This is a genomic window from Bradyrhizobium campsiandrae (genome assembly GCF_014529705.1).
Classification (GTDB): Bacteria; Pseudomonadota; Alphaproteobacteria; order Rhizobiales; family Xanthobacteraceae; genus Bradyrhizobium; species Bradyrhizobium campsiandrae.
The window spans coordinates 1-54,246 of the sequence record NZ_JAANIH010000049.1 but is presented as its reverse complement, the minus strand read 5'-3'; the positions used below and the strand labels follow the sequence as shown (position 1 = coordinate 54,246).

The window sequence follows — 54,246 nt, the reverse complement described above, 5'->3', positions numbered from 1 at the left end:
GCCATCAGCCGCTCGAGCTTGGCGGGATCGGCCGGCGGCGCCGGCACGTCGAGCTTGAGATTGCCCGTCGTGACGACGTCGCGGCTGCCGAGCGTGGAGAAGCGTTCGGCATCCAGCTTGGACTGCGCCAGGCAGATGTCGAAGCGCGACAGCAGCGCCGAGATGGTGCCGTGCATGCGCCGCCAGCGCGGGAACGAGCGCGGCGACATCCGCCCGTTGATCAGCACCATCGGCACGCGGCGCGCCGCGCCGGCCAGAATCAGGTTGGGCCACAGATCGGATTCGATGAACAATGCCAGCGACGGCTTCCAATGGTCGAGGAAACGGGCGACGTAGCGCGGCGAATCATACGGCACGTATTGATGGATCACGTCGGGCGGAAAGCGCTTTGCGACGACGGCGGCCGAGGTCACCGTGCCCGAGGTGAGCAGGATGCGCAGGTTCAGATCGCGCAGCCGCTCGATCAGCGCCGCCGCGGCCAGGACCTCGCCGACGCTGGCGCCGTGGATCCAGACCAGCGGGCCATGCGGCCGCACGTCCTGGGACAGGCCCCGCCGCTCGCCGACGCGCGCGGGATCTTCCTTGCCCTGCCGCAAGCGCCGCTTGATCAGCGCAGGCGCGAGCGGCACCAGGCTGGACGCCAGGCGCCGATACATCCGCAGCGTCATCGGCAGGGATTTGGGCAGCGCATGGGGCATCGAGCTAGCCATCCGCAGGCCCCGGACGCCCGAGCTGCGCATAGGCGCGGCGTGTCGCCTCGTTTAGCGTGTCTTCCAGCTCCTGCCGCAGCGTTTCCATCATGGCGGCATCAGCGTCGGCCGGCACGTGGATCTCCTTGATGCCGACCAGCGCGCCGCGCCCGAACGGCAGGTTGATGGTGGTGCGATCCCAGTTCTTGAGCCGGATGAAGCGGCTGGTCGCCATTGCGAAGGGCATGATCGGCCGTCCCGATTCCCGCGCCAGCATGATGATGCCGAGCCCGGCGACGCGCGAGCGCTTCGGGACATCGGCGGTCAGCGCGACATTACAACCGTCCTCGAGCGTATACACCATTTCCCTGAAGGCGCCGACCCCGCCTTTGCGGTGGAAGGCGCCGCCGTGATCGCCGGAGCCACGGATGGTTCCGATCCCCAGCCGTTCGACGGCGATCGCGTTGAACTCGCCGTCGCGATGCCGGGAGATCAGGACCTTGGCACGGTAGGAGTCCTTGTTCTTGATGAACGGGGTGAGGAAATGCTGGCCGTGCCAGAAGGCGAAGATCGCGGGAATCTGCGGCTCGACGATGTCGTAGACGTCGGGCGGATCGAACGTGAATTTGTTGGTGCGCCAGACCAGCCGCAGATATTCGGCCGCCAGGACCCCGACGGCACGCTGAAACCAGCTGCTCCGCAGCGTATTGCGAAGCAGTTTTTTCAACGCGCCGGTTCTTGATTCGGGTCGAGCAGCCTGTGGAGATGGACGATGAAATAGCGCATCTGCGCATTGTCGACCGTGCTCTGCGCCTTGGCGCGCCAGGCGGCATGAGCGGTGGCATAATTCGGATAGAGGCCGACCACCTCGACCTCGTCGAGGTTCTTGAAGGTGTTTTGCTGGAGATCCAGCAGCTCGCCGCCGATCACGAGATGAAGCAGTTGTTGCGGGGCACTATCTGGCATGGGTTCTGTTCCTAAGGGGCTGCCCGGCAAAGCAGTGTTCGACAAGCACGACGACAGGCGCTTCAGGGCAAGGGACGGTTTCGAAAATGCGCGACAATGCTCGCATGACGATCGCGTCCCGCTGCCACCAGCACCCCGTGCGTCACTTCCCGACGATTATAAAGGATGGGACCTCCGGAGAGGTCGCTCATCCTACCATCCGCTTCCTGCACGATCAAATCGGCCGCCGCAAGGTCCCAATCGTGGCTGTTGCCCCCCGCAAAAGCCGCATCCAGGGAGCCATTGGCGACCCGGCACAGCCGGAGCGCCAGCGAGCCGATTCGCGGATGCAGCTTGATTTCGCCGCCCGCGCTATTCAGCCGCTCGACCATCGGCTTCGGGCCGGCGACCCGGGCGAAATCGAGCGCCGAGCCGCCCGCCGCCCGTACCGGCTTGTCGTTGAGCGTGGTGCCCTGGCCGCGGGCTGCGAAGAAAAACTCGTTGGTGGCGGGCGCGTAGACGACCGCCAGCAGCGGCGAAGCATCCTCGACCAGCGCGACGCTGACGCACCATTCGTCGTGGCCGCCCAGATAGTTGCGGGTGCCGTCGATGGGATCGACCACCCAGGTCAAACGACGCGACAGCCGCGCCTGATCGTCGGCGCTCTCCTCCGACAGCCAGCCATAATCAGGCGTGGCGCCGCGCAGACGCGCTTCCAGCAAATCATTGACCGCGATGTCGGCTTCCGAGACCGGCGAGGACGCGCCCTTGATCCATTTCTTCAGCTCGGTGCGGAACATCGACTGCGCGAGCGCGCCCGCCTCCCGCACCGTGTCTTGCAGCAGCGCTGCGTCGCGCGCCAGAACGTCTGCGTCGGAACGGTCAGCGTCCGCCAAGCGTCAGTCCCTCGATGCGCACCGTCGGCGCATTGATGCCGTAGCGGAATTCGAGATTGTTGGCCGGCTGCATCGATTTGAAGATCTCGAACAGATGGCCGGCGATCGTCACCTCGCTGACGGGATAGGTGAGCTGGCCGCTCTCGATCCAGAAACCGGAGGCGCCGCGGCTGTAGTCGCCGGTGACGCCGTTGACGCCGGAGCCGATCAGGTCGGTGACGTAAAAACCCTGCTTGATGTCGGCGATCAACTCGGCCGGCGTCGGCGTACCAGGCTCGAGATGCAGATTGTACGGTCCGGGCGAAGGCGAGGACGACACGCCGCGATGGGCGTGGCCGGTGGTGGCGAGACCGAGCTCGCGCGCGGTCGCGCAGTCGAGCAGCCAAGTCGTCAGCACGCCCTCGTCGACCAGCGCGGTTCTCTTGACCGCAACGCCTTCGGCGTCGAACGTCTGCGAGCGCAGGCCGCGCTTGCGCAGCGGATCGTCGATGATGCGGATGTTGTTCGCGAACAAACGCTGGCCGAGCTTGTCCTTCAGAAAGCTGGTCTTGCGCGCGATCGAGGCGCCGTTGATGGCGCCGACGAGGTGGCCGACCAGCGAGCCGGCGACGCGCGGATCGAACACGACAGGCACCTTGCAGGTCTCGACCTTGCGCGGATTGTAGCGCGCCACGGTGCGCTCGCCGGCGGAGCGGCCGACCGCGTCAGGTGACAGCAGATCTTCACCATGAGGCGCCGAAGTGAAATCGTAGTCACGCTCCATGCTGGTGCCCTCGCCGGCGATCGCCGTCGCCGAGATGCCCTGGCTGGAACGCAAATAGGAGCCGTGGAAGCCGGTCGAGGTGACGAGCACCATGCCGCCGATGCCGGCGGAAGCCGACGCGCCCCCGGATTTCGACACGCCCTTCACGGCGAGCGCCGCCGCCTCGGCCGCGAGCGCGCGACGCTCGAGCTCGGCGGTCGTCGGCACGTCGGGATCGAGCAGATCAAGATCGGGGAAGTCGCGCGCGAGCAGCGCAGGATCGGCGAGCCCGACATATTTGTCCGATGGCGCCACGCGCGCCATCGCGACGGCGCGTTCGGCAAGCTTGGTCACCGCATCGCCGCTGGTGTCGTTGGTCGACACCACCGCCTGGCGCTGGCCGACCAGCACGCGCAGGCCGACATCGTCGCCCTCGGACCGCTCGGATTCCTCGACGCGGCCGTCGCGTACCTCGACACCTTGCGAGATACCACGCACTGCGACCGCATCGGCGGCATCCGCGCCGGCGCGCTTCGCCGCCTCGACCAGCCGCTGAGCGAGATCCGACAGCGCGGACTGGTCGAACAGGTCGCGATTGGCTTTGGGCGAATCCTGGGGCGAAAGCGTCGAGCTTGGTGAAGGGTTCACAAACGAAATCCTGTTGGGGCGGGAGGTTTCGGGGCGGCAGACGCCCTGAACACCAGATGTGCCCAAATGGTGCGGACTTCAAGCATTTTCAGCCCGCAAAAGGTTCAGATTCGCAAGACCGGCGCAACGTCCCGTCAATCATGCGCGCCAAGCTCTTGTCAATCATGACCGCCGGTGACGCCGGGTTAACCAGCCTTTTTAAGCGGTTTTCGGACGGCGCGCGCTAAGGTCCTCGCATCGACCGGGAACATAATCCTGGCGGGGAGAACTAAAGCCGTGAGGCGTCAAACAGCAACATGCGGGGCCAACCCCGCCGGGTCGAGCCGCAGCTTGCGGCTCGACCCTCTTTCCCTTCCGGTCCGCTTCGATGCGCATGATCCGCGCGCCGACGGTTACACGAGGCAGATCGAGCTTCATCGCGAACGCGTCGTGCTGCGCCGTGCCGTCCGCGGCATGCAGATGGCGATCAACGTCCGCGTCAGCGACTTCACCGGCGTCGCCTTGCGCGGCAATGACGCGGCGCAGAGCCTCGTGCTGGTGCACCGCGATCCCTCGCTCTCCGTTCCGCTGCTGGTCGGCACCGATGGCGAAGAACTCCTCGAGGCCTGGGCGATCTGGAGCGAGATCTTTGCGCTGCCGCAGCTCGACGAAGCGGTGCGCAAGCCGGCACCGCGCCGCCGCCGCGCCAACGCGATCCGCGCCCGCCGCCCGAAATTCCTGATGCGCCGTCGCACCGCCATGGCGCGCGAGCTGCCGGTTCATCGCGAGGAACGCGAGATCATCGCAAGGAATTGAGCGGGATTCGGTAGGGTGGGCAAAGCGAAAGCGTGCCCACGTCCTCTATCCATCATTGCGAGATCGTGGGCACGGCGCAAATGCGCCTTTGCCCACCCTACGAGAGTTGCGACGCGCGCATCACCGCATCGCCCAGCAAACCCGCAAACAGCAGCGCCCCCGCATATTTGTTCGAATAGAACAGCCGCTTGCACAGTTCGGAATCATCGATCCTCAAGCGCATGATTTGCGAAGCCAGATGCGCGGCAAAGGCCGCAAGGCCGAGCCAGGCCGGCCAGCGCGCGTCGCCTGAGGCGATTGCGACGCCGATCAGCATCACCGATAGTCCGTAGAACAGGATCAGCGCCTGGTGCGTGTGGGCGCCGAACAGGCGCGCGGTGGACTTGATGCCGATCAGCGCATCGTCCTCCGCGTCCTGATGCGCATAGATGGTGTCGTAACCGATCACCCAGGAGATCGCGCCCGCATAGAGCACCAGCGCGGTGACGTCGATGCGTCCGAAGGTGACGGCGAAGCCCATCAAGGCGCCCCAGGAGAAGGCGAGCCCGAGCACGATCTGCGGCCACCATGTGATGCGCTTCATGAAAGGATAGATCGCGACGATCAGCAGCGAAGCGATGCCGGTCAGGACCGCGAAGCGGTTGAACTGCAACAGCACCACGAGCCCGATCAGGGCCTGCACGACCATGAACGCGAGCGCCTGCTTCGTGGTCACCTGCCCCGATGGCAGCGGCCGCGAACGGGTGCGCTCGACCTTGTCGTCGAGGTCGCGGTCGGTGATGTCGTTCCAGGTGCAGCCGGCGCCGCGCATCACGAAGGCGCCGATGAAGAACAGCACGATTGTCAGCGGCAGGCGGCGGATATCATGCGCCATGCCGCTCGCGAGCGCGGCCGACCACCAGCACGGCATCAGCAGAAGCCAGGAGCCGATCGGACGATCGAAGCGGGACAGGCGCAGATACGGCCGGGCCCATGGCGGCGCGAGCGTATCGACCCAGTTGCCGGTGGAATCGGCAACACGGGCGGACGTGTCGCTCATCGGGTGAGGACGTTGCCGTTCAGCGTGTCGAAGGTGCTGCCGCCCTTCTTGCCGGCATTGGCTTCCGGCGCGGAGCCCGAGCCCACCACCTCGCTCAGCGACGGACCGGCCGGACCACGTGGCTGGTTCTGCATCTGCTGCGCGACGTTGCAGACCTTCGACTGCATCGCCTCGGTGTTCTTGTGACCGTCCTTCATCTGCGCGCCGATCTGCGGCGGGATTCCGCATTTGGCCGCGTTGGCCTCGACATATTTGATCATCTTGGTTTCGGCCTGGCCGAAACTCTTGATCAGCTTGCAGGCCTCGTCGGGCGAGGCATGGCGGTCGCTCGCAGCCTTGATCAGCTTGCCGCGCTTTTCGGCCTCCTCGCGGAGCGGAATGAACGCCTTCATGCAATCCTCACCGGGACCGGCTTGCGTCGGCGGGGCCGCGCTGAAAGCGCCGCCGCCCCCACCGACGGGCGCTGCACCATTGACCGGGAAGGAGGCCTGCGGCGCGGCGCCGACAGAGGCGACCGGTGCGGAGCCGTTCACGGGCGGAAATGCGGAACTGGGTGCGGCCTGGCCCGGCAAGGGCGCCGGGAATCCCTGGGCGTGGGCGCCCGCGGCGCCCATGGTGACCATGGCGGCAGTGATCGGAACCATCAAACGACGGATCATCAAGATAGTCTCTCCGGCAGGAGCTTTACGAGGCTCGGCGTCTTCCCAATTGAAGCGCAACCAGCGTGCTCGACGATTTTACGATTCCCGCCGGGCCTTAACAACCCGCCGAATGGGGCAGGAGCGCGGCGCGCCGACGCAGCATCTTGGCAATATTTACCCCGAAATGCGTGCTTTCGGTTAAGAACGGCGGCAAATCGGACTTTTGATCAATGCCCTCCCACGATTTTCGCGCCCCCCGCCTGTTCGTCGATGCCCCCCTGGCCCAGGATGCCAGGGTCACCCTCGACCGCGACCAGAGCAACTATCTCGGCAATGTGCTGCGGCTGGCCGCCGGCGCCGAAGTTCTGGCCTTCAACGGCCGTGACGGCGAATGGCAGGCCGCGATCGAAGGCCGCAAACGGCCTGACAGCCTCGTCATTCTCCAGCGGGTCCGCCTGCAGGATGCGCTTCCCGACCTCGCTTATGTTTTCGCCCCGCTCAAGCATGCCCGGCTCGATTACACCGTCCAGAAGGCCGTGGAGATGGGAGCCGCCATCCTGCAACCGGTCCAGACCCGGTTTACCCAGGCCTCCCGCGTCAACACCGAGCGCATGCGCGCCAACGTGATCGAGGCGGCCGAGCAATGCGGGATCCTGAGCCTCGCTGCGGTGGCCGAACCCGCGGCGCTGGACCGCTATCTCAGCCAGCGCCCTTCAGGTCGCCTGCTGGTGTTCTGCGACGAGGCGGCCGAGGTCGAGGACCCGGTCCGCAGCCTGCAGCAGGCGCGCCAATCCGGGCGCGGTATCGACGTCCTGATCGGCCCCGAGGGCGGCTTTGCCGACGAAGAGCGGGCCCTGCTGCTGCGTCAGCCCACGATCCTGCGGCTGGCGCTGGGCCCGCGGATCCTGCGGGCCGACACCGCCGGGGTGGCGGCGTTGGCGCTGGTCCAGGCCGTGCTGGGTGATTGGGCCGGCCCGCGCGGCTAGATTCTAGCTCGTCTCCCGCACCGAGCGATGCAAGGTCTCGGACGGCAGCTCACCGAATGCCGCCCGGTAACTCGCCGCGAACTCGCTCAAATGCCAGAAGCCATGCGCAATGGCGCTGGCCTTCACGCTGCGCCGTCCCGGACCCGTGCGCAGCTGCCGGCGCACCGACCAAAGACGCAGAACCCGGCTATAGCGATGCGGGCTCATGCCGCAGATGGCCTTCGTCGCGCTTTGGAGCGTGCGGACCGACACGCCGACGCGCTCGGCCATTTCCGTCGCCTTGTGCCAGATCGTCAGATCCTGACGGATCAATCGCTCCATGTCGGCGACGATCCGGAGGTAGCCCTCCGTCGTGGCTTGCACAGCCTTGCTGCTCACACTGCAACGAATGGCAGCGTCCAGCGCGCCGAGCAGGGATTGTTCGACGCCTGCTTGCGATGCGGGCTCGGTGAGAGAGCCCGGCTCGTTGGCAGCGGTCTCGAGCGTTGCGGAGATCAGGCCCCGCAGCGAGGCGAGCACGTCCGGCGGCGTGCAGAGCAGGTGATAGCCGTCATCCAGCCGCGACCAGGGCTCGCATGCCGGCGGCGTGAAGTAGACGACACCGATGAGACGACCGACCGGCTCATAGACGAGGCAATCGGAAGCGCCCTTCAGAACCACGATGGAGCTGCCGATGGATTGTCCGTTGATGCGGGTCGAGCCCACCTGGTCCATCGGCACCACCACGGAGATGGCATGCGCCAGCTGGTAGCCCCTGACGATCCGCGGGAAGGTCTTCACCAGCGACAGGCTCAGATTCGGCAGGCTGAGCCGGGCGCGCATGATCGCCGTCCAGCCGGGAGACAACGGCATGCTGGATGCACCGGCGTATCTCTCATTGTCGGCCAAATGGTCGATGTCATACGATCTCAGCTCGAGCAGGGAGGATGGCTGGAGCCCCTGGAACGACGACAAGCGCTCCGCCGCGGCCTTTTTCGCTCCGTCGCGAGCAGTGTTGAGATGGCTGTAATCCATATCCTGCCGTTTACTTCGCCTTCCTGGTCAATGCAGCGCTCTTGGGTGCTCTCAGATCATCCGGTCCGTTGATGCCCGCGCGTTTGAGGTCGCGAAGCAGCTTCGTGAGCAGCAGCATGTTGGTCTTCTGCAGCTCGTGATTGTTGCCGAACTTGAAAAGGTTCTGCTCGGTCACGATCAGCCCCGCCTCGGTCTCGGCGAGAATCTTTCGCCTCTTCAATCCGCTCACCCGACGGCGAACAGTCTCCAGCGGCAGGCTGAGAAAGCGGGAGAGCGCCGCGCGGGACACGCCCTGCTTGATCACGTCAGGCTCGACCGTATGCAAGCCGGAGAATTTTTCGTCCAGCGAGGGGTCGTTCATCACGTTGATGACATTCGCGTTGAGAATTGCATGAACAATCAGAAGGTCCAGCGGATCGAATTCCTCGTAATGCCGGAACAGCTCGCTGATCGAAAACAGCATATAGGCCAGCGTGTGGCGCGAGACCGCCCGGGTAATATCGGATGCATTGCGCATGAATCGGAAACCAGTATTTGCATTGTAAACGAGGTCAGCAGCGAACGTCTCACCCTGCATACCCAGATTGAGTATGTGACAACTTGCCAACCGTCCTCAATCTCTCATTGTGATCTCATAGGATCACGAGCTTGCGAGTCGGACAGATTTCGCGATCGGCATCGCGCTTGACCGTCGACACCGCGCTGGGATCGATGGCGGCCCGCGACTTCGAAGCGCGGGCCACACCATGCGACGAGAGCGGTCACGGCGGCTCCGTTCGGCCGGCAATCGGGGAATGAAAGGCCATGGACGACGATGTTGAAGCCGACATGCGCCAGGAATTGCGCCTCATCAGGATTTTCGTCGGCATCACGGATCCGCGCAAGCGGCAGAGAATTCTCGAACTGGCGGAGCGGCTCGCCGATGAAGCAGCCCCGGATGCTGAAGGACTTGCCGCGGCCAATTTATCGACTGTGGAAGGGTGCAGAGACGTCCCGGACCGGATCGAGTGACCGGCGGGCGCCCTTCGCCGCCGCGATCGCACCCCATGCAGTCAGCAATCAAATTCTTGGTATTTAATTACCATTATAGCCGCAAACCGCGTCCGGGGTACCGCGTCCCCTGAGCGGCTCCGCCGTTCCCGCGGTGAACCCGGCAAGATCGTCAAGCGGCTCCCGACTCGTTAAGCGATTGATCCTTTGGAGGTCGAAACCGCTTTCCGACCATGCTAAGGGCTGCGCCAATTCGAGTGCCTCCTGCCCTGCCCGGTTCCCCCGGGGACGATGGACCCCTGAAATGACCGCGACTGCCACCTCAAATGCTGCCGGCTCCGCCGCCTGGGCGGATACGCTGCTGCTGTCGTTCGCGCAGGCCGGTTACGTCAGGGCCGAGCCGGCCATCCTGCAGCCGGCCGAGCCGTTCCTCGACCTGTCGGGCGAGGACATCCGCAAGAGCCTCTATCTGACGACGGACCTGTCCGGTGAGGAGCTCTGCCTGCGCCCGGACCTGACGATCCCCGTGGCCCGCGACTATCTCGCCTCCGGCCGCGCCGGCCAGCCGGCCGGGTTCAGCTATCTCGGCCCCGTGTTCCGCTACCGCAGCGGTCATGCCAGCGAATTCCTCCAGGCCGGAATCGAATCGTTCGGCCGCCAGGACCGCGCCGCCGCGGATGCCGAGACCCTGGCGCTGGCGCTGGAGGCGACCGCCGCTTTCGGCGTGCGCGACGTCGAGATCCGCACCGGCGACGTGGCGTTGTTCAACGCGCTGCTCGACGCCCTCAATCTCTATCCGGTCTGGCGCCGCCGCCTGGTCAAGGACTTCAACCGCAAGATCAGCCTCGAGCAGGATCTGGAGCGTCTGGCCGCCGAGACCACCGCCACCCGCAGCGAATATGAAGGCGTGCTGGCCGCGCTCGCCGGCTCCGACCGCAAGGCGGCGCTGGCCTTCGTCACCGATCTGATGTCGATCGCCGGGACCACCAATGTCGGCGGCCGCACCACGGCCGAGATCGCCGACCGTTTCCTCGAGCAGTCGACGCTGAAGGGCGGCGCGCTGCCGCGCGAGGCGATCGATGTCCTCAAGCGCTTCCTGTCGATCTCGGGCAATCCGGATGATGCCGTCGCCGCGCTGCGCGCGCTGACTGCCGACGCCAAGCTCGACCTCGCCGGCGCCATCGACCAGTTCGAAAGCCGCATCGGTTTCATGGCCGCACGCGGCATCGACGTGAAGAGCACGCGTTTCTCGACCGCCTTCGGCCGCGGGCTCGACTATTACACCGGCTTCGAATTCGAGCTGCATCACAGGGGCAACGGCGCCGAGCCGCTGGTGGCCGGCGGCCGCTATGATGGGCTGATGACCCAGCTCGGATCGCCGGCGCCGATTCCGGCGGTCGGCTTCTCGGTCTGGGTCGACGCGCTGACCCGGACCGGGCGCAAGGTGGGAGCGTAAAATCATGAGCGCGCCGTTCGTTCTGGCCGTTCCCTCCAAGGGCCGCCTGCAGGAAAACGCGGAAGGCTTCTTCGCCCGCGCCGGGCTCAAGCTGTCGAAGGCCGGCGGCGCGCGCGATTATCGCGGCACCATCGCAGGCCTGGATAACGTCGAAGTGGCGTATCTGTCGGCGAGCGAGATCGCCTCGCAGCTGTCGCGCGGCTTCGCCCATCTCGGGGTTACCGGCGAGGACCTGGTGCGCGAGACCATCGCGGACGCCGACAAGCGCGTGTCGCTGATCGACGGGCTCGGCTTCGGCTATGCCGACGTCGTGGTCGCGGTGCCGCAGGCCTGGATCGACGTCCGCACCATGGCGGATCTCGACGACGTCACCACCGGCTTCCGCGAGCAGCATCACATGCGGATGCGGGTCGCGACCAAGTTCGTCAACCTCACCCGCAGCTTCTTCCAGAGCCACGGCATCACCGATTACCGCATCGTCGAGAGCGCGGGTGCGACCGAGGGCGCGCCGGCGGCCGGCAGCGCCGAGCTGATCGTCGACATCACCACCACGGGCGCGACGCTCGCCGCCAACGGCCTGCGGGTGCTCGACGACGGCGTGATGCTGCGCAGCCAGGCCAATCTGGTCGCCTCGAAGCACGCCGACTGGTCGCCCCAGGCGCTCGAGACCGCGCGCGTCATCCTCGACCACATCGCCGCACGGGCGCGCGCCAATAAATACCGCGAGGTCCGGACCCGCTTCCGGCAATGCGACGCCGCGCTGCTCGGCGAAGCCCATAGCCGGTTCGGCGTCGAAGCCCCGTTCGGCGGACCGACCTCATCGGGCATGCTGACGCTGCACTGCCCACCCGGCCAGCTCTATGCGCTGGCGAGCTTCCTGCGCGAGCATGGCGCCGAGACCGTCTCGGTGGTCTCGCTCGACTACGTGTTCGACCGGGAGAACCCGCTGTTCGCCAAGCTCGAGGCCTTCCTGCGGCGCTGAGCCCACAGATGTCGAGCCGGTCCGTTCAGCGTAGCGACAGCAAGCGACAGCTACCATATGCTGCCCAGATAACCTTGAATGCCTCTGGAACCCCAATCGATGACGCTGGGCTCTGACGTTTCCGCCCTGACCACCACCGCGGCAAATGCGGCTGCGAAGGGGCTGTCGATTGTCGTCCCCGTCTATAACGAAGCGGCGGGCCTCGCCTCGCTGCACCAGCGCATCTGCGATCTCGCCAGGAGCTTGCGGCAACGCTATCGCCTGCCTTGCGAAGTCGTCTATGTCGACGACGGCAGCGCGGATGCGACACTGTCGATCGCGCGCGGCCTGCCGGCCGATGCGATCGACGTCCAGGTCGTCTCGCTGTCGCGCAATTTCGGCAAGGAGGCGGCCCTGATGGCCGGCCTCGACCACGCCCGCCTCGGCGCCGTCATGTTCATGGATGGCGACGGACAGCACCCGCCTGCATTGATCGAGCAATTGGTGCAGCACTGGATCGATGACGGCTACGACGTCGTCTATACCGCCAAGGCGCATCGCGACAACGAGACGTTGCTGCGCCGCGTTGCCGTGCACGGCTTCTACGCGCTGATCAACTGGGGCGCGCGGCAGAAGATTCCGGAGGATGCCGGCGACTTCCGCCTGCTCTCGCCGCGCGCAGTCACGGCGCTGCGGCAGCTGCCGGAGCGCAACCGCTTCTTCAAGGGGCTGGCGAGCTGGATCGGCTTCCGCCAGATCCGCGTCGATTACGAGCCGGCGGCGCGCGCCCATGGCGTCACCACCTTCAACGCTGCGCGCCTGCTCGGCCTGTCGATCGAGGGCCTGACGTCGTTCTCGGTGGCGCCGCTGCGCTTCGCCAGCCTGCTCGGCGTGCTGCTGGCCGCCGTCGCCTTCCTGTTCGGCCTGTCGATTCTCTGGGAAGTCTTCACGACGGGCAAGCAGGTGCCCGGCTATCCCTCGCTCGTCGTCGGCCTGATGACGATCGGCGGTGTGCAGCTGATCATGATCGGCATCGTCGGCGAATATATCGGCAAGATCCTCTCCGAGCTGAAGGCGCGTCCGATCTACTTCGTCGCCGAGCACAGCGAAAAGCATTTTGAGGCCGACAAGGCCCGGGACACTTCGAGCCAGGAGGCTTCGAGCCAGGATACTTCAAGTCAGGACGCATCGAACAGGACCGCGGCCGAATGAGCGCGGCCGCGAGCCTGCGGCGGATCTGGCTCTGCGCCGACGATTACGGCATCAGCCCGGGTGTCAACCGCGCCATCCGCGACCTGATCGAACGCGGCCGCCTCAACGCCACCTCGGCGATGATGGTGGGGCCCGCGATCGAACGCGGCGAGGTCGAAGCGCTGCAGCAAGCGGCGGCGGCGAGCCCACGCTGCGCGATCGGATTGCATGTGACGCTGTCGGCCCCGTTCCGCCCCCTCACCATGCATTTCCGCCCCTTGGACGGCGACATGTTCATGGCGTTTCCGAAGCTGTTGCGCGCCGGACTTCTGCGCCGGCTCGATCCTGAATTCTTCCGCAACGAAGTGAGAGCGCAGCTTGCGGCCTTCGCGGAGGCCTTCGGCCGTACGCCCGACTTCGTCGATGGCCATCAGCACGTGCAGCTGTTTCCACAGGTGCGGGACGGCTTCGTCGAAGCCGTCAGCGAGATGGCGCCCAAAGCCTGGGTCCGGCAGGGCGGCCGCGGCCTGCCGCTGGCACAGCGGTTCGCCTCGCCAAAAGCCATGGTGCTCGACGTCCTCAGCGCCCAATTCCGCCGCCGCGCGAGGCGCGCCGGCCTTGCCTTCAACCCTGCGTTTGCCGGAGCCTATGATTTCACCCGCGCGGCCGATTTCGGCGAGCTGATGCGGCAGTTCCTGGAGGGTCTCCCGGACGGCGGCCTCGTGATGTGCCATCCCGGTTTCGTCGATGACGTCCTCACCGGCCTCGATCCGATGACCGATGTCCGCGAGCGCGAGCACGCCTATCTCGCAGGCGAGGCCTTTGCGCAGCTGCTCGCGGCCAGCCACGTGACATTGGGATGAAACCGGCCGGCGCAAGCCATGAGGCTGGATCATGGGCTGAATCACGGGGCTGGATGTCGCATACCGAAATTTAATCCTGCCGCCACTGTTGGGGCCACAATGGAACCCTACATCCCGCTTGCGCTTGTTTCGCGCGAGGGAGACTGACCATGACGCCGCAGGAACGCCAGCTCGTCGACGAGCTTTTCGACCGGCTTTCGAAACTGGAAAATGCACCGCGCGATCCCGACGCGATCGCCGCAATTTCGGACGGCTTGCGCAAGGCCCCCGGCGCCGTCTATGCGCTGGTACAGACCACGCTGGTGCAGGACGAGGCGCTCAAGCGCGCGAATGCCCGCATCCAGGAGCTGGAAGCGGCCCATGCGCCGGAGCAGCCGCAGTCCGGCGGCTTTCTCGACACCATGCGGGACACGCTGTTCGGTTCGAGCCAGTCGCGCGGCTCGGTTCCGAACGTGCCGCCGCGTGACTCCCGACCGGTCTGGAACAGTGGCCAGGCGATGCAGCAGGCCCAGCCGGGCTATGGCGCGCCGCCGCCTTATGGTCAGGCTTACGGGCAAGGCCAAGGATATGGACAAGGTTACGGCGCTCCGCCGGTCGGCGGTGGCGGCGGCTCGTTCCTGGGCACCGCGGCGGCAGCCGCGGCCGGCGTGGTCGGCGGCTCGCTGCTGCTCTCCAGCATCCGCGGCATGATGGGCGGCGGATCGCATCAGGCGTTTGGCGACACCACCATCATCGAGGAACGTGGTGGTGGCACCCCCTGGGGCGGCGACCAGTCCGACAGCTCGCTCGCCCGCGATGCCGGCCTGAACGACATCGGATCGAACCGGGATTCCCGTCAAGGTTTGTTCGACCAGACGTCGAATGATCGCGACAACGACGATCCGGGCTACGACAACAACGACAACGGCAATACCGACATGGCCGACGACAGCGATTTCGGCGGCGGCGACGACGGCGGCAGCGATTACGCATAAGGCTGCGCGATAGCGCCAAACAAGAACGGCCGCCATCGAGGCGGCCGTTCTTTTGTCGCGCGTCAGGAGATCACATCACCACGACCTTGGTGCCGACATTGACGCGGCCGTAGAGATCGATGACGTCCTCGTTGCGCATGCGGATGCAGCCGGAGGAGACGTTGGTGCCGATGGTCCAGGGCTCGTTGGAGCCGTGGATGCGGTACAGCGTAGAGCCCAGATACATCGCGCGCGCACCAAGCGGATTCTCCGGGCCGCCCTCCATGTGCCTGGGCAGATCGGGACGGCGCGCGATCATTTCCGCCGGCGGCGTCCAATCCGGCCATTCGCGTTTTGCCGTGATCGACTTCACGCCGGTCCAGGTGAATCCTTCACGACCGACGCCGATGCCATAACGCATCGCGCGGCCGTTGCCCTCGACGAGATAGAGGAACTTGTTGGTGGAATCGACCACGATCGTGCCGGCGCTTTCCTTGCCGCTATAGTCAACAAGTTGTTTCTCGTATTTCGGATCGAACGGACGCTGCCGCGGATCGATCGGCTCCTGCTGGTAGCTCGCGCCCTGCTGATAACCACCTTGCTGATATCCACCCTGCATCTGCGGCTCGCCCGTCGGCGGCAGGCGGCGCGGATCGGCGTAGGCGGGCTGCTGCTGATAGATCGACTGCTGCGGCGCATAGGCCGGACCGCGACCGGGACCATCGCCGAACAGGAACTCGATGAAGCCGCCGCCCATATTGGCATTGGAGGCGACGCGCACCGGCGCCGGCGGCACACGCGGCTGGTAGATCACCGCGGGCGGATCGTTCGGCACGGTATTGTCGAAGGCGCTGGCGCTGGTAGCGCCGACGAGGAAGGCGCAAGCGCTGCCGAGCAGCGCCACAGACATTTTCTTGAACATCGACGTACTCTGTACTGTTTCGTCTCGTTGCATTCGCCACCGGACGCGCTGACTGATCGCGTCCTCGACGTGGTCAATAAAGAGCAAACTCCGTTTCGTTTGGTAAACGTATCGGGCGTTTGGATTCACCACGTCGCGAGCAACGGGCCAATTCGGCGATCAGCGTTTATTTTCGGTGAAGGCGCGCGCCGCATGGTTAATCGCCGGTTTGCACGCCGTCGTGCGCGACCGCTTTCTCAGTTCCCGCTGTGAACCTCGTGTTAAAGTGCTTCTGCCTACAAAGACGCGTGAAAGAGGTGGGGGAGTATCCTGATGGCTGTTCACCGCAAGCGTTTTCGTGTCGAGGATATCGTTGGTGGCGAGATGCCAGTTCTGGACGTGACGGAAGAAGCAGGCCCGATGCATAGCGAGATCATGGCGGAGCTACGTGCGATCCGCGCACAGATGGCGAAAGGCGCAGTTGCTGCCCCGCTGTCCGGCAGCGCAGCGATGGCGGCGATCGACGCCTCCACGGCGCATGAACTCGCCGAAGCCCGCACCATGCTCGAGACCTACCGGGCGCAGATCGAACAGTGCGAGAAGCTCAAGGTCGAGCTCGATCTCATTCATGACGCCATCGACCGCACCAAGCGCGAAATCGCGACCCTGCACGGCAAGAGCTTCGACGGCGGCGAGATGGCCAAGGTCAATGGCGAGCTCGGCGCGGTGGTCGGCGGCACCGAACAGGCGACACAGCAGATCCTCGAAGCCGCGGAATCGATCGACCAGGCGGCAAGCGCCATGTCCAAGGTGGACTCGATCGATCAGCAGAAGCGGCTCGCCGACGACATCCAGGAACGTGTCATCTCGATCTTCGAGGCCTGCAACTTCCAGGACCTGACCGGCCAGCGCATCAGCAAGGTCATGACCACGATGAAGTTCATCGAGCAGCATATCAATGCGATGATGGACATCTGGGGTGGCGTCGACGCGATCAAGGCCCATGTGCCCGCCCATGTCGACAGCCGCAGCGACGACGAAAAGCTCCTCAACGGCCCCAAGCTCGCCGGCGACGCCGGCCACGCCTCGCAGGACGATATCGACGCGCTGTTCGACTGAACGAGCGCGACGGAGACGTAAACAAAACGCCGGCCCGAGGGCCGGCGTTTTTTGTTTCTCGTCATTGCGAGCAGCGAAGCGACGAAGCAATCCAGGCTGCCTCCGCGGAAACAGACTGGATTGCTTCGCTCGCAATGACGAGTGGTTAGGCCCGAACGCCGCCTCACGCCCGCGGCGCGCAGCGGACATAGACCATGTTGCCGTAGCGGGTGGCGGCGTCCTTGTCGACGAAGCGCGTGATCATGACGCGGCCGTCGAAGGAGACGATCTCGCGGTCCTGCTCGCCCGGGGTCGGGCCGGAGGGGCCGATATAATTCTTGCCGCTCGGCGAGCCCTTCAGCCGCAGCTCCTGGGGCGTCGCCTGGTCGGCCAGATGCATGACCACGCCGCCGGACGTTCCGGCGCCGATCACGTAGGGATTCTTGCACTGGGCGCGCGCGGCCGCCTCGGTGCGGGCACGGTCGGCCGGGTTCTGGAACGAGGCGAGGCCCCAGCGGCCGACGATCTCGTCGGCGCGGATCGAGGCCGGCATTTCTGGCGCGGTACCGGGCTCGGCCTCGGGCGCCGGCTGGGACGAGGAGAAGGACGGCAGGCTGAGGCCGCCGCCGCAGGCGCCGAGCAGCAATGCCAGGCAAGAGGCCGCGGCCAGGTTGGCGACCGTGCGCGCGTGAGCTGAACTGATCATGGCATTCCCCCGAACAAGACCATGGCCGCACCCCTCCCGCAGCCAAGCGCAAAACCGCTGCCGGAGCAATGACGTCCTTTGATACGCCGGAGCCCCGAACAAGTTTCCAATGCCACCATCCTATATCCGCCTCACCAATCGCTTAACCACCTTTGCTTGACAGGATCGCAGCCAAGCCATATCCCCTGCGCACTATTAGCACTCGGAAAGACCGATTGCTAAGCGCGCCGTTCGACCCTCGGGACGAGGAAGAACGGCAGCGCCGCTCTCACCCACGTCCGCTGCTTATCGAAAAGCGAGCCTCCAAAGGGAAACGTCATGGCTAAGTCCAAATTTCGTCCGCTGCATGACCGCGTCGTGGTCAAACGTATCGACGCCGAGGAAAAGACCAAGGGCGGCATCATCATTCCCGACACCGCCAAGGAAAAGCCGTCCCAGGGCGAAGTCGTCGCCGTCGGCCCCGGCGGCCGTGACGAGGCTGGCAAGCTGATCCCGATCGACCTCAAGGTCGGCGACCGCGTGCTGTTCGGCAAGTGGTCGGGCACCGAAGTCAAGATCGACAATGAAGAGCTCCTGATCATGAAGGAGTCGGACATCATGGGCGTGATGGCCTAAGGCCATTCCCCTGAACGCCCGCTGAATGCCGTGCCCGGACCATCAGGTCCGGGCATCCATCATTCCGCCCGGCATCACCAGACATCACATCACGATACATCAAGGATTGCAGACAATGGCTGCCAAGGACGTCAAATTCTCCGGAGACGCGCGCGATCGCATGCTGCGCGGCGTCGACATTCTCGCCAACGCCGTCAAGGTGACGCTCGGTCCGAAGGGCCGCAACGTCGTCATCGAGAAGTCGTTCGGCGCGCCCCGCATCACCAAGGACGGCGTCACCGTCGCCAAGGAGATCGAGCTCGAGGACAAGTTCGAGAACATGGGCGCCCAGATGGTGCGTGAGGTCGCCTCCAAGACCAACGACCTCGCCGGCGACGGCACCACCACCGCGACCGTGCTGGCTCAGGCCATCGTGCGCGAAGGCGCCAAGGCGGTTGCCGCCGGCATGAACCCGATGGACCTCAAGCGCGGTATCGACAGCGCGGTTGCCGCCGTCGTCAAGGACATCGAGAAGCGCGCCAAGCCCGTTGCGGCCTCCTCCGAGGTCGCCCAGGTCGGCACCATCTCGGCCAACGGCGATGCCGCCATCGGCAAGATGATCGCACAGGCGATGCAGAAGGTCGGCAACGAGGGCGTCATCACCGTCGAGGAAAACAAGTCGCTCGACACCGAAGTCGACATCGTCGAGGGCATGAAGTTCGACAGGGGCTATCTCAGCCCGTACTTCGTGACCAACCCCGAGAAGATGACCGCCGAGCTCGAGGACGCCTTCATCCTCCTGCACGAGAAGAAGCTGTCCGGCCTGCAGGCCATGCTGCCCGTGCTGGAAGCCGTGGTGCAGTCGGGCAAGCCGCTCGTCATCATCGCCGAGGACGTCGAGGGTGAAGCTCTCGCCACCCTGGTCGTCAACCGCCTGCGTGGCGGCCTCAAGGTCGCCGCCGTCAAGGCGCCGGGCTTCGGTGATCGCCGCAAGGCCATGCTCGAGGACCTCGCGATCCTGACCGGCGGCCAGCTGATCTCCGAGGATCTCGGCATGAAGCTCGAGAACGTCACGGTGAAGATGCTCGGTCGCGCCAAGAAGGTCGTGATCGACAAGGAGAACACCACGATCGTCAACGGCGCCGGCAAGAAGCCCGACATCGAGGCCCGCGTCGGCCAGATCAAGGCCCAGATCGAGGAGACCACCTCGGACTACGATCGTGAGAAGCTCCAGGAGCGCCTCGCCAAGCTCGCCGGCGGCGTCGCGGTGATCCGCGTCGGCGGCGCGACCGAGATCGAGGTCAAGGAGAAGAAGGACCGCGTCGAGGACGCGCTCAACGCCACCCGCGCCGCGGTGCAGGAAGGCATCGTCCCCGGCGGCGGCGTCACGCTGCTGCGCGCCAAGAAGGCGGTGGGCCGTCTCACCAACGCCAATGCCGACGTGCAGGCCGGCATCAACATCGTGCTGAAGGCGCTGGAAGCTCCGATCCGCCAGATCTCGGAGAACGCCGGTGTCGAGGGCTCGATCGTGGTCGGCAAGATCCTGGAGAACAAGTCCGAGACCTTCGGCTTCGACGCCCAGAACGAGGACTATGTCGACATGATCGAGAAGGGCATCATCGACCCCGCCAAGGTGGTGCGCACCGCACTCCAGGACGCCTCCTCGGTGGCTGGCCTCTTGGTGACCACCGAAGCGATGGTCGCCGAGATGCCGAAGAAGGAAGGCCCGCCCGCCATGCCCGCCGGCGGCGGCATGGGCGGCTTCTAAGCCCATCCTCACCTGACGAAGTTGCGAAGGCCGCCTCCGGGCGGCCTTCTTTTTTGCAGATCATGCCGCACGCTTTCCGATTCAACCGACGGCCAAAAGCCACTACGGTGGCGCGCCGATTCTGATTTGAGGATTTCGTCAATGCGCGCGCTTTTTCCAACGGCTGTTCTGGCGACCCTGCTCGTCATGTCTCCGGGGCTCGTATCCGCCCAGATGAAGCTGTCGCCCAAGGCCACGGCGCCCGGCGGCATCGAAACGCGCTATTTCACCTCGATCGACGGCCTGATGGACGGCAATGCCGACGTGATCCTGAAGGAGACGCGGCAGGGCAAGACGGTCACCGCAGCCGTGCTCGACGTCTGCTACCCCATTGCCAAGAACTCCGACCGCAAGGACCGCTTCGTCGTCAATCTCCAGGTCTCCGGCCAGACGCTGACCGGCACCACGCAGAGCCTCGGCGCGAAAGCGCCTGTCACGGTCAAGCTTGCCCGCAAGCCGACCGGCGACACCTTCGAGTTCCGCGGCCAGATCGGTATCGGCCAGACCGTGACCGAGGTGACCTCGCCTGATAATGCCGATCTCAGCGAGAAGGAGTTTCTGGACAACCAGACCACCGACGACGGCATTACGCCGCAGCCGAAAGATTTCACCGAAGTCTCGCCGGAGGCGATCGCGGTCAAGGTCAAGCTCGATGCCGCGACCGACTTCCTGAAGAGCCTCAAGGGCCAGGACGTCGAGGTGACGCTGGCAAGCCTCAGTGTCGGCTGCGACGCGCTGCGCGCCGGCGAGCAGACCATCAACATGTCGGTCGACCCGGAGCGGGCGGCCGCACTGCTCGCGAAATTCAAGGCGATGCCGGGCATTACGGCCGCCGGCTGGACCGCAGGCCTTGCCGAGATGGACCGGACCGTCCGCCTGCCCGCCGCCGACTGGCGCGACGGCGACAAGATCAACCGCGACAAGCTCGCGACCGCAGTGGCTGGCGTGCTGAGCAAGACACTCGCGGCAAAGCCTGTTGCGCAGAGCTTCAGCCCCTCAACCGGCAAGCTCAAGCTGGTGTTCAAGCGGCCGAACCAGGATTTCCCGGCGCTCGAGCTCACCGACACGATCGAGGTCTTCGGCCTCATCTCCGCCGACAAGCCGGGGACATCAGACAAACTGATGGTCTGGATCGGCAGCCCCTCGACCACCACGGCCGACGAGAGCACCGGCGCAAAGCTCAACGTGTCGGAGGATGCGACGACCGACGAGGAGGGCGAGCAGCCCGACGACAACGGCTCGATCGAGGCGCTCGCCAGGGAGCTGAAAGGCCAGCGCTGGGACGCCGACAAGTCGGTGTGGAAGTGACGTGAGCTCCCGTGCCCCTTACGCAGCGCGACAGCGCTGCAGAGCCGGGGCCCAGAAGCTGCAGGCGAAGTCGTGGATAGGCTCTGGGTCCCGGCTCTGCGGCGCATCGCTTGCGCGCTGCGCCTTGCCCGGGACACGGAATAGCTAATTCCCGTTCGTCCGGAACCGCAGCGTCTTCGGGCCGATCAGCGTCAGCACGTCACCCTGGCGCTTCCAGGTCTCGACGGCGGCGAGCGCTGCGACGAGTTCGTCATCGGCCTGGGCTTTGGCCGGCGGGCAGGAGCGATCCTGGATCTGGCCGGGGACGAAGATCACGGTGTTGCCGGCGACCGAGAACTGGCCCTTGCCGCCCTTGCACCAGAGCTCGAGCACGACCTCGCCATTGTCGCCGATCTCGATGTTCGGGATCCGCTTCGAGCCCGGCTGCGGCACGGCCTCCAGCGTCATCTCGGTGCCGAAGGGAAAGCCGTCCTCGGCCTTCACGGCAACCGACATCGACAGCACCGCGACCGCCGCACACACCACCCGCTTCAACGACACCATGAGACCTCTCGACCGACCCGATTCGCCCGGTCTTCTATAAGACGACAGAGGCTCTGAGAAGGTTCGTCTGTTCAACACGCAAAAATCCCCGCGGGAGGGTCCCGCGGGGATTTCGTCGAAGCCGGGTGGCGCTACTTCAGGACCAGCTCCGTGAACGGATAGACATAGGCCTGCAGCGTCACGAACACGCCGACGAGGCAGGCCAGCACGATCGAGTGCCAGAACACGAAGCGTAGGATGGTGCCTTCGTGGCCGTACCAGTTGGTGGCGGTCGAGGCGACGACGATCGATTGCGCGTCGATCATCTTGCCCATCACGCCGCCGGACGAGTTCGCCGCCGCCATCAGGATCGGCGAAAGACCGAGCTGCTGCGAGGTGATCTTCTGGAGGTTGCCGAACAGGATGTTCGAGGAGGTATCCGATCCGGTCAGTGCCACGCCGAGCCAGCCGAGCAGCGTGCCGAAGAAGGGATAGAGCACGCCGGTCGCGGCGAAGGCGAGACCCAGCGTCGCATCGACGCCGGAGAGGCGCGTCAACGTGCCGATCGCGAGCATCGCCGAGATCGTGATCAGGGAGATCGCGCAGAGCCTGATGGTGCGGCCGTATTCAACCAGCAGCCGGCCAGGACCGACGCCCATCAGGACGCCGGAGATGATTGCCGCGATCAGCATGCCGGTGCCGGTGAAGGACAGATAGGTGAAGCCGAACACCGCCGCCTCCTTGGTCGGCGCGGGCGCCACCGGCGGCATCTTGTTGATCATCTGGTGCAGCTCGGGAACGGCGTAGTTCCAGGTAAAGATGCCGTTCGCCCAGGTCTTGAAGGCCCCGTTGCCCCAGATCAGCATCACGACGCAGACGATGATCCATGGCAGCAGGGCGCTGAACACCTCGCTTTGCGTCAGCGGCGTCTTGTCGATTGGCTTGGCCGTGGCCATGGTCGCTGCCGATTCATCGCGTCCGCGCAGCGCCGGCGAGAGCCAGAGCTGCCTGGGCTGCCAGACCTTCAGGAACAGAATCAAGGCGCCCATCGAGATCAGCGACGCGCCGATGTCGACGATCCAGGGATTGACGTAGTTCGAGATCACGAATTGCGGGACCGCGAACGACACGCCGGTGACGAGGACCGCCGGCCAGACGTCCTTCATGCCCTTCCAGCCGGCGAAGGCCCACACCACCCAGAACGGGACGATCAGCGAGAACAGCGGCAATTGCCGTCCGACCATCGCACCCAGGATGTAGGGATCGAGCCCGGTGACCGAGGCGAGGCCCTGGATCGGCGTGCCCAGCGCGCCATAGGCGACAGGCGCGGTGTTGGCGATCAGCGACAGGCCGGAGGCCGCAAGCGGCGAGAAGCCGAGGCCGATCAGCACCGCGCCGGTGATGGCCACCGGCGTACCGAAGCCCGATGCGCCCTCGAAGAAGGCGCCGAACGAAAACGCGATCAGCAGCAATTGCAGCCGCCGGTCCTCGGTGACGCCCCCGACCGCGCGCTTGAGCAACTCGAAGCGCCCGGTGGTCACCGTCACCTGGTAGAGGAAGATGACGTTGAGGACGATCCAGCCGATCGGGAAGAAACCGGTCACGATGCCGAGGATCGAGGCGCGGATCGACATGTTCACCGGCATGGTGAAGACGAAGATCGTGATGAGGTTGGTCACGATGACCGCGATGACGGCCGCGATGTGAGCCTGAACGCGCCCGCTCGCGATCAGGACCAACAGCGTGACGACGGGTATCGCCGCCGCGATGGTGGACAGCACCGGGCTGTGCAGCGGGTCATAGATTTGATTCCACATGGTCTTCCTCCCCCACGCATGTGTGAGGCAGGCGGCCCGCGTGGACAGCCGATCCTGCTTGACGCTGCAAGCGATAACCCCCGAGCCGGACACGAATTCCTCGCGAATGCGGCGGTTCCCGTCCGCTCACAAGCTCGCGAAATCCCGGAGGCCCCCACCCCGCGCCGTTGAACCCATGCTAGGGTTGCCGGCCCGGACAAGCCAACGCTAATTGCAGACTTTGCGACTTTAGTCTAAGCGCGCTGATTTCGGCCCTTGCCGCAACGGTCTGGCTGCAGGCATTTGCGCACAGCCCCCACCAGGAGATCCCGCTCTGTGAAGAACCTCTGCGCTACGCTTGCGATCGTCTGGCGAATCGCCGGCCCGTATTTCCGATCGGAAGACAAATGGGCCGGCCGCGGCCTGCTCGCCGTCGTCATCACGCTGGAGCTGACGCTCGTCGCAATCAACGTGCTGCTCAATCAGTGGCAGAACCGGTTCTACAGCGCGCTCCAGGCCTACGATCTGAATGAGTTCGTCATGCAGGTCTGGATCTTCCTCGGTCTTGCCTTCGCTTATGTCGCCGTGGCCGTTTACAAGCTTTATCTGAACCAATGGCTGCAGATCCGCTGGCGCCGATGGTTGACGCAACACTATCTCGGCGAATGGCTCGACGGCGCCACGCATTACCGCATGCAGCTGAAGGGCGACGCCGCCGACAACCCCGACCAGCGTCTCACCGAGGACGTCACGAACTTCGTCGAGCAAACGCTCTTCCTCGGCCTCGGCCTGCTGTCGTCGGTCGTGACGCTGGCTTCGTTCGTCGTCATTCTCTGGGGCCTGTCCAACAAGGCACCCTTGCATATTTACGGCACCGATATCGTCATCCCGGGTTTCCTGGTCTGGTGCGCGCTCGCCTACGCGCTGCTGGGCACATTGCTGACAAATTGGATCGGCGTGCCGCTCATCAATCTCTATTTCGAGAAACAGCGCTACGAGGCCGATTTTCGTTTCAACCTGCTCCGCGTGCGTGAAAACTCCGAGCAGATCGCACTCTTGAAGGGAGAAAACGCGGAGCGAGGTCATCTGCTTCAGCGCTTCGGCCAGGTCATCAGCAACTGGTATGCGATCATGAGCCGGACCAAGCGCGTCACCGCCTTCACGGCGAGCTACAGTCAGGCTGCGACGATCTTTCCCTATGTGGTGGTTGCGCCCGCCTATTTCGCCAGAAGCATCCAGCTCGGCGACATGATGCAGACCGGCTCGGCCTTCGGCCAGGTGCAGGATGCGCTGTCCTTCTTCGTCGCGAACTATCGACAAATCGCCGAATGGCGTTCGATCGTCGCCCGTCTCGACGGGTTCGAGATGTCGGTCGATACGGCGGCAAACCTGCCGATGCATGAGGCGACGATCGAGCTCGAGGCGGCAGGCGGCAGCCGCAATGTCGGTCTCGAAAAGCTGTGCGTGAACCTTCCCAACGGCAAACCGCTGGTCGCAGCCGACGGCTTCACCATCCAGGCGCCGGAGCGCGTGCTCGTGACCGGCCCGTCCGGCTCGGGCAAATCGACGCTATTCCGCGCCATCGCCGGCATCTGGCCGTTCGGCACCGGCACCATCATGGTGCCGGCCCAGGCAAAGCTGATGATGCTGCCGCAACGTCCCTATTTCCCGATCGGTGCGCTGGGCGACGCCGTGATCTATCCCGCAGCCCCCGGCGCATTCCAGGCAACGCAGGTTCGGGATGCGATTATCGCGGTCGGCCTGCCCGACCTCGCCGAACGGCTCAGCGAAGACGGCCATTGGAATCGGATGCTGTCGCTCGGCGAGCAGCAGCGCCTGGGGCTCGCGCGCGCACTGCTGCACGCGCCCGACTATCTGTTCCTGGACGAGGCCACCGCCTCACTCGACGAACCGTCCGAGGCCCGGCTCTACCGCCTGCTGGCGGACAGGCTGCCGCAAGCCACGATCGTTTCGATCGGCCATCGCTCGACGCTCGACGCCTTCCACACCCGCAAGGTGACGGTGGTGGAGGATGGAGCCATCCACGTCCTGGGCGAGGCCGACGCGGCGGCCGAGCCGGAGCCGAGCGCGGCGCGCTGAGGCACGGGCCGCGCCCCTCGTCGCGTCGCAAGAACGGGATGGGCGGCTTCCCTATCGCCTCCAGGCGCCCCCCAACTCGGACCTCGTCATTGCGAGGAGATCTTGCGACGAAGCAATTCAGACTGCTGCCGCGGATAGATTCTGGATGGCTTCGCTGCGCTCGCAATGACGGTGCGTGCAGCGACGGTGCCGTTCTCCCACGCACACTCCTCCAAAACAAAAGGGCGGCAGATTGCTCTGCCGCCCTCGTCAGTCCTCTCGGGACCAGTCTTACTTCAGGTTGGTCATCGCCGTCAGGTCGAAGGACAGCTTGGCGATACCCGCCGCGCCGCACCAGTTGGAGCCAGCGCCGCCCGGGTTGATCGGGGTGACGTTGGTGGTGCCGGTGGCGTTGAAAGCGCTGGTGAAGGCGTTGCAATCACCCTTGTTCAGGTCGGTGTCGGAGTAGCGGAGATCCAGCGTGAACACCTTGTAGGTGAAGCCGATGCCGACGTTCCAGGTGTTGTAGTCCTTGTAGGGAATGCCGTTGGCAAACACCGTGCCCGGACCGGTGCCGTAGAAGCGATCCGAAGTGCCGAACCACTGGCGGCCGAACTCACCCGACACGTACATGCCGACGCCCGAGGGGCCGAACACCGTGCTGGGCGCGGTATACTTGGCGGTCACCGAAGCGTAGTTGCCCCAGGCACCCGAGTTCAGGAAGTTCGGCGAGTAGTACTCGTTCACGCCGACGGCCCAGTTGTCGTTGATGGTGTAGTTCAGCTTGGCGTAGCCTTCGAAGAAGCTGACGTTCTTCTTCATGACGTTGCCGTCGGCGAGGAAGATCGTGGTGGTGCTGACGGCGCAAACGCCGCCGCCGGGAACGCCGCCGGTGAGCACGTTGTCGGCGCAGCTTCCGCCCGGATACAGGTAGCCCCAGATACCGAAGTCGAAGGCGAAGGCGCCGAAGGTCGGGCGGATACCGCCGTAGACGTCGACCTCAGCCGCGGCGCGGTTGGCGAAGGAAATGCTCTCAGCGGACACACCGGCGTAGAGCTGGAGGTCCTTGTTGATGTTGTAGCGCGGCTCGAAATAGGCAGCGACCGACGGCTGGTGGTTCGACTGGGTCACACCGCGGAAGATGTAGTCACTGACCAGGGCGCCACCGAAGGCGATATCCCAGGGATCGAAGGCGGGCGCCGGGGGAGCCTTCAGGGCCTTCACGTGCAAATCTGCCGCGAAAGCCGAACCCGCCACCATTGCCAGCGCCGTTGCCAACAAAGTCACTTTTTTCATTTCGATCCCCATCACAAGTTCTAAACCCCGATCGAGCTCCGGAAGCCCCCCGGGGGCCCGACCTGATTGCAAATTTCGTAACTGAGGCAATCTGGATGGACGGAGGCAAAGCGGGAAGCAAAAAACACCGGCATCTGCCGACTTTTTGGGCGTTTTGACGATTCCACGAAAGGTTGTCGGCCGGTGTTGCTTCTCGATCACATTATTTTCACCCCAAAGTGCACAGCGGGCCCCGGGATACTACGTAGGCCGACAGCTCCGTGGCGCAGGCGCCACGAATCAACTGACTCAAAAACGGGCACCCTCCTGTTACCGGGGTGGCGATGCAAAAAGGCCGCAGCATCGCCGCTGCGGCCTTCCTGTGATCGATGAGGTCTGGGAGCAGCCCCTGGGTCCAGCCTTGGTCCGAGCTCGGACCCGACCCTATCCTTCCCCCGGTGTCGGTCCCGCAGAAGACGAAGGCATCGCCCAGCTTGTCTCGGCCGCAGGCTCTGGAGCCGGCGCGGCCATGGGGGCCGCCGGCTTCGGCGCGGGAGCTGCCTTCGCCTTCTTCGGAGCCGCTTTCTTCGCAGTCTTCTTGACGGCCTTCTTCGGCGCCGCCTTCTTGGCTGCCTTCTTTGGTGCGGCCTTCTTGCCAGATTTCTTCGCTGACTTCTTTACCGACTTCTTGGCCGCCTTCTTCGTCGCCTTCTTTGCGCTTACGACCTTCTTGGCCTTTTTGGCCTTCTTGCTTTTCTTCTTGCTCGCTTTCGCCATCGTGGTCCTCCTGTTGCCGCCGAACAATGGTCGATCGGGCGCCCTTCGGCCGTCACCTCAAGGCGAAAGCTCAGCGCGACGGATTCAATGCCGGCCGCGACCCGCCCGTAGCCCAATCGAGAAGCTCAATCGTGTGCACGACCGGAACTGACGTGCCACTGGCAATCTGCACCATGCAGCCGATATTGCCCGCGGCAATCATGTCCGGCTTGACGCTTGCGATGTTGGCGACCTTGCGATCGCGCAACCGGCCCGCAAGCTCGGGCTGGAGAATGTTGTAGGTCCCCGCCGAGCCGCAACACAAATGGCTCTCAGGCACATCTTTCACCACGAATCCATTCTTGGAAAGCAATTCTTTCGGAAGGCCTGTGATTTTCTGCCCGTGCTGCAACGAACACGCGGAGTGATAGGCAACGACGATGTTGTCCTGCTGCATGCTTGGCGCGAGAGCAAGACCGGCGACGTATTCGGTGATGTCCTTTGCGAGCGTCGACACTTTTGCCGCATCGGCTGCGAAGACTTTGTCCTCGCGCAGCAGATAGCCGTAGTCCTTGATCACGGTGCCGCAGCCTGAGGTCGTCACCAGAATGGCGTCGAGCCCCTCGCCTGCAACCTCTTTCTGCCACGCCGTGACGTTGGCGCGCGCCCGCGCCAGCGCATCTTCGTCATGACCGAGGTGATGGGTGAGCGCGCCGCAGCATTGCTCGTCCTTGACCAGCACGACCTCGATGCCATGGCGGGTGAGCAGGCTGATGGCGGCCTGGTTGATACGCGGCGCCAGCACCTGCTGGGCGCAGCCCTGGAGCAACGCGACCCGGCCGCGCTTCTTGCCGAGCGCCGCGAACACGCTGCCCGGCAACGCACCCTGCGCCGGCAGCTGGTTCGGCGCCAGCGCCAGCATCGCCTTGAGGCGCGGGATCAGGCCTGGCGTGGCCGAGGGCCGCGGGGTCGGCAGGAAGACGGCAAGGGGCCGGGCCAGCTGTGCCAGCCGCATGCTGATGCGAAACCATTGTGGGTCCGGCAGGACGAAGGCGAGCAGGCGGCGCAACAGCCGCTCGGTGAGCGGCCGCTGATAGCGCTGCTCGATCCTGACCCGGGCCTGGTCGACCAAGTGCATATAGTTCACGCCGGAGGGACAGGTGGTCATGCAGGACAGGCACGACAGGCAGCGATCGACGTGCTTGACCACGTCGGCCGACGGCGTCTGGTCCTTCTCCAGCATCTCCTTGATCAGATAGATCCGGCCGCGCGGGCTATCGAGCTCGTCACCGAGCAGCACGTAGGTCGGACAGGTCGCAGTGCAGAAACCGCAATGGACGCAGGCGCGCAGGATCTTGTCGGCTTCCGCGATGTCGGGGTCGGCAAGCTGGGCGAGCGAGAATTCGGTCTTCATACCGTGGCGCCTCGCGTCAATCGGCCTCGGTTGAGGATGGATTTCGGATCGAAACTGGCGCGGACCCGTTCGCTGAGGGCGGCGATGCCTGGAGCCTGCGGGTGGAACACGTCGACAACGTGCCTGACGTCCTCGCCCGCCCGGATCAGCGTGGCATGCCCACCGACGGCATCCGCCCGCCGGCGAACGGCCGGGGCGTGCGCATCGTCCGTCGGCGGCAGCGCCGCCCAGATCAGGCCGCCGCCCCAATCGTAGATGACCTCGCCGCCGGTCTCCCGCGCCAATTGCGTGCCGAGCGCCGCGCCCGAGGCCGGCGGGCAGATGATCCGCCATACCGGCCAGGCGCCAAGCCCGCCGTTTGCGGCGAACGGCAGCACGTCGCGGATGACGGCCCACAGCGCAGCCGAGGCTGCATCCTCGATCAGGTCCGCGGTTCCGAATGGCGCCAGCAGTTCGCGCAAGGAGCCGGCGCGATGGCTGGCCGAGGCGGTGATGCCCTCGAGCCGCAGCATCGTCAGCGCCTCGCCCTGACCGGCAATGTCGCCAAGCCCATCGGCCTTGGCCCGGAAAGCTGATGTCGGCAGATGGGCGGCGGCAGAAACGTCGAAGGGCGAGCCGAGGGCCGCGGTCATCGCCTTGTTGGCGGCGGCATCGTCCAGGCCGCGCAGCAGCAGCGTCCGCTCGGCTTCCGGCTTCGGCATCACCTTGAGCGTCACCTCAGTCATGACAGACAGCGTGCCCCAGGACCCCGAAAGCAGCTTGCAGAGGTCGTAGCCGGTGACGTTCTTGACCACCTTGCCGCCGGTCTTGAAGCTGTCGCCGAAGCCCGAGACGGCGTGCGCCCCCAGGAGATGGTCGCGCACCCCGCCCGCCCGGATCCGGCGTGGGCCGGCCAGACTTGCTGCGATCATGCCGCCGATGGTGCCCGATACGGGCGTGCCGAGCAGCGGGGCTGTATTGACAGGCTCGAAGGCGAATTGCTGGTTCTTGGCATCGATCAGCGACAGCACGTCGGCGAGCGGCGCGCCGGCCTGCAGCGTGACGATCAGTTCATTCGGCTCGTAGGACGTGACGGCATTGAGCGCGGACAGATCCAGCACGGCATTGGTCGCCATCGCGTGCCCGATGCTGCGCTTGCTGCCATGGCCGACGATCTCGAGCGGCTGCTCATTGGCAATCGCCGCGCGCACCACCTCTTCGACGTCTTTGGCGTCTCTGACCCTGAGCGTATCCACGGGAGAAGGCGGTAGCGAAATTCGCCGCCAAAATCAAATCTGACGTGACGCCATCTCTGCTCGCCGGCGCATTGGGAACGCGCCGCAGACCGCAATAATAGTTCGATCACGACCGAAGCGTTCACGACATCGACACTTCGATCGCCGGCGAACCAAAGCGGGCAGGCCGTCGCTACAAATCTGCGCCGATCGCACTGGAGACCATGCGATCGGGACAGACAAGGAGGAACCGCCATGAACCACTACGCCACGCAGAAATCGATCAGCGACGCCGTCGATGGCGGCGGGCTGCTGGTGGTCGCGCAATGGGAGGCGAAGCCCGGCGAGGCCGACAGAATTGCCGGGATCCTCGATCGCTTCCTGCCGGAGGCGCAGCGCGAGGACGGCGTCAAGCTGTTCCTGATTTCGCGCGCGAAGGACAATCCGGCCCAGTTCCTGTTCTACGAGCTGTTCCGGGACGAGGCCGCCTTCAAGGCGCATCAGGAAAGCGCGCACTTCAAGACCTACATCGCTGGCCAGGCGCTGCCACTCTTGGCAAAGCGCGAGCGGGCGCAATACGGGCTGCTGTGAACGCTCGTGGAGAGAAGCGCTCGCATCGCAAGTGCTTCTCTCCGCAAAACCTAGAACCGCGGAATATCCGGAAACGCCAGCTTGCCGGCATGGACATGCATGCGGCCAAGCTCGGCGCAGCGATGCAGGGTCGGAAACACCTTGCCAGGGTTGAGCAGGCCCTGCGCGTCGAACGCGCATTTCAGCCGCTGCTGTTGGTTGAGATCGACCTCGCTGAACATGTCGCCCATCAGGTCGCGCTTCTCGATGCCGACGCCATGCTCGCCGGTGAGCACGCCGCCGAACTCGACGCAGGCGCGCAGGATGTCGGCACCGAAAGCTTCGGCGCGCTCGATCTCGCCGGGCTTGTTGGCATCGTAAAGGATCAGCGGATGCAGATTGCCGTCGCCGGCGTGGAACACGTTGGCGCAGCCGAGCTGGTACTTTTCGCCGAGCTCGCGGATGCGCGCCAGCGCCTTCGGCAGGGCACCGCGCGGAATGGTGCCGTCCATGCAGAGATAGTCGGGCGAGATGCGGCCGACCGCGGGGAACGCGGCCTTGCGGCCGGCCCAGAACAGATTGCGCTCGGCCTCCGAATTCGAGATCTGGCAGGTGGTCGAGCCGCAAGCATTGGCGATGGTCTCGACCCGTGTGATCAGCTCGTCGACCTCGATCTGGGGGCCGTCGAGCTCGATGATCAGCAGCGCCTCGACGTCGAGCGGATAACCGGCATGGACGAAGGCTTCGGCGGCGTGGATCGCCGGCTTGTCCATCATCTCCATGCCACCGGGAATAATGCCCGCACCGATGATGCGCGCCACGCATTCGCCGGCGGCCTCGACTTGCGCAAAGCCGACCATCAGCGCGCGCGCCGTCTCCGGCTTCTGCAGGATGCGCACGGTGATCTCAGTGATGACGCCGAGCAGCCCTTCCGAGCCGGTGATGACGCCCATCAGATCGTAACCGGCATTCTCACACCCCTTGCCGCCGATGCGCAGGATCTCGCCGCTCATCAGCACGATCTCGCAACCGAGCACATTGTTGGTGGTCATGCCGTATTTCAGGCAATGCACGCCGCCGGAGTTTTCCGCGACATTGCCGCCGATCGAGCAGGCGATCTGCGAGGACGGATCCGGCGCATAATAGAAGCCGGCATGCGCGACCGCCTGGCTGATCGCAAGGTTGGTGACGCCGGGCTCGGTGACGACCACGCGGTTGTCGAAATCGATCTCGCGGATGCGCTTGAACTTGCCGAGCCCGAGCAGCACGCCGTCTTCCAGCGGCAGCGCACCGCCGGACAGCGAGGTTCCGGAGCCCCGCGGCACCACCTTGATGCCGTGAGCGGCACAATATTTCAGGATGAGCGAGACCTGCTCGGTCGTGTCGGGCAACACCACGACCATCGGCGGCTGCCGATAGGCGGTCAGCCCGTCGGATTCATAGGCCCGCATCTCGGCAGGCGTATCGATCACGCCCTCGCCGGGCGCGATTGCGCGCAATGCGGCAACGATCTCCGCGCGGCGCGCAAGCACCGCCTGATCGCTCGCGGGCATCATGATGGCCATATTGCGAAACCTTCGTCCGGCATTGAAGTTGTTCCCGCCAAATCAATCATGCCTGAGCATATTTGAACAGGTCCTCCAAAGGTCGCATTGATTTGTTGCAGCGCAAGTTCTCTCTGGGGCAAGTCTGCTATCGCAATACCTGCCAAGGTTTCCCGGCTTGTCCACGAGCACCGGACCTGCCAAAACCACGACCCTCAATCTGACCCGGGAAAGAGACGAAGAGCATCCTATGAAAAAACTGACTTTCGGCGCGCTGGTTGCGCTCACCATGACTGCCGCAGCCTCCACCGCCATGTCTTCCAAAGCGATGGCGCAGGACGCGGCAGCCGGCAAGACGTCGTTCAATAAATGCCTGGCCTGCCACGCGATCGGCGAGGGCGCCAAGAACAAGGTCGGCCCCGAGCTCAACGGTCTGGACGGCCGCAAGTCCGGCACCGCGCCGGACTACAACTATTCGGATGCGAACAAGAATTCCGGCATCACCTGGAACGAGGCCCAGTTCAAGGAATACATCAAGGACCCTAAGGCCAAGATCCCCGGCACCAAGATGGCATTCGCCGGCATCAAGAACGACACCGAGATCAACAATCTCTGGACCTATGTCTCCCAGTTCGACAAGGACGGGAAGATCAAGCAGTAAGCGGTGAACGGCGGCCGCTAATCGGCGGCCGCCTGCGCCGGAGCGATGTGACCGATCATCGTCTCGATCTCCGCCTTCACGAGCTCCGGCACCGCGTTCTGCACCATGTGGCCGAGATCTGGCAGCACGATCAGCTTGGCATTCGGTACCGCCGCTGCGAACGGGCGCGCGTGGATGTCGGTCTTTACCGTCTTGTCTGGCTCGCCAGCGATGATCGTGACAGGCAGCGTGATCTCGCCGTAACGCGCGGCCTGCGCGGCCACCGCCGCCTTCAGCGTCACCAGATCATAGGCATTGGCGATGAATTCGCGCGGGCGCAGCAAGAGCGGCGTCGCGGAGTCCTTCACGAATCCGTCAGGCATCGTCTGCGGCAGGAACACGTTTCGTGCACCTGACTCCGTGACGAAATAGCCCAGCGGCAACGTGATCGTGTAGGCGAGCAGCGGACCGATCATCGGCGTTGCGATGATCTCGTTGTAGCGGCCGACGCCGCCGCGCCAGGGATGGGTCACCGGCGCCAGCATCACGAGACCGGCAACGCGCTCCGCATGGTCGAGCGCCAGCCGTGCGCCGAGCGCGCCGCTCCAGGAATGCACGACGAAGATCGCGCGATCGACCCCGAGCCTGCCGAGCGCCGCGTCGATCATCCGCGCCTGGATCTCCGGCGTCGAATCCTGTTGCCGCGCGCGGGTACTCCAGCCGTGGCCAGGGCGATCGATCAGGATGACACGGTGCTGCTCGGCGAGGAGGTCGCCAAGCGGACGCCGCATCGCTTCAAGATTGGAGCTCGCGCCGTGCAGCATCACGATCGGCGGGCGGGCATCGCGCGGACCGATGTCGACCACGTGAAGGGTCGCGTCCTCGACCTCGATCATTCGGCCCTGGGGCGGAAAGGCGCGTTGCACGGCAACAACGCCGGCCTGTGTGAGCAGCGCCAGCAACACCAGCGCCGTCACGGCTGACATCACGATCATGAAGAGAGTCCGGGCGATCCAGGGCACATCGCAGTTACGGATGACGTCGGCGGTGGTTTCGCGCAAGGGCGTTCGACGCGTCCACAGGAAATGCCGCCCCTGTGGATATGTGCACAATCAGAGAACTGAAAAATCCAACAGAATCAATCATCCCGCCCGACGATGCATAAGCTTCGGACCAGCTTCATGCAGTCGTCATCGCGCCTTCCATATAATCGCCACGGTCGGTTCCGCCATCTAGGCGCGGATGGGCGCCGATCCCTCCTCGCAACCTCGGGGATGCGGCAAGGACCGGCAGAATGTCCTGGTTTGAACCGGAGGATTTTTCGATGAGCTTCAGATCGAACGACACCGCAATCGACGAGATCGTCGCAAGCTGCAATGGCGACTTGCGCGGTGCCGTGCGGGCGCTGCTCCTGATCAACGAGCACCTCGAGAGCGAGCTCGCCAAGGCCTATGCCGCGGCCGCCGACCGCGGTCTCGCCGAACGCGGCACCAGCGTCCTGCACTAGCCCGCGTCGTCCTCGGCCTTTTCCTCGTCGGGCGTGAGCGCCGGACAGGCGCGGATGGTCGAGCGGGCAAGCCTGGCATCGGCCTTGGACTTGTAGGGGCCGTCGCCGAACCAGATGTCGCCATCGATGACCGGATTGCTGGTCACGATGTTGCATTTGCCGGTGGCGCGATTGCCGACCACCCAGAACAGTCCGTCGGCGAGGCTCATCGTTCCCGACGCCAACAGCAAGCTGCAAGCAAAGATCAAACGCTTCATGGCTTTCGCTCCTGCCATGCAGGTAGGCCTGCGGCAGTGCCGACAATAGTCCTTGCGGCATGGCGCTTCCGATCGTGGTTAATCGGCGGGCGCTGCAATCATTCGGGAAATGATCAACTTGTCCGCTAGATGTCGCGGCCTTCGACCTTCTCGGTCAGGGCCTTCACCTGATCGGGGATCTTCTCCAGGTGCGGATTGACCGCGAGCGCCTTGCGGTAGGCCTCGAGCGCGCGCTTCTCGTCACCGACGTCCTGCATGATCATGCCGAGGCCTGCGAGCGCGCCGAAATGACGGGGCTCGCGGGTCAGCACCTCGCGGATGTCGGCGAGCGAGCGGCCATAATCGTTCTGCGCGTAATAGAGCGCGGCGCGGCGGTTCCAGGCCTCGATGTAGTCGGGCCGGAGCTTGATGACGGAATCCAGCAGCTTGATCGCGACATCGACCTTCTGCGCGTCGACCGCGGCCTTGGCCCGCGCCATCAGAAGCGCTGCGGTATCGCTCGGGGTCTGCAGCCAGATCGCCCAGATCCGCGCCTCGACATGCTTGGCGCTGACCTCATCGGGGGCGGCCTTCAGCGCCCCGAACAGGAAATCGAGATTCTTGGTACGGTCCGCCTTGGGCAATTTGGGGGGCGGCTCCGGCAGCTTCTTCTGCTGCTTCGCCGGCGGGGCCGGATCATCTTGCGCCAGCGCCGGCGCGAAGCCAGCGGCTCCTAGAACCAGGGCCAGGCACAGCGTGCGTGCAAAAGGGAATCTCACGGTCATGGGGAAAGTCTAAACGCGCAAAGCCGCCCTTGCATAGCAGGGGCGGCGTCAAACTCGTGTGAGACCGTGGTCTTGCGGGGCGCGCGCGGCGTCGTGGCCGTTAGCCGATCAGCCTTTTGGCAGATCAGCCTTTCGGCAGATCAGCCCTGGCGAGCCTTGAAGCGGCGCTGCACCTTGTTGATCACATAGACCCGGCCCTTGCGGCGGACCAGGCGGTTGGCGCGATGGCGACCGCGCAGCGACTTCAGCGAGTTACGGACCTTCATGGCAGAATCCTGAACGTTCGAAAGGCCGTGTTCGGCACTACCGTTTCGGCACGCGCGAATGTGGCAAAATGAGATCTTTCCCGCTGGCGGACCGGCCGCCCGGGATGGGGCGGTTCTTAAGGCATGGCGGGAGGTCATGTCAATGTTAACTGCCGAGTTCCCAACCAGCGAAATCGCGAAAACAACCCCATGCACAGTAGAAATGGCCGGATCGGCCCAATTTGGGCCCTTCGCGCCCGAGTCTTGCGAAGACGAGCTTCGCAAGACTTGCGCGAGCTGCCATTTGAGCGCCAGCAACGCCTTGCCAAATTCGTTATATCATATAATCAATTTGGCAACCGGTCCGGAGGAAACCAATGCCGAAGCTGAAGCTGCCTGACATCGACAAAGTCGTCGCCATCGACATCCACACCCATGCCGAGGAGCCCTGCGGCTGTCACCCCGATGACGGCTATGACGACTTCCAGGCGCAGATGGCGGAGTACTTCAAGTCGCCGAACAAGCACCCGCCGACCGTGCCAGAGACCGCGGCCTATTACCGCGCCAAGAACATCGCCGCGGTGATCTTCCCCGTCGATGCCGAGCGCGAGACCGGCTTCCGCCGCTACAACAATTACGAGATGATCGAGGCCGCTTCCGACCATCTCGACGTCCTCATCCCGTTCGCCTCGATCGACCCGCACAAGGGCAAGCTGGGCGCGCGCGAGGCGCGCAAGCTGATCGAGGAATACGGCGTGCGCGGATTCAAATTCCATCCGACCATGCAGGGCTTCTACGCCAACGACCGCATGGCCTATCCGCTCTACGAAGAAATCAACAATGGCGGCGCGATCGCGCTGTTCCACACCGGCCAGACCGGCGTCGGCTCGGGCATGCCCGGCGGCATGGGGATGCGGCTGAAATATTCCAACCCGATGTACATGGACGACGTCGCGGCCGACTTCCCCGACCTCAAGATCATCCTCGCCCATCCCTCCTTTCCCTGGCAGGAAGAAGCGCTGTCGGTCGCAACCCACAAGCCGAACGTCTATATCGACCTCTCCGGCTGGTCGCCGAAATATTTCCCGCCGATCCTGGTGCGCTACATCAACTCGATCCTGCAGGACAAGATGCTGTTCGGCTCGGACTGGCCGGTGATCACACCGGACCGCTGGCTGTCGGATTTCTCAAAGATCGAGATCCGCGACGAGATCCGGCCGAAGGTGCTGAAGGCCAACGCAAGGAAGATCTTGGGGATCTAGACCGGCGGCGATCAAAGCCTTCGATTGCTACGAGGAGACCGCCTTTCGTCGGTCTCCTCGCCTTCATTGTCTCTGATCAAGCCGCGCGCTTGAAGGCCTCTCGCGCCGCCTCATTGGCGCGATCGAAGGCATGGCGCGTTTCGGTCAAGGCGGTCATCAGCGCGGACCACGAGTGGGTCCCGGCCTGTTTCAGTTTCTCCAGCTTTTTCTCCGCCTCGGCCGCATCGGCGCTCATGCGCTTCAGCGCGACATCGATGTCCGCACGACGCTCGGACGCGAACTTCTCGGCATCGCCGCCGAGCCTGTCGGCGATTTCACGCCAGGCCTTCAGCTGCGCATCCGCCTGAAGCTTGAACGTCGCCTGTTGCTGCTCGAGCTGCTTGCCGAAGCTTTCGAGGTATTTTCCGGCCTCAGCCTCGAACACGCGCCAATCTGCGTCCATCTTCGTTTTCGCTTCGCCCCAGGCTGCCTCGCCCGCCTGCGACTGCTTTTTCAAGGTCTCGCGGAATGCGTCGCGCTGTTTGCCGAGATCAGCCAGGACCTTGGCGGCCTTCTCGCGGACATCGGACTGCATCTCGGCGGCGCTGGCCTCGAGTGAGGTCAGCGTCGCTTCCATTTCGTCGAGACGCTCTTTGCCCCAATTGACAAAGAAGTTGATGTTGCCTTGCGTGATCATCGTTCATGTCCATGGTTCGAATGGAATCCGCCCCAAGACTTCAGCTATCACACAGCGGCAAGGTCGCCGTTGACGTGAGTCAAACAGCGCGCCAAGCGACGAGGACTTCGACCTCGACGGTCAAGCCCCCTCGCGCACGCGCCTCACACCTGTGCCAGGCCGCCGTCGACGAAGACCTCGCCGCCGGTCATGAAGCTGCTGTCGGACGACGCCAGAAACGCAGCCACCGCTCCGGTCTCGGAGGGGTCGCCGACACGCCCGATCGGCGTCGAGCTTCCGAGCGCATCGAAGGCTTCCTCGCCGACGATCTCCAGCGCCAGCTCCGTCTTGGTCGGCCCCGGCGACAGCACGTTGACGCGGATGCCGGTGCCGCGCAGGTCCTGCGCCCAGCTGCGCGCGAGATTACGGATCGCGGCCTTGGTTGCGCTGTAGATGCTGAACTGCGGCGTCCCCATCACGCCCGTGCTCGAACCGGTCAGGATGATCGACGCGCCGCGGCCCATCAGCGGCAGGGCCTTCTGCACGGAGAACACCAGGCCCTTCACGTTGACGTCGAAGATGTGATCGTAATGCTCGACCGTGATCTCGCCGAGCGGCGCAAACAATCCGGTGCCGGCATTGGCGAACAGAATGTCGAGCCCGCCGCGTTCGGCCTTCACTGCGGCATAGAGCCGGTCGAGGTCGGTCATGTCAGTCACCGAGCCCCTGACGGCGCGCGCCGACGGACCCAGCTTCGCAACGGCGGCGTCAAGCTGCTCCTGCCGCCGCCCGAACAAATAGACGAACGCGCCTTCCTCGACGAACCGTTTCGCCGCGCCAAATCCGATCCCGGTGCCGCCGCCGGTCACGACGGCCGTCTTGCCTTGTAGTCTGCCCATGATGTGCTCCTTCAATTGGGTTGCACTGAGCTGGCGGCGTACCCACCTATCGACAAGTATGCACCTTTTGGTAAGTGCCCAAAAATGTCACTCGATGATTCAGACCCGATCTCGTCGCCGCTGCAGCCGGCACCCGCTGTCCAGAGCTGCACGCGGAATCTGCCCGGCTTCACCTGCGGCCTCGATGCAACCTTGCGGGTCATCGCCGGCAAGTGGAAGCCGCTGATCCTGTACTTCCTTGCCCAGGACGGCCCGACCCGCTACGGCGAGCTTCGGCGCGCCGTGCGCGATGTCAGCGACAAGGTGTTGATCCAGCAGCTCAAGGAGCTGGAGGCCGACGGCCTCGTGAAGCGGACCGACTACAAGGAGGTGCCGCCGCGGGTGGACTACAGCCTCACTCCCCTGGGCCAGAGCCTGGCCGAGGCGCTCGTGCCGCTCTGCTCATGGGGCACCGAGCACGTGGCAGAGGTCAGCCAGGTCTTCGCCGAACGAGCGACCTGGACGCGGCGGGGTCGGCAGCCGACGGGCTAGCTGGCGCTGAACTTCCTGTGAGGTTTGCTCTGCCGCTGATTGCGGCGCGTTGGCGCAGCTGGCTGCCGCACCGAAGCCGGGCCGCCGGATATCGTCGGTACGCCCCGCAACCAAGGTCATGCGTCGACACTGCGAGATGTCGCAAGCCTGCGATCAATTCACGCTGGCCAGATAGCCGGCCAGATTGGTCCGGCTTTGGCTAAAGCCAATGGTGTCATGCGATAAGCGCAATGTCTGATTTGCCCTGTATCAACCGAATTTGCGCCGCAGGGCGATCGGTCGCGTCGGGCCGTTGCGGACGATTGATCGAGAGGTCATTTTTCCATCCTGGAGAAGCGCATCGCGGCAAAGAGGAATGTCGCGCCTCCCAGCGAAGCGAGTACGATCGCCGCCGCCGCCACGGCCGTCGGTAGTCCCCATGCGCGAGCGACGACACCCAACGCAAGGGCGCAAAAGCCCATACAGAGATATCCGACGAGATAGAAGGCCGAGAGGACACCACCGCGACTGTCTACGGGCGCGACGGCGTTGAGCAACGTCAGCGCGCCCAAAAATAGAAATGCATAACTTATACCCGCCGACGAGGTCGAGACGAGTAAAGCGGGCAACGAGCGAGCCTCCGTCGCCAGCCATAAAAGAAGCATGGCGATCACGGTCGCGATCGATCCAAAGAAGAACGCGGCCCGCGGCCGTAACTGTCTCGCAACGATGGTGGCCATCGCGGAGACGATCGCGAAACTCGCAAGGATAATGCCGTTCGTCAGTTCGTTGGCGGAACCGACCAGGTCGTGTGCCACCTGGCCGCCCAGCGAAAGGAGAATGGCGCCGGTCGCGAACGCCGTGGCTGCGCCCAGCGATGCCACGCCGAATGCTCTGCGAATGGCGGTGGGCACGTGCGGCAATCGGGGCGCCCATGGCTTCCGGTTCGCCACATGACGCGGAAGGAACCAGACGGCCAGGATCAGCGCGGCGATAACCACTGCAAGGGCGAGGAAGTCCAGCCGCAACGGATAGGGCGCGTATTGAATCAGAGCGCCGCCGAGCAGTAGGGCGGTGGCGAAGCCGAGCGCTTGCGCCAGATTGGTCGCCGAAGCGGCGCGTTCGGGGTCCCCGGTGGAACTGAACTCAAGGATGGCCGCCGTGGATGCGCCGCTGGCGAGGCCGACTCCTACCCCCATTGCTGCGCGGGCAACCAGGAGCCATTCGACATTGATGGCCCATGCGAGTGTCAGAGCCCCGATCAATGAGAACACCAGAGCGGTGAGCATCGTCCACCGCCTGCCGACGTGATCCGACAGATCGCCCAGGAGGATCAGCGTGCCGACGACGAACAACGGATAGATCGCGAAGACGCCCGTCGTCTGTAGAGGCGACAGCTGCCATTCCTCGGCATAGAGCCGATAGCTGAGCGCCGGTGCAGCGCTCGTCCAAAGTGTATGCATCGAGACGGCGAGCGAGACCCAAAAACTGGCTCGGCGGCCCAGGACCATTTTCGGAAGGGAACGTCGGCCGTCCGAAGAGCGGAGGCCGACGTGACGTTCTCCCATCAGCGAAGACCGCCGCCGGCCGAAATTTTATCCCCGGTGACCCAGCGTGCATCGTCCGACGCCACGAAGGCGACGACGTCGGCGACGTCCTGCGGCTGTCCGAGGCGGCCGAGCGGCGTCTGGGCGACGATGCCGGCTTCGAACTCGGAGGCAAGCATGCCTGCGCTGTGAGTACCTTCGGTCTCGGTGAGGCTTGGGCTCACGGTATTGACCCGGATTTTCCTCGGTCCGAGCTCGTTGGCCAATACGCCGGTGATGGCGTCCACCGCGCCCTTGGTGGCGGTATAGACCGCCGTCTGAGGCGGGGTAATTGCGGTGACGCCCGAGCCGATGTTGATGATGCTGCCGCCTTCGCGCAAGTGGGGGGCCGCGGCCTGGGTCACCAGCAGAAGACCCAGCACGTTGACGTCGAACATCTTGCGGAACTGCGGCTCGGTGACCGACTCCAGCGGTCCGAATTCGTAGACACCCGAGTTGTTGACCAGGATGTCGAGACGGCCGTATGCGGCAATGGCAGCGTCGACCAGGGCCTTTGCTTCCGCCGCCTTGGAGACATCGCCCTGGACGGCGATTGCCTTGCCATTCGAGGCAGTGATCGACTTGACAACGGCTTCCGCGCCGGCCTTGCTCGACGCGTAGTTGACGACGACCGCTGCGCCTCGCGCGGCCAGGGCCTTGGCAACGGCGGCACCGATGCCTTTCGACGCTCCGGTGACGATGGCGACTTTGCCATTGAGTTTGGACATGACGACTGCTCCTTGAAGATGCCGCTCAAGCGGCTTGTTCCTCGATCGCATCGACGCGGTCGGGGTAGAAAGCGAGATGGCTGTTGATGTCGGCTACCGCCTCATAGGGCGCTTCGTAGGTCCAGATCGCATCGGTCGAACGTTCGCCGCCGGCCGGAATGCTGAAGTAGGACGCATCGCCCTTGTATGGGCAGTAAGTCTGCGTTGCCGACCTCGCGATGGCCGCCATGTCGACGTCCTCGCGCGGAATGTAGTGAACCGGCGGATATTTGGCCTCGCGCAGCGTGAGAGCTCTCCGCGTGTCGGCGATCACGCGTCCGCCGAGGGTGACGATGACGCGCTTATCGTTTCGCTCGATGGTGATGGGGTGGTCGGGGCCGGGAATCTTGATCGTTCGTCCGGTCATGATGTTTGCTTTCGATCGCTTGTCGCTCAAAGCTTCGATCCGCCATCCACCCGCAGCGTGTCTCCGGACACCCAGCGCGCGGCGTCGGAGGCGAGGAAAGCGATGGCGCCGGCGATGTCGTCGGGCTGCGCCACGCGCTTCAACGCCTGCAGAGAGAGGGTGAAATCGCGGCCGGCCTCGGTCCTGGCGAAACTGGACATGTCGGTCTCGACCACGCCGGGCGCGACCGCGTTGACCCGCACGCCCTTCGCTCCGAGGACCAGGGCGAAATGCTTCACCAGGGTGTCGATGGCTCCCTTGGTGGCTGCGTAGGCGGCGAGATCTCCCACGGCCGCATGCGCCGCGAGCGAAGAAGTGAAGATGACGCTGGATCTCTCCTTCAGGATCGGCAGCAACTGCTGGACCAGAAAGAACGGAGCCCGCACATTGATGGCGAAGAGTTCGTCGAAATCCTCGATCGTGGTCTCTTCGATCGTCGCGGCTTTGGCCACCCCTGCGTTGGCGACCAGGATATCGAGCCGTTCGCCGACGATCTCGCGGACCCTGGCGGCGAGCTTATGCGCGCCCTGCGCATCGGAGAGATCGAAGCCGATCGCCTCGGCCTTGCCTCCGTCGCGCCTGATTTCGTCGACCACCGAACGCGCGTCCGCAGCGCCGCGTCCGTAATGAACGAGAACCTGGGCTCCCGCCTTGGCGAGCGCCAGGGCGGCGGCCCGCCCGATGCCGCGCGAGGCGCCGGTGACGAGAGCGGTCTTTCCACAGCACGACTTCATGATGATCTTCCTTCTAGGAAATCAACGGCACCGGTCGGGGTATGCCGGAAGCGCGACCGACCGGCTCGACCACTCGGGGTTCGCTACGCGTCCAGGAACATGGCGGTGTGGGCCACGAAGAGCTCCGGATACTGGTTCTGAGGCCCGTGACTCGAATCCGGATAGACGATGAGTTGCGCGTTCGGCAGACGCTGCTGCAACGTGAAGCCGTTGACCGTTGGGATGATCAGGTCGTTGCTGCCGTCGACGACCAGAGCCGGATGATGGATATCGGCCAGGTAATCCCACACGCCGTCGGTCTTCTCGTTCGACTTGACGATCGCCGCGTACTGCGCCGCAGCGGACGTCTCGCTCACTTCCGGGCTGCGATCCTTGCGGCGGAACTTGCGTTCGAGGTACTTAAGTCCGGCCGCGCGGCCGGCGGCATTGGGCAGGAAATGGGCGGCGATCCAAAGATGTTCGGGCGGATCGTAGGTCGCAGAGAAGATCTCTGCGGATTTGCTGGCGGCGGTGTCGGCACCACGCGGCCCGGTGCCCACCAGCACCAGCTTGCGCACCAGGTCGGGGGCCTGCACGGCGATCTCCTGAGCGACCTTGCCGCCGATCGAATAGCCGAGGATGTCGGCGCTGCTGATCCCAAGCGCCCTGATGAAGGCGATGGCATCTGTCGCCATGCCCGGGATGGTCGCCGGGGTCTGGCCCGAACTGGCGCCGATGCCCGCATTGTCGAACAGGATGACTTCGCGTTGCGCGGCCAGCCCGTCGGTCACGGCCGGATCCCAATGGTCCATGGTGCCACGGAAATGGATGTTCATGACGATCGGCACGCCGCCTGTCCTGCCGAAACGCCGATAGGCGAAGCGGATGCCGTTGGCTTCGACGAATTGGGTGGGCGCAGTTTGGTGTGTATGGGTGGTCATGGCAGAACTCCTTTATGTCTGAGATGATGCGATCGATCGGATTCAGCTCGCGGTCTTGCCGCCGTTGACCCGTACGATCTGGCCTGTGATGAAGGAGGCCCTCTCAGACGCGACGAAGGTGATGGCGTCGGCGATCTCTTCGGGTCTCGCGCCACGCTTGAGCGGCACGGCGGCGTAGAAGGCCGCCTTCTTCTCGGGCGAGCCGGTCAGACGATCGAGCATCGCGGTGTCTGTCGGCCCCGGCGCCACTGCGTTGACGCGGACGCCGAACGCGGCTGCTTCGAGCGCCGCGGATTTGGTGAGGCCCTCCACCGCGTGCTTGCTGGCGACGTAGAGCGACAAGTTGGCCGCGCCGCGCTCGCCCATGGTCGACGAAATGTTGACGATGCTGCCCGACCCTTGGGGCTGCATCACCCTGAGTTCGTGCTTCAGGCTGAGCAGGGTGCCGAGCACGTTGGTGTCGAACATCGCGGCATAGCTTTCCAGCGTCGTGGAGGTCACCGGTCCAGGCCTGCCTTCCGTCCCGGCATTGTTGACGGCGACATCGAGCCGGCCGAAGCGCGCGATCGTCTGGTCGACCAGAAAACCGATTTCGTCTTCACGCCGCACGTCGGCTTGGATGAAGGCGGCTTCAGCGCCGAGGCGCCGGAGCTCAGCCTCCAACGCTTGGCCTTCGGCCTCTCGGCGGCCGGCGACGACCACGATCGAGCCCTGTTTGGCGAAGGCGACCGCGGTAGCGCGGCCGATGCCGGTCAGCGCACCGGTGATGAGGACGACGGGCCTGGACATACGAAGCTCCTCGATTTGGGCAAAAACCTTCCACTCCCTGCCAGGTAGGCATGGCGTCAGGTCATTTGCCGTTCAGCGTTGGAAGCTATCTAGGAGGTGCTGGCCTTTTCGAAAAAGACTTTGTAAGTTCCCTTCCCATACCTGGAGAGCATGGAATGGAGCTTCGCCATCTCCGTTATTTCGTCGCCGTTGCCGAAGAAGGCAGTCTCACCGTGGCGGCCGAAAAGCGACTGCACACCGCGCAACCATCCCTGAGCCGGCAAATCCGCGACCTGGAATACGAAGTCGGCGTGCCTCTCCTGACCCGGAGCGTGCACGGCGTACAGCTGACGGAGTCTGGCCGGATCTTTCTCGATCACGCTCGATTGGCACTGATGCAAGCCGAAGCCGCCACCGAAGGCGCTCGGCGCGCGGCCCAGCCGAGCAAGCAGGTGTTTGCGATCGGATTCACCACGGGGCAGGAGGTCGACTGGCTACCACGTGCCACCAGCCTGTTGCGCAACGAACTGGCCGACATCGAAATCCGGGTATCCAGCGATCATTCGGCGACGCTGGCGGAGGAGCTCGCACATGGCAGGCTGGACGTCGCATTCCTGCGCGGCGAAAAGATGCCGGACATTGAATTCAGGGTCGTGGCGCAGGAGCCGCTGGTGGCGGTTCTGCCGAGCGATCACAGGCTCGCGCAGCGAGAGACTTTCGATGCAAGGGACCTGGTCGGCGAAACCTATATCGGCATTTCGAAAGTGCCGAGGGTGCTGCGCGCACTCATTGCCGAATACCTCGATCGCTGCGGCATCGAGATCACTCCGGCGTTCGAGATCGACAACTACGCCATGGCGATCTCGCTCGTCGCATCAAACCGCGGCGTTGCGATTTTGCCGGCGTCCGCGAAGAATTTTCTGCCCTGGTCGGTCGTAAGTCGTCCCCTCGAAGGTGATGCGCCGACGATCGCCGTGACGGTCGGCTTCCGCCGAGACAATGCGTCGCCCATCTTGAAGACTTTTCTCTCGAGAATTGATGGGCTGAATGCGGCATAGACTGGAGGCGTTTAGCCCATACACGCCCTCTGGCTGCGGGCTGGTGTCTGGAGCGACGATGCGCATCAATGCGTGGGTTGCGGCGACCGAGAGGTATCGAGGCGCAATGCGCGATCAATTCACGCTGGCCAGATAGCCGGCCAGAATGGTCCGGCTTTGGCTGTCTCCCGTCCTCCGGGCGAGTTCGCCGATTTTCATCTCGAAGCCTCTTGACCCTGACAGCGCTGTCAGACCTTACAGACTCCGCTCATCCAAGTGAATGCCGCTTGAGAGGACGCGACGATGAAAGCCTACCATTTGAACAGCCAGGGCGGCGCCGGCCACCTCGTGCAGGTCGACGTCGGCAAGCCAGAACCCGCCGCCGGCGAGGTCCGCATCCGGATCGAAGCGGCCAGTCTGAACTACCGCGACCTGATCACCCTCGACCGCGCAGGACAAAGCGGGCTCAACGGCCGCGTGCCGCTCTCCGACGGTGCGGGCGTCGTTGACGCCATCGGCCCCGACGTCGCGCAATGGCAGGTGGGAGACCGCGTCGCCGCGTCGTTCTTTCGCGACTGGATTTCGGGACCATTCAAGTCCAGCTACGTTCCGTCGTCTCTCGGCGGCAACACCACGGACGGAATGCTGGCCGAGTATGTCGTGCTGCCGGCAAATGCGCTGGTCGCCGTGCCGCCGCACTTGTCCACCGTCGAAGCAGCCACCCTGCCCTGTGCCGGCGTCACCGCCTGGCACGGCCTCATCACACGCGGCAAGATGAGCAAAGGGGACACGCTGCTGGTGCAGGGGACAGGCGGCGTCGCACTATTCGGCCTGCAATTCGCAGCGGCGCTGGGCGCGCGCGCAATCGTGATCTCCTCCTCGGACGAGAAACTCGCCCGCGCCAAGGCGCTGGGCGGCTCGATCCTCATCAACTACCGCGACACGCCCGAGTGGGACGCCGCAGTGATGAAGGCCACGGATGGCGAAGGTGCCACCCACATCCTCGAGCTCGGCGGTCCCGGCACCTATGACCGGTCGCTTCGCTCCGTCGCATCGGGCGGCAAGATCGTTCAGATCGGCGTGCTGACAGGGTTCGGCCCTAAACCGGACCTCGCCCGCCTGCAATGGGAGAACGCCGACATCATCGGCGTCACCGTCGGATCGGTCGAACATTTCAGGACGATGAATCGCTTCCTTTCCGAACATGCGATCCACCCGATCGTCGATCGGACCTACGGCTTCGAAGACGCCCGGGAAGCCTATGCCCATCTGCGGAGCGGCTCGCACTTCGGCAAGATCGTCGTCAAGCTCTAGAAGAATTCGTAGGACCCCGCGAACAGAAAGGAGAAGCCGCGCCCTACGGCGGCTTCTCCTGCGCTGGCAACACCTGCTTTGATCAGCGTTTTGCAACGGCGGCAGATGTACCATGGGCGACAATGGATGAACGATGTCGTCAAGACCTGATGAATGAGAGCAGGTCGGGGTTGAGGACATCCGCATGCGTGGTAAGCATGCCATGGGGGTAGCCTGGATAAGTTTTCAGCGACCCGTTCTTGAGCAGGTTGAGCGCACGCGGCACGGTACTTGCGAATGGGACGATTTGATCCGCCTCGCCATGCATCACCAGCACCGGCACGGTGATCTTCTTGAGATCCTCGGTATAGTCTTCGAGCCAAGAGTCGACAGTCGCATAGTGAGAGAGGGCACCACCGGCCATGCCTTGGCGCCACCAGTTGGCAATGACCGCCTCCGAAGGCTTGGCTCCCTCGCGATTGTAGCCGTAGAACGGATTCTCGGGGACGAAACGATAGAACTCCGCCCGGTTGCCCAACATGCCCGCCCGGATCGCTTCGAACCACTCCGGCGCCTGACCGGACGGATTGCCCTCGCTCCGGTACATGTTCGGTGTCAGTGAAGCGACCAGCACGGCCTTCGCGACGCGCGCCGGGTGGCGAGCAACATAGCGAGCGACCTCACCGCAACCCGTCGAATGCCCGATATGGATCGCATCACGCAGGTTGAGCTGTTCCGTCAGGGCCGCGAGGTCTTCAACCCAATGATCCATGTCGTTGCCGGTCGCGGGCTGGTCGGACCGGCCGTGGCCGCGCCGGTCGTGGGCGATCACACGATACCCGTGATGAAGGAAGAACATCATCTGGGCATCCCAGTCGTCCGCCGACAGCGGCCAGCCGTGGCTGAACACGATCGGCTGACCTGCCCCCCAGTCCTTGTAGAAGATTTTGACGCCGTCTGTTGTCGTGATCGTGGACATCGAGTTGCTCCATCTGCGTGTTAGATCTTTGTCGAAAAGTTTGCGGACGGGGGTCTAAGAGAAGCAAGCAGGCGCGAGCTGATCAGGCCACAGATCGCGCCCCCTGGCTTTCCAAAGGACACGATGTTCAGCGGCCTCGCCGGCGAGCCCTTGCGGTCGCAACACCCGATCGCCGACGCGTTATCGCCGGATCCGGCGCGGCGCTCTTCGTCGCTCCTGCGCATTCGCGCGCGCTTCCCGCTCAATGAGGGATGCCACTCTCGACCGCGCTGCAGAATTGTCGAGACCGTACTGAATTGCGATCACGCCGTGCCTATGGGCCTGCAGTGCCGGGATCACTTTGCCGAAGACGATACGAGGCGTCGGCGAAGACATTGTTCGTTGTCCTTTTCTTGGTCGAAGACTGCGAAACGGTAAATCCCTCTTTGGCTCCTGACCAAGACCTTGTAGGCTTCAAGCTATGCCTGGAAGATATACGAGGGAGTCATGGAGCTCCGGCACCTGCGCTATTTCGTTGCGGTCGCTGAAGAAGGCAGCCTGCTGAACGCCGCCGAACGGCGATTGAACACCTCGCAGCCATCGCTGAGCCGGCAGATCCGCGATCTCGAGGCCGAAGTCGGCGTCCAGTTACTGGAGCGCCAGGCTCGCGGCGTGACGCCGACCGCCGCCGGACGCGTGTTTCTCGATCACGCGCGGCTGGCGTTGCTGCAGGTGGAGGCGGCAACGGAGGGGGCCCGGCAGACCGCACTCCCGCAAAAGCCCGTTCTCTCGATGGGTTTTCTCGTCGGGCTGGAGGTGATGTGGCTGCCCCAGCTTCTGCGCATCCTCCGCGAGGAAGCACCTGACGTCGAAGTCACGCTCAGCACGCAATCTTCACCGGAGCTCGCGCTCGCATTGATGCGGGGAAAGCTGGACATCGCTTTCCTTCGTCCCGAGAAGGACAAGGAGGGCATCGTCTTCAAGATCCTGGCGAAGGAGCCCTTGATTGCCGTGCTGCCGGCCGAACATCGCCTGGCATCGCGCAAGAAAATTCGTCCCCAGGATCTCGCCCGCGAGATCTATGTCAGCTCGGCAAGAACCTCTCCCGTCCTGCAGGAGGTCATACAGAGCTACGCATCCCGGGTCGGTATCACGCTCAAGCCGAAATACGAAGGCGAGAACATATCGTCGGCCATGTCGCTGGTGGCCTCCACGGGCGGGATCAGCCTCGTTCCGCTCTATGCACAGAACATGCTGGCGCCCAACGTTGTTGCCAGAGCGCTCGAGGGGACAATCCCGACTGTCGATCTGGCCCTGGGTTACAACCAGTCGAGCTCGTCCCCGTTGCTGCATCGGCTGTTGGCGCGCGCAGACGAATTGATCGCAAACGTTCAGAACCAGAGCATCATCCGCTATGCCGACGTTCAATGATCGGCGGCCCCCGGGATAGTCACAGCCGAAAGGACAGCCCATGCCCATCAAAGCCGTCGTCTTCGACGCCTACGGGACGCTCTACGACATCCAATCGGTCGCTGAGATCACCGAGGATGCGTTTCCCGGCTATGGCGAGATCATCACGCAGGTCTGGCGGATCAAGCAGCTCGAATATACCTGGTTGCGCTCGCTGATGCGGCGTTACCAGGATTTCGCGGCCGTGACGCGCGACTCGCTGGCCTATACGCTGCGTATGCTCGGGCTTGCCTATGAGAACGAGGCATTCGAGCGCATCATCGAGAAATACCTGCATCTCGATCTCTATTCCGAGGCGGCGGCCGCGCTCACGGCGCTGAAACCGCGAAAGCTTGCCATCCTCTCCAATGGCAGCCCGGAGATGCTGAACGCGCTGGTGCGCAATTCCGGGCTCGACCGCCTGCTCGATGCCACCATCAGCGTCGATGCCAAGAAGATCTTCAAGCCGAGCCCACAGGCCTATGAGCTGATCGGCGAGGTGCTCGGCGCCGCGCCCGACGAAGTGCTGTTCGTCTCCTCCAATCCCTGGGACGTTGCCGGCGCGAAATCGTTCGGGCTGAACGTCGCCTGGATCGAGCGGGTGACGCCGGAAGCCATGGCGCTGGCTTGCGTCGAGACCGAACTCGTGGCACCGCTGACCATGTTCAGGGCGATCCGCACCCAGATGGACGAACTCGGCTTTGCGCCGGATCATCGTGTTCGTTCGCTGTCGGAATTGCCCACCATTGCCGCCCACCCGTAAGTCCTCGACGAGCTATCCGGAATGAGCCTTGAATCCGTTCGCGCCTTTTTCGCCGAGAAAGCCCCCGACATATCTGTCATGGAATCCCCGATCAGTTCGGCGACCGTGGCGCTCGCCGCAGAAGCCTATGGCGTCGAGCCCGGCATGATCGCCAAGACGCTGTCCTTGCGCGTCGGCGAGCGCGTGATCCTGATCGTTGCGGCCGGCACCTCGCGCATGGACAACAAGAAGGTGAAGGCGCAGTTCGGCGGCAAGCCGAAGATGCTGGGGCTGGAAGAGGTCGCCGACATCACCGGCCACGAGGTCGGCGGCGTCTGTCCGTTCGGGCTGAAATCGCCGCTGCCGGTCTATTGCGACGTTTCGTTGAAGGCCTTCGACGTCGTGGTGCCGGCCGCCGGCTCGACCCATAGCGCCGTGCGCATCACGCCGGCTCGGATGGCCGAGCTGACCGCGGCCGAATGGGTCGATGTCTGCGAGCACAGGCCGTAGAGGGGCGACGCAGCATGCCTGATGCATTTGCCGGTCAGGACGGCTAGCATGGGGGCCATGACCGACGACAAGGTAAAACGACGGCTGACCACCGTGCTGTGCGCCGATGTGCACGGCTACTCCCGTCTCATGGAAGCGGACGAGGCGGGAACCATGGAGGCGCTCCGCCGCTGCCGCGCGGCCATTGCGCGACTGGTCGAGCGTCACGACGGCCGCATCGTGAACACCTGGGGCGATGCCGTGATCGCCGAGTTCGCCAGCGTCGTCGAGGCCGTGCAATGCGCAGTCGAGATTCAGCAGGAAATCTCCGACCAGGATTCGGCAGCACCTCAGGCGAACCCGATGCGGTTTCGCATCGGCATCAACCTCGGCGACGTGATGGTGGACGGCACCAACATCTATGGTGACGGGGTCAATATCGCATCGCGATTGCAAGAGCTCGCCGACCCCGGCGGGATCGTGATCTCGAGCTCCGTCTACGATCAGGTGCACAACAAGCTATCGGTTGGCTTCGACTGCCTCGGCCAGCGCCCCCTGAAGAACATTGCTCCCCTCACCTCTTATCGGGTGACCCTGGGCGGCCGAACCGCGGGTCAAGCAAGCATCCCGATCGAGGAAAACCGAACTCCCTCACAAACGGCTCGGGCTCCGCGGATGGACGACAGGCGCGAGCCGTCGTCGTCCACGAATGCCGTTTCGGATTGGCTGGCAAAACTGCCCCGGCCGATTGCCGTGGCGCTCACGGTCTCGGCCTTCCTGATCATGATCAATCTGTTCAGCGGCGGGCACAAGATCTGGTTCCATTGGCCTGTCGCGGTCATTCTCTTCGGCGCTGCCTTGCGGATGGTGCTCGGACGTCGACCTGAACAAGACCGGCGCTGAGCAGCACTAGTCGTCGTCATCGTTGTAGGGCCGCGGCGCCACCTGCTGCTGCGGCGGCGCAGCGTTGTAGCGCGGCGAAGGCGCTGCGCGATGGCGCGGGAGCTGCTGCTGCGGCGACATCTGGTTGTTGGACTGGAACACCGCACGGCAACCGCTGGAAAGCTGCGGGGTGTTCTGCTGCAGGCAGGCGGTGATGCGGCCCACATCCGGAATCTGGTCGCTGCACAGACGCCAGACGTCCGGCGTGCAGGCCATCTGCTGCTCCATGGTTCCGCGATATTCTTCGGCGAATGCTGCGCCCTGCGCGACGATGCCGCCAATCGCAAGCACCACACCCAGCGCAATCCGCTCTGTTCGCATGATTCTGATCCTTCCCGAGTCGGACGAATTCTTTTCAATCAATGAGGCGCGGACAGGTTCTGGCCCAACAAAAGAATGTGAAAAGGGTCCTGGAACCTATTCCACCCGGCCGATCTTCCTCACCGCCGCGATCAGCCGTGCGCTGTCTCGCGTCACGAAGTCGGCGAATTCAGGCGCATCCTGATAGGCGACGAGACTGCCCGAGGCATCAAACGTCCTGAGCACGTCAGGGCTCGTCATGACCTGTGCCATCGCCTCGCGCAGCCGGGTCGCGATCGGCGCCGGCAGCGAGCTCTGCGCGAACAGCCCGGCCCAGATGTACATCTCGACATCCTTGTAGCCGAGCTCCTGGAACGTCGGCACGTCGGGAAAGCTCGCGATGCGCTTCGCGCCGCAATTGCCGAGCACGCGCAGCTTGCCGTCGTCGACCTGCGGCTTCAGCGTTCCCGGCGCCGCCGCAATGGCCTGCACGGTGCCGCCGAGCAGCGCGGTCAGCGCTGGCCCAGCGCCACGGAACGGCACATGCAGCAATTTGATATCGGCGCTGCTCGCAAACATCTCCATCGCCACATGCAGCGTGCCGTAGGGCCCGGACGAGCCATAGGTGATCTGGCCGGGACGTTTCTTCGCGTCCTCGACGAACTCCTGCGCCGTCTTCCACGGCGCCGAAGCCGGCACCGCGAGCAGCGTGGGATCGGCGAGCACGCGCGCGATCGGCATGAATTGCGAGACTTCATAGGCCACGGGCCGGTCGAACAGCCGGTCGGCCTCGGGCAGCACCGCGAGCGAGGACAACGTCATCAGCAATGTACAGCCGTCAGGCTCGGCGCGGGCCGCTGCCGCATTGCCGACCGATCCGCCGGCCCCACCGGCGCGGTTGTCGACGATGACGGCCTTGCCGAGAACTCGCTCCAGCGCCTGCGCCACCGGCCGCGCGGCAAGGTCAGCCTGGCCGCCGGCGGGGAATGGCACGATCATGGTGATGTTGCGCACGGGATAGGTCTGCGCGGACGCCGGCTCCGGCCATGCGGCCCGCAACATTGGCAATGCGGTCATCGCGCGCAAGACGTCACGTCGATCCATATGTCGATGCTTACGTCGATTCATGGCAGCCCCTCCCCGATTATTCTTGTTTCAAGCCCAGCCTAGCGCCGCGGCCGGCAGGAACAAGCCGTTTACGAAGCGTTAGCCATGTTCGCCCCTGTCAGGAACGCATCCCTGCCCCCTCCGTTGCCCCGCCAAGGAGTGCGCCATGGGAAAACTCGCGACCATCGACGTGGCCCTGGACGAGATGCTGGTGAACTTGGCCGCGATCGTCCTGCGGCTTTCGAGACCGGACATGACGCGAACACCGGAAGCGCGCCATGCCCTGACGCAATCCGTGCGTCAATACGCGGTGTGCGCGGCGCGCTCGACCGATCCGCGCGTGCACGAAATGAAGTCCGAGCTGGAGAAGACGCTGAAGCCAAGCCTGCGCATTGTCGCCATCGATGGGGTGAAGGTGTCGTAGGTTGAAGGTGGTGGGCACGGCGCAAGAGCGCCTTTGCCCACCCTACGATAGTTCGCTCGGAGGATAGACTAGCGAGATCTCGTAGGGTGGGCAAAGGCGCGCTCTTCGCGCGCCGTGCCCACCATCACTCACCGAATTGTCCAGCTATATCGCGCATATCCCCTCCCCAATCCATGGGAAGTGTGCCGTTGTCGACATAGCGATGGAAACTGCTGAGCGACCAATCGCGCACGCGCGTCACGTAACCGTGCTTCACAGGATTGAAGTGAATGTAATCAACGTGCCGTTCCAAATCCGCGTCATCGCGGATTGCGTGCTCCCAGTAGCGGCGCTGCCAGATGCCTTTCTCGCGCTTTTTCAATCTGCTCATCGATGGCACACCTGCCTCCAAGCCGCGCGAAAACCCGCCCTTGATCAGATTCCATCGTGATGGGAAATCCGCGTCGTCTTCAGGGAGCGTCCAGATTGCGTGGAGGTGATCCGGTAATATGCAAATTGCGACGGTCTCGAATGGTCGGCGCTCGAAGACAGTTCGGTAGACTCGCCTCAAGCGATCGGCCTGATCGACGAGCAGCGTGCTCGATCGATCTTGGAGCACGACGGTGAAGAAGAACGTGCTGCCCTTCGCGCGCCGATAGCGAGACACTTGCGATTTCCTCGGGCAAAGACGTGGGCACGCTTCGCTTTGCCCACCCTTGTATTAGCGCGCCGGGTTAGGATGGCCCCGTTCCGTGAGGAATGGCCCAGCCCGGGTGGCCGCCCGAGCTGGGCCGCCGATCGATCGGATCGATGCCCACCGAAGCCTTGAAGGGCTGCGTTTCGTAGCAAGATCGCGGTCGGCACTTCATCGGGACCCGCATGGTTGAACGAACTTCAGGTTCGCATAACAAGGGAGGGTCGAGGAAGATGGCCAAACGTATCACGATCTGTGCCGGTATCGATACCGGCAAAGCTAAGCTCGACGTGGCAATAGACGGCAGCTCGGAGCAATTGCAGGTCGACAACACGGTAGAAGGCCGCCAGGCTTTGGTGGCGTGGCTTGTATTAGCGCGCCGGGTTAGGATGGCCCCGTTCCGTGAGGAATGGCCCAGCCCGGGTGGCCGCCCGAGCTGGGCCGCCGATCGATCGGATCGATGCCCACCGAAGCCTTGAAGGGCTGCGTTTCGTAGCAAGATCGCGGTCGGCACTTCAT

General features: G+C 64.3%; 59 protein-coding genes (1 of these 59 only partly in view). 25 read left to right on the top strand and 34 right to left on the bottom strand.

Annotation, left to right across the window (positions count from 1 at the left end; genetic code table 11):
- The 5 genes from G8O24_RS29845 to G8O24_RS29825 form a co-directional block, all read right to left on the bottom strand.
- A protein-coding gene (locus tag G8O24_RS29845) for a 3-deoxy-D-manno-octulosonic acid transferase (RefSeq protein ID WP_188105622.1) crosses the window boundary here: on the bottom strand, positions 1-740 show its 5' portion. 619 nt of this gene lie to the left of the window's left edge; the window shows 740 of its 1,359 coding nt (coding positions 1-740); it begins with the start codon at positions 738-740; its stop codon lies beyond the left edge, outside the window.
- Complete coding sequence (locus G8O24_RS29840) at positions 703-1,416, bottom strand: lysophospholipid acyltransferase family protein (protein WP_188105621.1); 714 nt, start codon at positions 1,414-1,416, stop codon at positions 703-705. Before G8O24_RS29840 ends, G8O24_RS29845 begins: the two co-directional genes overlap by 38 nt.
- Entirely contained in the window at positions 1,413-1,655 is a 243-nt protein-coding gene (locus G8O24_RS29835) for a DUF4170 domain-containing protein (RefSeq protein WP_188105619.1), read from the bottom strand. Before G8O24_RS29835 ends, G8O24_RS29840 begins: the two co-directional genes overlap by 4 nt.
- 62 nt (positions 1,656-1,717) lie before the next feature.
- The gene (locus tag G8O24_RS29830) at positions 1,718-2,530 is read right to left on the bottom strand and encodes a 3'(2'),5'-bisphosphate nucleotidase CysQ (protein WP_188105617.1); all 813 of its coding nucleotides are present in this window, start codon (positions 2,528-2,530) and stop codon (positions 1,718-1,720) included.
- Positions 2,517-3,920, bottom strand: a complete 1,404-nt coding sequence (locus G8O24_RS29825) for a TldD/PmbA family protein (RefSeq protein ID WP_188105615.1) — start codon at positions 3,918-3,920, stop codon at positions 2,517-2,519. The genes G8O24_RS29830 and G8O24_RS29825 overlap by 14 nt, the downstream gene beginning before the upstream one ends.
- 276 nt (positions 3,921-4,196) lie before the next feature.
- On the opposite strand from G8O24_RS29825, the gene G8O24_RS29820 reads away from it, so the two are divergent.
- Positions 4,197-4,715, top strand: coding sequence for a DUF6101 family protein (locus G8O24_RS29820; RefSeq protein WP_188105614.1), 519 nt, complete (start codon positions 4,197-4,199; stop codon positions 4,713-4,715).
- A gap of 97 nt (positions 4,716-4,812) precedes the next feature.
- On the opposite strand, the gene ubiA is transcribed toward G8O24_RS29820, so the two are convergent.
- Together ubiA and G8O24_RS29810 are read right to left on the bottom strand one after the other, a co-directional pair.
- The gene (ubiA, locus tag G8O24_RS29815) at positions 4,813-5,754 is read right to left on the bottom strand and encodes a 4-hydroxybenzoate octaprenyltransferase (RefSeq protein WP_188105612.1); all 942 of its coding nucleotides are present in this window, start codon (positions 5,752-5,754) and stop codon (positions 4,813-4,815) included.
- Positions 5,751-6,413 carry a hypothetical protein gene (locus G8O24_RS29810; protein ID WP_188105610.1) on the bottom strand — a complete coding sequence of 221 codons (663 nt, stop codon included), beginning with the start codon at positions 6,411-6,413 and terminating at the stop codon, positions 5,751-5,753. The genes ubiA and G8O24_RS29810 overlap by 4 nt, the downstream gene beginning before the upstream one ends.
- Positions 6,414-6,625: 212 nt before the next feature.
- Between G8O24_RS29810 and G8O24_RS29805 the strand changes: the two genes are divergently transcribed.
- Positions 6,626-7,381, top strand: a complete 756-nt coding sequence (locus G8O24_RS29805) for a 16S rRNA (uracil(1498)-N(3))-methyltransferase (protein ID WP_188105608.1) — start codon at positions 6,626-6,628, stop codon at positions 7,379-7,381.
- A gap of 3 nt (positions 7,382-7,384) precedes the next feature.
- Here G8O24_RS29805 and G8O24_RS29800 read toward each other — a convergent pair whose 3' ends face one another.
- Positions 7,385-8,233: a helix-turn-helix domain-containing protein gene (locus G8O24_RS29800; protein ID WP_244646059.1), complete on the bottom strand. Its 849-nt coding sequence runs from the start codon at positions 8,231-8,233 to the stop codon at positions 7,385-7,387.
- A 172-nt stretch (positions 8,234-8,405) separates the two neighbouring features.
- A complete protein-coding gene (locus G8O24_RS29795) occupies positions 8,406-8,912 on the bottom strand; it encodes a hypothetical protein (protein ID WP_188105605.1) in 507 nt (168 codons plus the stop codon).
- A gap of 287 nt (positions 8,913-9,199) precedes the next feature.
- Here G8O24_RS29795 and G8O24_RS29790 point away from each other — a divergent pair, with 287 nt between their 5' ends.
- The 6 genes from G8O24_RS29790 (at position 9,200) to G8O24_RS29765 (ending at position 14,830) form a co-directional block, all read left to right on the top strand.
- On the top strand, positions 9,200-9,406 hold the full coding sequence (locus G8O24_RS29790) for a hypothetical protein (protein ID WP_188105603.1): 207 nt from the start codon (positions 9,200-9,202) through the stop codon (positions 9,404-9,406).
- 283 nt (positions 9,407-9,689) lie between these two features.
- Positions 9,690-10,841 carry an ATP phosphoribosyltransferase regulatory subunit gene (locus tag G8O24_RS29785; RefSeq protein WP_188105602.1) on the top strand — a complete coding sequence of 384 codons (1,152 nt, stop codon included), beginning with the start codon at positions 9,690-9,692 and terminating at the stop codon, positions 10,839-10,841.
- A 4-nt stretch (positions 10,842-10,845) separates the two neighbouring features.
- Positions 10,846-11,823: an ATP phosphoribosyltransferase gene (gene hisG, locus G8O24_RS29780; protein WP_188105600.1), complete on the top strand. Its 978-nt coding sequence runs from the start codon at positions 10,846-10,848 to the stop codon at positions 11,821-11,823.
- Between the two features lie 99 nt (positions 11,824-11,922).
- Positions 11,923-13,014, top strand: a complete 1,092-nt coding sequence (locus tag G8O24_RS29775; protein ID WP_188105599.1) for a glycosyltransferase family 2 protein — start codon at positions 11,923-11,925, stop codon at positions 13,012-13,014.
- Positions 13,011-13,856, top strand: coding sequence for a ChbG/HpnK family deacetylase (locus G8O24_RS29770; RefSeq protein WP_188105597.1), 846 nt, complete (start codon positions 13,011-13,013; stop codon positions 13,854-13,856). The genes G8O24_RS29775 and G8O24_RS29770 overlap by 4 nt, the downstream gene beginning before the upstream one ends.
- Before the next feature lie 149 nt (positions 13,857-14,005).
- Positions 14,006-14,830, top strand: coding sequence for a DUF2076 domain-containing protein (locus G8O24_RS29765; protein WP_188105595.1), 825 nt, complete (start codon positions 14,006-14,008; stop codon positions 14,828-14,830).
- A gap of 70 nt (positions 14,831-14,900) precedes the next feature.
- Here the strand turns inward: G8O24_RS29765 and G8O24_RS29760 are convergent, their stop codons facing one another.
- Positions 14,901-15,731: a L,D-transpeptidase gene (locus G8O24_RS29760; protein ID WP_188105594.1), complete on the bottom strand. Its 831-nt coding sequence runs from the start codon at positions 15,729-15,731 to the stop codon at positions 14,901-14,903.
- A 312-nt stretch (positions 15,732-16,043) separates the two neighbouring features.
- Between G8O24_RS29760 and G8O24_RS29755 the strand changes: the two genes are divergently transcribed.
- On the top strand, positions 16,044-16,829 hold the full coding sequence (locus tag G8O24_RS29755) for a protein phosphatase CheZ (RefSeq protein ID WP_188105592.1): 786 nt from the start codon (positions 16,044-16,046) through the stop codon (positions 16,827-16,829).
- Positions 16,830-16,992: 163 nt separating this feature from the next.
- On the opposite strand, the gene G8O24_RS29750 is transcribed toward G8O24_RS29755, so the two are convergent.
- On the bottom strand, positions 16,993-17,514 hold the full coding sequence (locus tag G8O24_RS29750) for a hypothetical protein (RefSeq protein WP_188105590.1): 522 nt from the start codon (positions 17,512-17,514) through the stop codon (positions 16,993-16,995).
- 318 nt (positions 17,515-17,832) lie between these two features.
- Between G8O24_RS29750 and G8O24_RS29745 the strand changes: the two genes are divergently transcribed.
- From G8O24_RS29745 to G8O24_RS29735, 3 genes are all read left to right on the top strand, one after another.
- A complete protein-coding gene (locus tag G8O24_RS29745) occupies positions 17,833-18,129 on the top strand; it encodes a co-chaperone GroES (RefSeq protein ID WP_014491914.1) in 297 nt (98 codons plus the stop codon).
- Positions 18,130-18,244: 115 nt separating this feature from the next.
- Entirely contained in the window at positions 18,245-19,876 is a 1,632-nt protein-coding gene (gene groL / locus G8O24_RS29740) for a chaperonin GroEL (protein ID WP_188105589.1), read from the top strand.
- A 141-nt stretch (positions 19,877-20,017) separates the two neighbouring features.
- Positions 20,018-21,223: a hypothetical protein gene (locus tag G8O24_RS29735; protein ID WP_188105587.1), complete on the top strand. Its 1,206-nt coding sequence runs from the start codon at positions 20,018-20,020 to the stop codon at positions 21,221-21,223.
- A 144-nt stretch (positions 21,224-21,367) separates the two neighbouring features.
- On the opposite strand, the gene G8O24_RS29730 is transcribed toward G8O24_RS29735, so the two are convergent.
- Together G8O24_RS29730 and G8O24_RS29725 are read right to left on the bottom strand one after the other, a co-directional pair.
- On the bottom strand, positions 21,368-21,766 hold the full coding sequence (locus G8O24_RS29730) for an META domain-containing protein (RefSeq protein ID WP_188105585.1): 399 nt from the start codon (positions 21,764-21,766) through the stop codon (positions 21,368-21,370).
- Positions 21,767-21,897: 131 nt separating this feature from the next.
- Positions 21,898-23,562, bottom strand: coding sequence for an L-lactate permease (locus G8O24_RS29725; protein ID WP_188105584.1), 1,665 nt, complete (start codon positions 23,560-23,562; stop codon positions 21,898-21,900).
- 315 nt (positions 23,563-23,877) lie between these two features.
- On the opposite strand from G8O24_RS29725, the gene G8O24_RS29720 reads away from it, so the two are divergent.
- Positions 23,878-25,641, top strand: coding sequence for an ABC transporter ATP-binding protein/permease (locus G8O24_RS29720; protein ID WP_188105582.1), 1,764 nt, complete (start codon positions 23,878-23,880; stop codon positions 25,639-25,641).
- 270 nt (positions 25,642-25,911) lie between these two features.
- Here G8O24_RS29720 and G8O24_RS29715 read toward each other — a convergent pair whose 3' ends face one another.
- The 4 genes from G8O24_RS29715 to G8O24_RS29700 all read right to left on the bottom strand — a co-directional run bounded on the left by G8O24_RS29715 (position 25,912) and on the right by G8O24_RS29700 (position 30,300).
- A complete protein-coding gene (locus G8O24_RS29715) occupies positions 25,912-26,916 on the bottom strand; it encodes a TorF family putative porin (protein ID WP_188105580.1) in 1,005 nt (334 codons plus the stop codon).
- A gap of 423 nt (positions 26,917-27,339) precedes the next feature.
- Positions 27,340-27,672 carry a hypothetical protein gene (locus tag G8O24_RS29710; protein ID WP_188105577.1) on the bottom strand — a complete coding sequence of 111 codons (333 nt, stop codon included), beginning with the start codon at positions 27,670-27,672 and terminating at the stop codon, positions 27,340-27,342.
- A gap of 70 nt (positions 27,673-27,742) precedes the next feature.
- On the bottom strand, positions 27,743-29,065 hold the full coding sequence (glcF, locus tag G8O24_RS29705; protein WP_188105575.1) for a glycolate oxidase subunit GlcF: 1,323 nt from the start codon (positions 29,063-29,065) through the stop codon (positions 27,743-27,745).
- Positions 29,062-30,300 (bottom strand): FAD-binding protein, encoded by a 1,239-nt coding sequence (locus G8O24_RS29700; RefSeq protein ID WP_188105573.1) that lies wholly within the window; start codon positions 30,298-30,300, stop codon positions 29,062-29,064. Before G8O24_RS29700 ends, glcF begins: the two co-directional genes overlap by 4 nt.
- A 234-nt stretch (positions 30,301-30,534) precedes the next feature.
- Between G8O24_RS29700 and G8O24_RS29695 the strand changes: the two genes are divergently transcribed.
- A complete protein-coding gene (locus tag G8O24_RS29695) occupies positions 30,535-30,870 on the top strand; it encodes a putative quinol monooxygenase (RefSeq protein WP_188105571.1) in 336 nt (111 codons plus the stop codon).
- Positions 30,871-30,920: 50 nt separating this feature from the next.
- Here G8O24_RS29695 and G8O24_RS29690 read toward each other — a convergent pair whose 3' ends face one another.
- Positions 30,921-32,414, bottom strand: a complete 1,494-nt coding sequence (locus G8O24_RS29690) for an FAD-linked oxidase C-terminal domain-containing protein (RefSeq protein ID WP_188105569.1) — start codon at positions 32,412-32,414, stop codon at positions 30,921-30,923.
- 229 nt (positions 32,415-32,643) lie between these two features.
- Between G8O24_RS29690 and cycA the strand changes: the two genes are divergently transcribed.
- Positions 32,644-33,054 (top strand): cytochrome c-550 CycA, encoded by a 411-nt coding sequence (gene cycA, locus G8O24_RS29685; protein ID WP_188105568.1) that lies wholly within the window; start codon positions 32,644-32,646, stop codon positions 33,052-33,054.
- Between the two features lie 17 nt (positions 33,055-33,071).
- Here cycA and G8O24_RS29680 read toward each other — a convergent pair whose 3' ends face one another.
- Positions 33,072-34,028, bottom strand: a complete 957-nt coding sequence (locus G8O24_RS29680; protein WP_188105650.1) for an alpha/beta fold hydrolase — start codon at positions 34,026-34,028, stop codon at positions 33,072-33,074.
- Positions 34,029-34,357: 329 nt separating this feature from the next.
- On the opposite strand from G8O24_RS29680, the gene G8O24_RS29675 reads away from it, so the two are divergent.
- Positions 34,358-34,540 (top strand): hypothetical protein, encoded by a 183-nt coding sequence (locus tag G8O24_RS29675; RefSeq protein WP_188105566.1) that lies wholly within the window; start codon positions 34,358-34,360, stop codon positions 34,538-34,540.
- On the opposite strand, the gene G8O24_RS29670 is transcribed toward G8O24_RS29675, so the two are convergent.
- From G8O24_RS29670 to ykgO, 3 genes are all read right to left on the bottom strand, one after another.
- Complete coding sequence (locus tag G8O24_RS29670; RefSeq protein WP_188105564.1) at positions 34,537-34,797, bottom strand: hypothetical protein; 261 nt, start codon at positions 34,795-34,797, stop codon at positions 34,537-34,539. The genes G8O24_RS29675 and G8O24_RS29670 overlap by 4 nt on opposite strands.
- Before the next feature lie 125 nt (positions 34,798-34,922).
- Positions 34,923-35,561, bottom strand: a complete 639-nt coding sequence (locus G8O24_RS29665; RefSeq protein ID WP_188105562.1) for a tetratricopeptide repeat protein — start codon at positions 35,559-35,561, stop codon at positions 34,923-34,925.
- A gap of 140 nt (positions 35,562-35,701) precedes the next feature.
- Positions 35,702-35,827, bottom strand: a complete 126-nt coding sequence (gene ykgO / locus G8O24_RS29660; RefSeq protein ID WP_006611362.1) for a type B 50S ribosomal protein L36 — start codon at positions 35,825-35,827, stop codon at positions 35,702-35,704.
- Between the two features lie 356 nt (positions 35,828-36,183).
- Here ykgO and G8O24_RS29655 point away from each other — a divergent pair, with 356 nt between their 5' ends.
- Positions 36,184-37,068, top strand: a complete 885-nt coding sequence (locus tag G8O24_RS29655) for an amidohydrolase family protein (RefSeq protein ID WP_092288720.1) — start codon at positions 36,184-36,186, stop codon at positions 37,066-37,068.
- A 76-nt stretch (positions 37,069-37,144) separates the two neighbouring features.
- On the opposite strand, the gene G8O24_RS29650 is transcribed toward G8O24_RS29655, so the two are convergent.
- Together G8O24_RS29650 and G8O24_RS29645 are read right to left on the bottom strand one after the other, a co-directional pair.
- Complete coding sequence (locus G8O24_RS29650; protein ID WP_188105560.1) at positions 37,145-37,744, bottom strand: sll1863 family stress response protein; 600 nt, start codon at positions 37,742-37,744, stop codon at positions 37,145-37,147.
- Between the two features lie 143 nt (positions 37,745-37,887).
- Positions 37,888-38,622, bottom strand: a complete 735-nt coding sequence (locus tag G8O24_RS29645) for an SDR family NAD(P)-dependent oxidoreductase (RefSeq protein WP_188105559.1) — start codon at positions 38,620-38,622, stop codon at positions 37,888-37,890.
- Positions 38,623-38,781: 159 nt separating this feature from the next.
- On the opposite strand from G8O24_RS29645, the gene G8O24_RS29640 reads away from it, so the two are divergent.
- The gene (locus G8O24_RS29640; RefSeq protein ID WP_188105648.1) at positions 38,782-39,153 is read left to right on the top strand and encodes a winged helix-turn-helix transcriptional regulator; all 372 of its coding nucleotides are present in this window, start codon (positions 38,782-38,784) and stop codon (positions 39,151-39,153) included.
- Positions 39,154-39,467: 314 nt separating this feature from the next.
- On the opposite strand, the gene G8O24_RS29635 is transcribed toward G8O24_RS29640, so the two are convergent.
- The 6 genes from G8O24_RS29635 to G8O24_RS29610 all read right to left on the bottom strand — a co-directional run bounded on the left by G8O24_RS29635 (position 39,468) and on the right by G8O24_RS29610 (position 44,334).
- Complete coding sequence (locus G8O24_RS29635; protein WP_188105557.1) at positions 39,468-40,700, bottom strand: MFS transporter; 1,233 nt, start codon at positions 40,698-40,700, stop codon at positions 39,468-39,470.
- On the bottom strand, positions 40,700-41,446 hold the full coding sequence (locus G8O24_RS29630; RefSeq protein ID WP_188105555.1) for a glucose 1-dehydrogenase: 747 nt from the start codon (positions 41,444-41,446) through the stop codon (positions 40,700-40,702). Before G8O24_RS29630 ends, G8O24_RS29635 begins: the two co-directional genes overlap by 1 nt.
- Positions 41,447-41,471: 25 nt before the next feature.
- Complete coding sequence (locus G8O24_RS29625; protein WP_188105553.1) at positions 41,472-41,852, bottom strand: DUF427 domain-containing protein; 381 nt, start codon at positions 41,850-41,852, stop codon at positions 41,472-41,474.
- Positions 41,853-41,878: 26 nt separating this feature from the next.
- Complete coding sequence (locus tag G8O24_RS29620; RefSeq protein ID WP_188105551.1) at positions 41,879-42,625, bottom strand: SDR family NAD(P)-dependent oxidoreductase; 747 nt, start codon at positions 42,623-42,625, stop codon at positions 41,879-41,881.
- An 83-nt stretch (positions 42,626-42,708) separates the two neighbouring features.
- The gene (locus tag G8O24_RS29615; RefSeq protein ID WP_202988784.1) at positions 42,709-43,452 is read right to left on the bottom strand and encodes an alpha/beta fold hydrolase; all 744 of its coding nucleotides are present in this window, start codon (positions 43,450-43,452) and stop codon (positions 42,709-42,711) included.
- A gap of 135 nt (positions 43,453-43,587) precedes the next feature.
- Positions 43,588-44,334 (bottom strand): SDR family NAD(P)-dependent oxidoreductase, encoded by a 747-nt coding sequence (locus G8O24_RS29610; RefSeq protein ID WP_188105547.1) that lies wholly within the window; start codon positions 44,332-44,334, stop codon positions 43,588-43,590.
- A gap of 155 nt (positions 44,335-44,489) precedes the next feature.
- On the opposite strand from G8O24_RS29610, the gene G8O24_RS29605 reads away from it, so the two are divergent.
- A complete protein-coding gene (locus G8O24_RS29605) occupies positions 44,490-45,371 on the top strand; it encodes a LysR family transcriptional regulator (protein WP_188105544.1) in 882 nt (293 codons plus the stop codon).
- A gap of 282 nt (positions 45,372-45,653) precedes the next feature.
- A complete protein-coding gene (locus G8O24_RS29600; RefSeq protein ID WP_188105542.1) occupies positions 45,654-46,664 on the top strand; it encodes a zinc-dependent alcohol dehydrogenase family protein in 1,011 nt (336 codons plus the stop codon).
- A gap of 139 nt (positions 46,665-46,803) precedes the next feature.
- On the opposite strand, the gene G8O24_RS29595 is transcribed toward G8O24_RS29600, so the two are convergent.
- Positions 46,804-47,622 (bottom strand): alpha/beta fold hydrolase, encoded by an 819-nt coding sequence (locus G8O24_RS29595; protein ID WP_188105540.1) that lies wholly within the window; start codon positions 47,620-47,622, stop codon positions 46,804-46,806.
- A 486-nt stretch (positions 47,623-48,108) separates the two neighbouring features.
- Here G8O24_RS29595 and G8O24_RS29590 point away from each other — a divergent pair, with 486 nt between their 5' ends.
- Genes G8O24_RS29590 through G8O24_RS29575 form a run of 4 tightly spaced genes read left to right on the top strand, consistent with a single transcriptional unit; the run spans position 48,109 to position 51,184 of the window.
- Positions 48,109-49,032, top strand: coding sequence for a LysR family transcriptional regulator (locus G8O24_RS29590; RefSeq protein ID WP_188105538.1), 924 nt, complete (start codon positions 48,109-48,111; stop codon positions 49,030-49,032).
- Positions 49,033-49,072: 40 nt separating this feature from the next.
- Entirely contained in the window at positions 49,073-49,813 is a 741-nt protein-coding gene (locus G8O24_RS29585; RefSeq protein WP_188105536.1) for a haloacid dehalogenase type II, read from the top strand.
- A 21-nt stretch (positions 49,814-49,834) separates the two neighbouring features.
- Positions 49,835-50,302 (top strand): YbaK/EbsC family protein, encoded by a 468-nt coding sequence (locus tag G8O24_RS29580; RefSeq protein WP_188105534.1) that lies wholly within the window; start codon positions 49,835-49,837, stop codon positions 50,300-50,302.
- A 57-nt stretch (positions 50,303-50,359) separates the two neighbouring features.
- Positions 50,360-51,184 carry an adenylate/guanylate cyclase domain-containing protein gene (locus G8O24_RS29575; RefSeq protein WP_188105646.1) on the top strand — a complete coding sequence of 275 codons (825 nt, stop codon included), beginning with the start codon at positions 50,360-50,362 and terminating at the stop codon, positions 51,182-51,184.
- A 6-nt stretch (positions 51,185-51,190) separates the two neighbouring features.
- Here G8O24_RS29575 and G8O24_RS29570 read toward each other — a convergent pair whose 3' ends face one another.
- On the bottom strand, positions 51,191-51,544 hold the full coding sequence (locus G8O24_RS29570; RefSeq protein ID WP_188105532.1) for a hypothetical protein: 354 nt from the start codon (positions 51,542-51,544) through the stop codon (positions 51,191-51,193).
- A gap of 96 nt (positions 51,545-51,640) precedes the next feature.
- Entirely contained in the window at positions 51,641-52,627 is a 987-nt protein-coding gene (locus tag G8O24_RS29565) for a Bug family tripartite tricarboxylate transporter substrate binding protein (RefSeq protein WP_188105644.1), read from the bottom strand.
- 169 nt (positions 52,628-52,796) lie between these two features.
- On the opposite strand from G8O24_RS29565, the gene G8O24_RS29560 reads away from it, so the two are divergent.
- Positions 52,797-53,054, top strand: a complete 258-nt coding sequence (locus G8O24_RS29560) for a hypothetical protein (protein WP_188105530.1) — start codon at positions 52,797-52,799, stop codon at positions 53,052-53,054.
- A 124-nt stretch (positions 53,055-53,178) separates the two neighbouring features.
- Here the strand turns inward: G8O24_RS29560 and G8O24_RS29555 are convergent, their stop codons facing one another.
- Positions 53,179-53,700 (bottom strand): REP-associated tyrosine transposase, encoded by a 522-nt coding sequence (locus G8O24_RS29555; protein WP_188105528.1) that lies wholly within the window; start codon positions 53,698-53,700, stop codon positions 53,179-53,181.
- Positions 53,701-54,246: the final 546 nt, after the last annotated feature.

What these genes read in the sequence shown, in the direction of transcription:
- G8O24_RS29570 (WP_188105532.1), bottom strand. Translation starts at nt 51,544, where the DNA reads ATGCGAACAGAGCGGATTGCGCTGGGTGTGGTGCTTGCGATTGGCGGC.
- G8O24_RS29580 (WP_188105534.1), top strand. Translation starts at nt 49,835, where the DNA reads ATGAGCCTTGAATCCGTTCGCGCCTTTTTCGCCGAGAAAGCCCCCGAC.
- G8O24_RS29750 (WP_188105590.1), bottom strand. Translation starts at nt 17,514, where the DNA reads ATGATCAGTTCAGCTCACGCGCGCACGGTCGCCAACCTGGCCGCGGCC.
- G8O24_RS29785 (WP_188105602.1), top strand. Translation starts at nt 9,690, where the DNA reads ATGACCGCGACTGCCACCTCAAATGCTGCCGGCTCCGCCGCCTGGGCG.
- G8O24_RS29590 (WP_188105538.1), top strand. Translation starts at nt 48,109, where the DNA reads ATGGAGCTCCGGCACCTGCGCTATTTCGTTGCGGTCGCTGAAGAAGGC.
- G8O24_RS29725 (WP_188105584.1), bottom strand. Translation starts at nt 23,562, where the DNA reads ATGTGGAATCAAATCTATGACCCGCTGCACAGCCCGGTGCTGTCCACC.
- G8O24_RS29795 (WP_188105605.1), bottom strand. Translation starts at nt 8,912, where the DNA reads ATGCGCAATGCATCCGATATTACCCGGGCGGTCTCGCGCCACACGCTG.
- G8O24_RS29715 (WP_188105580.1), bottom strand. Translation starts at nt 26,916, where the DNA reads ATGAAAAAAGTGACTTTGTTGGCAACGGCGCTGGCAATGGTGGCGGGT.
- G8O24_RS29665 (WP_188105562.1), bottom strand. Translation starts at nt 35,561, where the DNA reads ATGACCGTGAGATTCCCTTTTGCACGCACGCTGTGCCTGGCCCTGGTT.
- G8O24_RS29675 (WP_188105566.1), top strand. Translation starts at nt 34,358, where the DNA reads ATGAGCTTCAGATCGAACGACACCGCAATCGACGAGATCGTCGCAAGC.
- G8O24_RS29710 (WP_188105577.1), bottom strand. Translation starts at nt 27,672, where the DNA reads ATGGCGAAAGCGAGCAAGAAGAAAAGCAAGAAGGCCAAAAAGGCCAAG.
- ubiA (WP_188105612.1), bottom strand. Translation starts at nt 5,754, where the DNA reads ATGAGCGACACGTCCGCCCGTGTTGCCGATTCCACCGGCAACTGGGTC.
- G8O24_RS29790 (WP_188105603.1), top strand. Translation starts at nt 9,200, where the DNA reads ATGGACGACGATGTTGAAGCCGACATGCGCCAGGAATTGCGCCTCATC.
- G8O24_RS29760 (WP_188105594.1), bottom strand. Translation starts at nt 15,731, where the DNA reads ATGTTCAAGAAAATGTCTGTGGCGCTGCTCGGCAGCGCTTGCGCCTTC.
- G8O24_RS29635 (WP_188105557.1), bottom strand. Translation starts at nt 40,700, where the DNA reads ATGGGAGAACGTCACGTCGGCCTCCGCTCTTCGGACGGCCGACGTTCC.
- G8O24_RS29655 (WP_092288720.1), top strand. Translation starts at nt 36,184, where the DNA reads ATGCCGAAGCTGAAGCTGCCTGACATCGACAAAGTCGTCGCCATCGAC.
- G8O24_RS29620 (WP_188105551.1), bottom strand. Translation starts at nt 42,625, where the DNA reads ATGAAGTCGTGCTGTGGAAAGACCGCTCTCGTCACCGGCGCCTCGCGC.
- G8O24_RS29650 (WP_188105560.1), bottom strand. Translation starts at nt 37,744, where the DNA reads ATGATCACGCAAGGCAACATCAACTTCTTTGTCAATTGGGGCAAAGAG.
- G8O24_RS29810 (WP_188105610.1), bottom strand. Translation starts at nt 6,413, where the DNA reads ATGATCCGTCGTTTGATGGTTCCGATCACTGCCGCCATGGTCACCATG.
- G8O24_RS29560 (WP_188105530.1), top strand. Translation starts at nt 52,797, where the DNA reads ATGGGAAAACTCGCGACCATCGACGTGGCCCTGGACGAGATGCTGGTG.
- G8O24_RS29630 (WP_188105555.1), bottom strand. Translation starts at nt 41,446, where the DNA reads ATGTCCAAACTCAATGGCAAAGTCGCCATCGTCACCGGAGCGTCGAAA.
- G8O24_RS29735 (WP_188105587.1), top strand. Translation starts at nt 20,018, where the DNA reads ATGCGCGCGCTTTTTCCAACGGCTGTTCTGGCGACCCTGCTCGTCATG.
- G8O24_RS29645 (WP_188105559.1), bottom strand. Translation starts at nt 38,622, where the DNA reads ATGGGCAGACTACAAGGCAAGACGGCCGTCGTGACCGGCGGCGGCACC.
- G8O24_RS29770 (WP_188105597.1), top strand. Translation starts at nt 13,011, where the DNA reads ATGAGCGCGGCCGCGAGCCTGCGGCGGATCTGGCTCTGCGCCGACGAT.
- G8O24_RS29835 (WP_188105619.1), bottom strand. Translation starts at nt 1,655, where the DNA reads ATGCCAGATAGTGCCCCGCAACAACTGCTTCATCTCGTGATCGGCGGC.
- G8O24_RS29585 (WP_188105536.1), top strand. Translation starts at nt 49,073, where the DNA reads ATGCCCATCAAAGCCGTCGTCTTCGACGCCTACGGGACGCTCTACGAC.
- G8O24_RS29565 (WP_188105644.1), bottom strand. Translation starts at nt 52,627, where the DNA reads ATGGATCGACGTGACGTCTTGCGCGCGATGACCGCATTGCCAATGTTG.
- G8O24_RS29765 (WP_188105595.1), top strand. Translation starts at nt 14,006, where the DNA reads ATGACGCCGCAGGAACGCCAGCTCGTCGACGAGCTTTTCGACCGGCTT.
- G8O24_RS29800 (WP_244646059.1), bottom strand. Translation starts at nt 8,233, where the DNA reads ATGCCGTTGTCTCCCGGCTGGACGGCGATCATGCGCGCCCGGCTCAGC.
- G8O24_RS29805 (WP_188105608.1), top strand. Translation starts at nt 6,626, where the DNA reads ATGCCCTCCCACGATTTTCGCGCCCCCCGCCTGTTCGTCGATGCCCCC.
- G8O24_RS29605 (WP_188105544.1), top strand. Translation starts at nt 44,490, where the DNA reads ATGGAGCTTCGCCATCTCCGTTATTTCGTCGCCGTTGCCGAAGAAGGC.
- ykgO (WP_006611362.1), bottom strand. Translation starts at nt 35,827, where the DNA reads ATGAAGGTCCGTAACTCGCTGAAGTCGCTGCGCGGTCGCCATCGCGCC.
- G8O24_RS29690 (WP_188105569.1), bottom strand. Translation starts at nt 32,414, where the DNA reads ATGGCCATCATGATGCCCGCGAGCGATCAGGCGGTGCTTGCGCGCCGC.
- groL (WP_188105589.1), top strand. Translation starts at nt 18,245, where the DNA reads ATGGCTGCCAAGGACGTCAAATTCTCCGGAGACGCGCGCGATCGCATG.
- hisG (WP_188105600.1), top strand. Translation starts at nt 10,846, where the DNA reads ATGAGCGCGCCGTTCGTTCTGGCCGTTCCCTCCAAGGGCCGCCTGCAG.
- cycA (WP_188105568.1), top strand. Translation starts at nt 32,644, where the DNA reads ATGAAAAAACTGACTTTCGGCGCGCTGGTTGCGCTCACCATGACTGCC.
- G8O24_RS29695 (WP_188105571.1), top strand. Translation starts at nt 30,535, where the DNA reads ATGAACCACTACGCCACGCAGAAATCGATCAGCGACGCCGTCGATGGC.
- G8O24_RS29730 (WP_188105585.1), bottom strand. Translation starts at nt 21,766, where the DNA reads ATGGTGTCGTTGAAGCGGGTGGTGTGTGCGGCGGTCGCGGTGCTGTCG.
- G8O24_RS29625 (WP_188105553.1), bottom strand. Translation starts at nt 41,852, where the DNA reads ATGACCGGACGAACGATCAAGATTCCCGGCCCCGACCACCCCATCACC.
- G8O24_RS29680 (WP_188105650.1), bottom strand. Translation starts at nt 34,028, where the DNA reads ATGATCGTGATGTCAGCCGTGACGGCGCTGGTGTTGCTGGCGCTGCTC.
- G8O24_RS29610 (WP_188105547.1), bottom strand. Translation starts at nt 44,334, where the DNA reads ATGTCCAGGCCCGTCGTCCTCATCACCGGTGCGCTGACCGGCATCGGC.
- G8O24_RS29775 (WP_188105599.1), top strand. Translation starts at nt 11,923, where the DNA reads ATGACGCTGGGCTCTGACGTTTCCGCCCTGACCACCACCGCGGCAAAT.
- G8O24_RS29595 (WP_188105540.1), bottom strand. Translation starts at nt 47,622, where the DNA reads ATGTCCACGATCACGACAACAGACGGCGTCAAAATCTTCTACAAGGAC.
- G8O24_RS29600 (WP_188105542.1), top strand. Translation starts at nt 45,654, where the DNA reads ATGAAAGCCTACCATTTGAACAGCCAGGGCGGCGCCGGCCACCTCGTG.
- G8O24_RS29575 (WP_188105646.1), top strand. Translation starts at nt 50,360, where the DNA reads ATGACCGACGACAAGGTAAAACGACGGCTGACCACCGTGCTGTGCGCC.
- G8O24_RS29755 (WP_188105592.1), top strand. Translation starts at nt 16,044, where the DNA reads ATGGCTGTTCACCGCAAGCGTTTTCGTGTCGAGGATATCGTTGGTGGC.
- glcF (WP_188105575.1), bottom strand. Translation starts at nt 29,065, where the DNA reads ATGAAGACCGAATTCTCGCTCGCCCAGCTTGCCGACCCCGACATCGCG.
- G8O24_RS29745 (WP_014491914.1), top strand. Translation starts at nt 17,833, where the DNA reads ATGGCTAAGTCCAAATTTCGTCCGCTGCATGACCGCGTCGTGGTCAAA.
- G8O24_RS29670 (WP_188105564.1), bottom strand. Translation starts at nt 34,797, where the DNA reads ATGAAGCGTTTGATCTTTGCTTGCAGCTTGCTGTTGGCGTCGGGAACG.